Consider the following 47,004-nt stretch of genomic DNA (forward strand, 5'->3'; position numbering starts at 1 on the left):
GCCGCCGGCGCTACGGGTTCGGGCGCGGGGGCCGGAGGAGCCACGACGGGCGCGGGAGCCGGAGCGGCCGCCACGGGAGCAGGCGCCGGCGCGGCCACGGCCGCGGCGGGATCCTGATGCTCCAGCGCCAACTGCCTCAAGACGGCGCAGATACGCTCAAACACGGCTTCATCGGGCTCTTCGGAGGCCCGATAGGCATCCAGTTGGCTTTTGAGCACGTCTTTCGTTTCCAAGAAAATATCAATCATGTCCGTACGCAGCGCCATTTCGCCACGGCGGATTGCGTCCAGAAGGTTTTCAAGCAGGTGGGTGGTACCCGCCAACTGCGTAAAACAGCCGAATGTCGCCGCGCCGCCCTTGATGGAGTGGGCCGCGCGGAAGATGGCATTGAGCTGTTCGATGTCGGGAGAACCCACGTCGAGTTCAAGCAGCAGCTGCTCCATCTGCGCGAGCAGCTCGTCCGCCTCATCGAAAAAGGTCTCGTAAAACTGACTGAGGTCCAAACCAGAACTCATGACCCGTACGCCTTCATAAATGAACCTGCTTTACGCGCCGGCCTGCTCATCGAGCAGCTCGGTCGCCAATTCCACCAGCACATCGGGGTCGACCGGCTTGGACAGCCAGCCACAAACGCCCAGATCCCGAGCGGCCATTTTGCTATCCACATCGTCTTCGGTGGTCAGCACCAGCACCGGCACATCCAGGTACTGGTCCAGTTCACGCAGGCCCTGGATCAGCTCCAGCCCGCCCTTGACGGGCATGTTCCAGTCGCTGACCACCAGGTCCACCGGGTGGCTCTTGGCCACATCCAGCGCTTCCTGACCGTTGCCGGCCGTCAGCACTTTCCATCCCGCGCCCGTCAGCGTCGCCTGGACGATCATTCGCATCGTCGCCGAATCGTCCGCCACCAGAATCGTTGCCGCCATTGCTATCGAACCCCCTGAACCGGCGGCGCATTCGCCGCTTCGCCTTGATTGGTTGCCGTCGCGGCCTGGACGGCGGCTTGCGCCGCCTCCACGGCCGTCCCCACCTCGCGGGCATCCTTGGCGCTGATGTCCGCCGCGGCGGCGTTCTCGCTTTCGATGCGCTTCTGGGTGTTCATATTGAGCACCACGAGGCTGATACGTCTATTAACGGCTGCATACGGATCATCTTTAACCAGACTCATGCTGGAAGACAGACCCTGGATGCGCATGACCTTGCTTTCGTTCATGCCGCCGGCCACCAATTCCTGGCGCGAGGCATTGGCGCGGTCCGCCGACAATTCCCAGTTGCTATAGGCACGTTCGCCCCGCGCATACTGCGAGGCGTCGGTGTGGCCCGAGATGCTGACCTTGTTGGGCAGCTCATTCAGCACCGGCCCCAGCTCGCGCAGAATGTCGCGCATGTACGGCTGCACTTCGGCGCGGCCGGTCGCGAACATGGGGCGGTTCTGGTTGTCGATGATCTGAATGCGCAGGCCTTCCGTCGTCAGGTCGATCAGCAGTTGCGGCCTGAAGCTTTTCAGGACGGGGCTGGTCTCGATGACGTTCTCAAGGCGCTTTTTCAGGTTTTCCAGGCGGTGCTGCTCGCGCCGTTCGGCGTCGCCCATGGGCTGGGATTCAACCCGGTTGCCCTGGCCTTTGCGAACATCGCCCTCGCTGCGCAAGGGGGCGCGCCCGCCGCCCGGCACCGCGCTGGTCTCGGCCGAGCTGCTGGGCCCGCCCGTGATCGCCACGCGCAAGGGCATGCGGAAATATTCCGCGATGCCCTTGAGTTCTTCGCGTGGCACGATGCTGATCAGCCACAGCACCAGAAAGAACGCCATCATCGCGGTGATGAAGTCGGCGTAGGCGATTTTCCAGCTTCCGCCGTGGTGTCCGCCGCCCTTGACCTTCTTGCGGCGGATCACCACACGGTGGTTGTTTACCGTGCTCATGGCCCGCTCCGTCAGGCCTTGCCGGTCGACTTGGTTTGCCGGACATGCTCTTCCAGCTCACCAAAAGTCGGACGCACTGACGAGAACAGCACCTTGCGGCCAAATTCCACCGCCAGTTGGGGCGGGTAGCCGTTCATGCTGGCCAGCAAGGTGGTCTTGATGCACTCCAGCACTTTCATGGCTTCATCGTTGCGGCGCTCAACCCGCGAGGCCAGCGGCCCCACGAAGCCATACGCCAGCAAAATCCCCAGGAACGTACCGACCATGGCCTTGGAGATCAGGTCACCCAGAATGGCGGGCGGCTGGTCCACGGCGGCCAGCGCCTTGATCACGCCCAGCACCGCGGCCACGATACCGAAAGCCGGCAGACCGTCGGCCATCTGCTGCAGCGCATGCGCGGGCACTTCCCGTTCATGGCGATAGGTCTCGATTTCCTCGTCCATGAGCGTTTCGATTTCAAACGAGCTCATGTTGCCGCTGATCATGATGCGCAGGTAGTCCGTAATGAACTCCATGAGCTTCGCGTCTTTGGCGATGCGGGGATATTCGCTGAAGATCGGGCTGGACGCCGGGTCTTCAATATGCGATTCGATGGCCATCAGGCCTTCACGACGCGCCTTGTTCAGCAACACATACAAGAGAGCCATCAGCTCCATGTACACGTCTTTGCTGTAGCGCGAACTTTTCAGCGCGTCGGGCAGCGCCTTCTTCACCAGCATCAGCGACTTTTTGCTGTTGCCGGCCAGAAAAGCCCCAAAGGCCGCACCAAAGATCAGCGTCAGCTCGAAGGGCTGGTAAAGCGCGCCCAAGTGGCCGCCCAGCGCTATGAAGCTGCCGACGACCGACACGATCACCACGAGAAAACCGATAACAATCAACACATCAGGCCCCTGCCAACGAAGTCTAAAACTAGCGTCAATGATCCCCTGTTCCCCCCGACCCAAAAAGGCGGGTTACGGGGAGTTTTCCAGGGCTTTTGATGTATTTGGACGCAAACTGCGCCGGTCCGGTCAGGGACGGGCGTCGCCGAAGAGAGGCGCGGGACGGGTGCCGGCGCGCGCTTTGGCCGCTGCGCGCGTCTTGCCGGCGCGAGGAGGCGGACGGCAGATGGCGCACACAAAATCCGATTGCGGATCGTGGGCGTGGGCAATGAAATGGCCGCCGCACTGGCGGCAAGCGGACAGTTGCAACATGCCGCTATCAAAGAAACGCACGAGCATCCAGGCGCGGGTGAAGCTCAGCACCGGCTCGGTGCTTTCGGCCGTATCCAGGCCGGCGTTTTCCAGGTACAGGCGATAGGCGTCGATGGTGGCGCGTATGCCCTTGCTGCTGGTGCGCGCGTTCAGGAACGAATACACGTTATAGAACAGCGACGAATGGATGTTCGGCAGCCAGGTCATGAACCAGTCAACCGAGAACGGCAGCATGCCTTTGGGTGGCGAGCAACCGCGAATTTCACGATACAAGCGTGCGAGGCGGTCGTGGCTGAGGCTGGTTTCCGCCTCAAGGACCTGTAACCGGGCTCCCAAAGTAATCATGGAGCTGGCAAGCAGGATGTCGTCCGCTTCCTGAGATACGCTTTTGGAGGCCATTACACGGGTCCGAGTGGGTGGTGAAGCGGCGGTCAGGCCAGTTCTTCTACAGGTTGCTTGGCCAACAGGATCGTAGCGTGGGCTTGTTGCAGCGCACCACCCAGCACGTCATGGGTCAGCGCGGACAGCAGGCTGTAATCATCAAAGCGGAAGCGGCACAGCAGCGAGCTGGAGCTGGCCAGCTTCACCAATTGCGCCGGCGACAAGCGCATCAGGATGTCGGCAACTTCGTTGCTGAATCCCAAACGGAACATTGATGCTGCGTAGTCATCACGCAACATACGTTGCGCAAGTAACAGATATGACAGATTCACTTCGCGAATGTCTGCCAGCAATGAATTTTCGACTTGTTGCACGCCCTACTCCCTATCCCAAATCCCACCCACGGGGGCTCTATGACCAAAAGCACCGGCGCCTTAAGAGCGCCTGAATGCTGCTGCATCCTGTTTTAATGCGAAATGTATCATTTGTTCGCAATTTAAGTAAAATTTACCACAGGTGATGTCATTTTCTATGACTTATATGACAAATCTTTGTTGATATTGCGCAACCTGTGAGTTTAGATACACATTGACATAGAAACTCGTGACGAATTTACGTCAATTTGGCAAATAAGCATTCAAAACATTGCGTACTTCCGCGAATGAAATGTTGTGTAGTGCCGACAATGACACCTTGCCGATCACTCAATCCTGGTCGCTTTAGCGCAGCCGCGCGTTTGTCGACAATGTCGCAAATTGACAACGTCCGACGATGCGTCACGATGGACACAGCCTGACATTCCCGCAATGCCCCACGCAGATGACAGCTTGGTCGAATATGCCCCGCTAGTGCGGAAGCTGGCCCTGCAATTGCTCGCCCGGCTACCCGCCAGTGTTGAGCTCGACGACCTGATACAGGCCGGCATGATCGGCCTGCTTGACGCCGTAAGGCGCTATCAGGAAACCGCAGACGCCCAATTCGAGACCTACGCCACGACCCGTATCCGTGGCGCGATGCTGGACGAGCTACGCGGCCAGGACTGGCTGCCGCGCAGCGTCCGCACCAAGGCGCGCAAGATCGAACAAGCCATCCAGCAGCTTGAACAACGCCTGATGCGCGCGCCCTCGGAAGCCGAGATCGCCGCCCAGCTTGAAATGCCGATCGGCGAATACCAATCCCTGCTGCACGACGCGCAAGGCGTGCAGATCGTGCATTACGAAGACTTCACCACCGAACCCGACTCCGCCTCCGGCCAATCCGACTGGACCGCCACGCTTAACCACGGCTCGGCCGGTGGGAACCCGCTGGATGCGTTACTGGCTGGTGATTTCCGCCAGGCGCTGGTGCAGGCGATTGATGCCTTGCCTGATCGGGAGAAGTTGTTGCTGTCGCTGTGTTACGAGCAGGGGCTGAACTTGAAAGAAATCGGCGCCATCATGAATGTGACCGAGGCACGGGTGTGCCAGTTACGGTCGCAGGCGACGGCGCGGATCCGGGCGAAGTTGAAAGAGATGGCCTGGCAGGAACTGCCGCTGGAAGGGCAGATCGCGCAGATTATTTGATGGGGCGATTTCGCGACAGGAAATTCCCCCGCAAATCCATCGCTGTTCCGCCCATATAGCCGAACGCCACGCTGATAGCCTTTCGCACAGCATCCCAATCCGCAAGCAATCGCGTTCAAACCACGCGCCGCCCCTTCCCTGGAATTCCGCAATGACCGCAGCCGATCATTTGACTCAGGCCATCTCCGACGCCTACGACGAAACCCCCTATATCTCGAACGCGTTCGCGTACACGTCGCCGGGCAACCTGCGTGCAGTGGCAAGCCTTTATGGCTTGGCCGCGCCCGCGCTTGATACCGCACGGGTACTGGAACTAGGCTGCGCAGCGGGTGGGAACCTGCTTCCCTTCGCGCTGGCCCACCCCAACGCTCGCGTCGTCGGCATAGACTTGGCGCCGCAACAAATCGAAGCCGGCCAGCAGGTTGCCGAAAAAACCGGCGCCCGCAATCTGGACCTGCGCGCCATGAGCGTGACCGACGTCACCGCTGAATTCGGCGTGTTCGACTACATCATCTGCCACGGCGTGTTCAGCTGGGTGCCGCCCGAAGTCCGCGACGCCATCCTGCGCATCTGCCGCGAGAACCTGGCGCCCGAAGGTGTTGCCTACGTCAGTTACAACACCTACCCCGGATGGAAAGCCGCGGACGTAGTCCGCGATGCCATGATCCTGAACAGCTTTGGCGCGCAAACCGCACAAGAGAAGCTGGCCAGCGCCAAAGAGATGCTGGACCTGTTGGAAAACGGCTTGTGGCATAACAATCCGCTGCAGTCGGCCCTGCAAGGCGCGGCGCACAAACTGCGCGGACAGTCCGACCACTACCTGCTGCACGAATACCTGGAAGCAATCAATACGCCTTGCTACTTCCTTGAATTCGCAGCTGCCGCCCAGCAGGCCGGGCTGGCGTATATGACGGACGCCGAACCGCATCTGACCTTCGCTTCCACCTACGGCAGCAAGGTCGCGCTGGGACTGAACGGCTTGTCGGCCAAGGGCAACCGCGAAATGCGCGAGCAGTATCTGGATTTCGCCGTGGGCCGCTCTTTCCGCAAAAGCCTGCTGGTGCATGGCGAACGCGCGGAAAAAATGCTTGAGCAGCCCGAGGGTACGGCGTTCAAGGCCATGCACTTCGCCACGCGGCTTGACGCCGCAGCCCCCTCGCCTGGCGCCTCGGCGGAACATCGCCACTACCTGACCCCCAACGGCGCGACCCTCAGCAGCAAAGACCCGGCCATGCTCGGCATGATCGACGCGATGAACAAGGCATGGCCGCGCTCGCTGCCGTTTGACGCCCTGTTGGACATAGCGCAACCCCACCATTCCGGGGTGCAAGGCGACGACCTGGCCAACGCGGTCTATATGAACCTGATCACGCTGGTGCAATCCAGCGCAGTGCATTTCCGCACGGAACCATCGCCCTACCTGGTGCCCGACACCAAGCCCGCTTTGATCCCGGGTGCCCGCGAACTACTAGATGAAGTAACAAGCACGGCATGCCAAGTGGGTATGTACAACCTGTGGCACCAACCAGTGACGCCGCCTGCTGACGCATTGGGCCGATTCGTCGCCCTGCATATGGACGGCTCGCGCAGCGTGGCGGAGCTTCGCACCCTGACGCGCGACACCCTGACGTCCGGACGCACACCCCACCCCAACGGCCAGTCTTATAAGGGTGCGCGGAATCTGGAACCCGTGGCGCAGGAATTCCTGAATGCCTTGCTGGCCGAATTGCGTCGCACAGGCCTGCTGGTGAATTGACACTTACAACTTCCGCGGCCGGCGCCTTACGAGCAACCGCCGGGCAAGCGCCGCAGAACCGCCAGATAAAGCCAACATATTTACGATTGCCGAAAAAAAAGCCTAAAGATTGATTTGGGACTGCCGTAATCCTGACAACGGAGAAATTCGAAGACGCAAGAAAGCGAATTCTCCCGTTAACACGATGGGCGGCCCCGCTGCCCGGTTTGAAGAAGCCTTTCTCTCTTGGGAGCCTAAACATGGCTGCAGTCATTAACACCAACTACTTGTCGCTCGTTGCTCAGAACAACCTGAACAAGTCGCAATCGTCCCTGGGTACCGCCATCGAACGCCTGTCGTCGGGCCTGCGCATCAACAGCGCCAAGGACGACGCCGCCGGTATGGCCATTGCCAACCGCTTCACCGCGAACGTCAAGGGCCTGACCCAAGCCGCTCGTAACGCCAACGACGGTATCTCGCTGGCTCAGACGACGGAAGGCGCCGCCTCCGAAGTCAACACCCACCTGCAACGTGTTCGCGAACTGTCGGTGCAAGCCGCCAACGGCAGCTACTCGCAAGAACAGCTGAACTCGATGCAAGACGAAATCAACCAACGTCTGTCGGACATCGACCGTATCTCGGAACAAACCGACTTCAACGGCGTGAAGGTTCTGTCGGATTCGGCCAAGCCCCTGACGCTGCAAGTTGGCGCCAACGACGGCGAAACGATCACCCTGAACCTGTCGGAAATCAGCGTCAAGACGCTGGGTCTGGACGGCTTCAACGTCAACGGCTCGGGCGTGACCCAAAACCGTTCGGCCACCGTGTCCGACCTGCAAGCTGCCAGCGGCGTTGCCGCCGGTAACGACTGGACCGTCACCACCACGCACGCTGCTGCCACGGCTGACCAAACCTTCGCCAAGCTGGAAAACGGCAACACCGTCAGCGTTGGCGCTGGCGCCACCGGCGTGACCTACACGTACGACGCCGCCAACAAGAACTTCACGTTCACCGACAAGTCGGCTTCGAACGCTGGCGCCGTGACGACTCTGGCGACCTCGCTGCGCCCGGCTACCGGCACCACCACCGGCACCTACACGCACGCCAACGGTTCGTCGTCGACGTCGTTCCAAGTTGACGCTACGGGCAAGGTTACGGTCGGCGGCCAAGACGCCTTCCTGGATGCCGCCGGCAACCTGACCACCAACAGCGCCAGCGCAACTGCCGCTACGCTGGAAACCGTGATGACCGCCGCCTCGAACGGCACCGGCGCCGCCGGCAACTCGTCGGTGTCCATCGGTGGCAAGACGTACTCCAACACGGGTACGGCTGCTCAACTGTCCTTCACCAACACCATCGCTTCGGATGCGCTGTTGGCTGCGGTCAATTCCAACGCCACCGCCGGCGGCGTGGTCATCACGCTGGGTCAAGGCATCACCAGCGCCAGCGTCGCCTTCACCAGCGGCGATTCGACCAACACGTACGTTGACGACAAGGGCACGTTCACCACGACCAAGACGTACGACACGACCTACACCGTTGACCCCAACACGGGCAAGGCTACGGTCAAGAGCGGCACGGGCACGGGCGACTACGAAGCCAAGGTTGGTGCTGAAGCCAAGGTCAACAGCTCCGGCAAGCTGACCACGGAAGACACCAGCAAGGGCACGAAGACCACCGACCCGCTGAAGACGCTGGACGCTGCCTTCACCAAGCTGGACAAGCTGACCGGCGAACTGGGTGCTGTGCAGAACCGTCTGGAATCGACGATCTCGAACCTGAACAACGTGGTCAACAACCTGTCCAACGCTCGTTCGCGTATTCAAGACGCCGACTACGCCACTGAAGTGTCGAACATGTCCAAGGCTCAGATCCTGCAACAAGCTGGTACCTCGGTTCTGGCGCAAGCCAACCAAGTGCCGCAAACGGTTCTGTCGCTGCTGCGTTAATTCTCGGCAAAGACACGAACCCGCGGGGGAAACTTCGGTTTCCCCGGCTGGCGGCCAGTACCGGTCCTTCGCGCCGGGCCTGGCCATCTCAAGAAACCCGCTTTCAGCGGGTTTTTTTTCGTCTGTCGTGCAAGGCGGCCTCTTTCGGGAAAGTGGCGCGGAATTCCGACGCTGATTCACGGAATGAAGGACAGGGGCAGTTCGTAGAATCATCGAGACTCCACCCACAGGCCTAGCGCCTTCCCGTTACAAGCACTCATGTCGAATCCGGCCTATTTTCACCGCCAGGCGATCGCCGAACCGGGACTTCTTGCCCCCAGCCACTCTCCGGTGCACTTGCGGGCAACCGCCTATCTATATGGAGTGACCGCGCCAGCGCTGGAACGAGCGCGGGTGCTCAGCCTGGGCTGCGGCACCGGTGAAGGCCTGTTCCCCTTTGCCCTGGCCTACCCAGAGGCCCAGCTCATCGGCATTGACGCCTCGCAAGCCGCTATTGGGCAAGGCCAACAGATGGCGGCCTCGCTGGGTTTGACCAATGTCACGCTGCTGGCGCAGAGCTACGACAGCCTGGAGCCGGAACAGGGCCAGTTCGACTACATCATCGCGACGGGCCTCTACAGTTACCTGCCGCCCGAACATGCCCAAGCCTTGCTTGAGCGCTGTGGCCGGCTGCTGACGCCCAATGGCGTCCTGTACGTGGATTACCACGTCTACCCAGGCGGCAAGGCGCAGGAGATCGTTCGAGACGCCATCCTGTTGCACGGGCATGCCGCGCAGTCGCAAGAGCAACTTCGAAGCAGCGCAACCGCTGCACTGACGCTATTCACGGAAGGCGTCTCCGGCGCCAATCCGATGGCGAATCAGTTGGCCGTGGTTGCCGCGCAGGTCCAACGTGCCCTGGACGGGCAGGTTCAAGCCAGCGTTGACCCCTTCGCCTGCAACCCCTGCTACTTCATCGAGTTTGCCGGACGCGCCGCACAAGCGGGCCTGGGCTATGTGGGTGATGCCCAGGCGCTGGCGGAAATTCCGCTGCAAATGGGGCAGAACGTTTCATTGACGAATAGCCTGCTTACGATGGGGCAGCCCGCGACCGTCAAACAGCAATATCTGGACTTCGCGACGGGACGCGGATTCCGTCAAAGCCTATTCACCACGCAGGCAAACGCAGAACAAACCAAGCCGCGTCCCGATCTGGCCCGCATGAAAGACCTGCGCTGGGCCAGTGGCGCGCAACGTCTTGCCGCCAACGGCCAGGAGCAGGGAGCCACGTATGTGAACCACCTGGCCCGCGGCCTGGTGACCACCGAGCCGCACATGGTCAGGCTGTTGGATACGCTATGGCACGCCTGGCCCGGCTCCTTGCCCTACACGACGCTGGTCGCCGTGTTCATGCATGCGGAAGGACTGGACGACTCGGCAGCCCGCAAGCTGCTGGACAAATCACTGCTGACGTTGATGGAGCACGACCTCGTCCACTACTGCCTGGATGCCGGGCCGTACGATCGCGACGACGACGCGCCCACCCGTCCGCTGCCTTGCGTTGCGGTTTCGGCGCCCGCGCCGGGTCCGGTCCCGACGCCAACCTGCTTCAACCTGTGGCACGAGCCTGTAAAGCTTGTGTTGTCGGAAAACCAGCGCGAAATGGCCCGCCGCCTTGGCGAGGGACTGCCGTTGCTGCAGGTGAATACCGCCCCCGCTTCGATCGAAGAGGGAATCACCCAGGATACGTCGAGCCTGCTTGAATTCCTGGGCTTGCTCAAACGCTATGGGCTGTGTCAGGGTTCGGCGGCGTCATGGGCGTCCATGCTTGGTGAAGCCCTGTCCGCAAGCGGCGGCCAGGCGCAGTTCTTCGGACTGTATAGCGGCGCCTTGGCCCGCCAGTGCCTGAACCAACGGATACTGGCCGCCAATGCCATGCGAGGCGGGCTACCCTCCTCCGCCGAATCCATGGCGATGCGCATTCAGGACCTGCTGAACGAGCGCCAATTCGACAAGGCCGAGGCCTTGGCCCGGCAACTGGCCAGGACGGTGCCGGGCGCGTCCGCCGCGTGGGAGCCGCTGGCTGTCACGCTGTGCAATACCGGACGCTTCCAGGAGGCCCTCGCAGCCGCGTTGCAGATGCTGGACCTGGCGCCCGCCAGGGCTCAGTGCTACATCATCCTGGCATCTTGCCTTACCGCTTTGATGCGGACGTCTGAAGCGATTGGCACCGCGCGCCGCGCGGTGGAGCTTGCCCCCAAGGATGCGAATGCCCACGGCGTGCTGGGCGACGCGCTATGCGCCGAGCTGCGCTACAAAGAGGCGCAGGCAAGCTGCCTGACCGCCTTGGCCTTGGACCCCCTGCAGGAAAAGGCCAGGACCAACCTCAGCAAAATCCTCATGGACCGGGGCGACGCCGAAGGCGCGGTCGCCGCCGCAAGGGCCGCGGTATCCATTGCCCCCAAGGCGCTTATTCCCCACAACAACCTGCTGTTTGCCCTGAACTATTCGCCGAGCGCCAGCGCCGAAGAGGTCTTCGAGGCATACCGTCAATACAATCGCACGCACTGCGAAGCGCTGCGCGCGACGTGGCAGGCGCACACGAATAAGCGCGATACGCGCCGCCGCATCCGCGTGGCCTACGTCTCGCCGGATTTTCGCCAGCATTCGGGCAATTACTTTATCGAGCCCCTGCTGGCCAACCATGATCGCGAGGCCTTCGAACTCTGCGCCTATGCCGAATTCGTGGCGAAAGACGCGGTCACCGCGCGCTTTGAACGCTACTTCGATCAGTGGACCCCAACCGCCGGCATGAGCGACAGCGCGCTGGCGGAGCGCATCCGCGCCGACGGCATCGACATACTTATCGATGTTGCCGGCCACACCGGCGGCAACCGCCTGGGCGTGTTCGCCCGCAAGCCGGCGCCGGTTTCGCTGACCTGGCTTGGCTTCGGCTATACAACCGGCCTGAATGCCATCGACTACATCATGAGCGATGAAGTCATGGCGCCCACCGGCTCCGAAGCCTTGTTCTCGGAAAAGCCCTGGCGCCTGGCCGACACCAATTTCGTCTATCGCGCGGGTACAACGATGGGCGACTGCGGCGAGCTTCCCGCGCTGAAGAACGGCTACATCACGCTGGGCAGCCTGACGCGCGCGATCCGCATGAACGACAAGGTGGTACGCGTGTGGTCGGATATTCTTCGCCGCCTGCCCAATGCCCGCCTGGTGGTCAACAGCAACAGCTATCGCGACGGCCCCATGCGTGAAGAGCTGGCCGGCCGCTTCATGGCGCAAGGCATCGAGCGTGAACGGCTGCTGATCGGCTGGGAATCGCCCCCCTGGAATGTCCTGCGCAACATGGACATCGGCCTGGACTGCTTCCCGCACAACTCGGGCGTCACGCTGGTGGAAACGCTCTATATGGGTGTGCCCTACGTCACGCTGGCCAGCCGCCCCAGCGTTGGCCGCATCGGCAGTTCCGTCCTGAACGGCATCGGCCGCCCGGAATGGATCGCCCAGACCGAAGAGGAATACATCCAGAAGGTCGTGGCCCTGGCCAACGACTTGCCGACGCTGGCCCGTACCCGTGCCGGCCTGCGCGCTGAAATGCACGCGAGCCCCTTGATGGACGAACCCGCCTTCGCCCGCAAGTTCGAAACCGCCCTGCGCGGCATGTTCAACACCTGGTGCGAATCCCAAGCATGAAAGCCATCATTCTTGCCGGGGGCCTGGGCACCCGGATCTCTGAAGAAACCCACACGCGCCCCAAGCCGATGATCGAGATCGGCGGGCGGCCCATTCTGTGGCACATCATGAAGACCTATTCCGCCCACGGCGTGAACGACTTCGTGATCTGCTGCGGCTACAAGGGCTACATGATCAAGGAGTACTTCGCCAACTACTTCCTGCACATGTCGGATGTGACCTTCGACATGGCCGACAACCGCATGGAAGTGCACCAGCGCAAAGCCGAACCCTGGCGCGTGACGTTGGTGGACACCGGTGAAACCACCATGACCGGCGGCCGCCTGAAGCGTGTGGCCGACTACGTGAAGGAAGACGAGGCGTTCTGCTTCACCTATGGCGACGGTGTGGCCGACATCGACATCAGCGCCCTGATTGCGTTTCATCGCAAGCACGGCAAGGCGGCCACGGTCACCGCCGTGCAGCCGCCCGGACGCTATGGTGCGTTGCGCCGCGACGGCGACCGCGTAACCGGCTTTACCGAAAAGCCGCGCGGCGATGGCGGCCTGATCAACGGCGGCTTTTTCGTGCTGTCGCCTAGCGTGCTGTCCCTGATCGATGACGACGACACGACCTGGGAAGCCGGCCCGCTGGAGTCGCTGAGCCGCGACGGCCAGTTGCATGCCTTCGAACACCTGGGCTTTTGGCAGCCGATGGACACGCTGCGTGAAAAGAACCTGCTGGAATCGCTGTGGAGCACGGGCAAGGCGCCATGGAAAGTCTGGTGATCCCCAGCGCCGCGTTCTGGCGCGGCAAGCGTGTTTTGCTGACCGGGCATACCGGCTTCAAGGGAAGCTGGCTTGCCCTGTGGCTGCATCGCCTTGGCGCGCAGGTTACCGGTATCGCCCTGCCCCCCGCCAGCGAGCCCAGCCTGTATCAAGCCGCCCGCGTTGGCGACCTGATCAAAAGCTGCTATTGCGATATCCGCGACGCCGCCGCGCTGCGTGAACACGTCGTGGCCGCCCAGCCCGAGATCGTGCTGCACCTGGCCGCGCAGGCCTTGGTGCGGCCCAGCTACGCGCAGCCGGTGGACACGTTCGCCACCAACATCATGGGTACGGCGCATCTGCTCGATGCGCTGCGCGCCACGCCGTCCGCGCGCGTGGCGGTCATGGTCACGACCGACAAGGTCTACCGCAACAACGAATGGCCCTACCCGTACCGCGAAAGCGACACGCTGGGCGGGCACGATCCCTACAGCGCCAGCAAGGCGGCCAGCGAACTGGTCATCGCGTCGTACCGCGATGCGTTCCTGCAAGCGCAAGGCGTCGCGATTGCCACAGCGCGCGCCGGTAACGTCATTGGCGGCGGGGACTGGTCAGTGGACCGATTGCTGCCGGACGCTGTGCGCGCCTGGCAACGCGACGGCGAGCTACATGTGCGGCGGCCGGATTCCGTGCGGCCATGGCAGCATGTGCTGGAACCCCTGGCGGGATACCTGACGCTGGCCCAAGCCTTGTGGGCCGACTCGGCCTTGGCGGATGCCTACAATTTTGGCCCCGACGCTGCCGAGGCTGCGGCGGTTCGTACCGTGGTGGACCTGGCGCAAGACGCCTATGGCCGCGGGCGCACGCGCTATGCCGAGCACATCGACGGCCCGCACGAAGCCGGCCTGCTGACGCTGGACACCGCCAAGGCGCGCGCCGCCTTGCAGATCACACCGCGCTGGCCACTGGCACAGGCGGTAACGCGCAGCATGGACTGGTATCGCCGCTTTGACGCGGGCGAAGATGCCCGCGCGCTGTGCAACGCCGACATCGATTTGTACGAGGCCCAACCATGAGCCTGGACATCCTGGACACGCCGCTGGCCGGCCTGAAGATCGTGCAACGCCATCCCCGTGGCGACGCGCGCGGCTTTCTGGCCCGCCTGTTTGATGGCGCCGACCTGCGCGCCTGCGGCTGGGCCGGGGCCATGGAACAGGTCAACCACACCCACACCGCCCAGGCCGGCACCGTTCGCGGCATGCACTACCAGTTGCCGCCCCATGCCGAGATCAAGCTTGTCAGTTGCATCCGTGGCGCCGTCTGGGATGTTGCCGTGGATGTGCGCCAGGGGTCTCCCACCTTTCTTCAATGGCATGCCGAACGCCTGTCCGCCGACAACGGCCGCGCGCTGTTGATCCCTGAAGGCTTCGCTCACGGTTTTCAAACCCTGACCGACGACGTCGACATGCTCTATTGCCATTCCGCGCCGTATGCGCCCCAGTCCGAAGCCGGCCTGCATTTCCAGGACGCCCGGCTGGGCATCGCCTGGCCCCTTCCCCTTACCCAAGTGTCCGAGCGTGATCAGCAACACCCCCGCCTGGACACTGCATTTCCGGGAGTCGCACTGTGAAGTGCCGTCATTGCCAGGCTGAATTGCGCCTGCCCTTCCTGGACCTGGGCCACGCGCCCCCGTCCAACGCCTACCTGAGCGCCACCGCCCTGCGCGGCCCCGAGACCTGGTTTCCGCTGCGCATCCTGGTGTGTGAAACGTGCTGGCTGGTCCAGACCGAAGACCACGCCGGCCGCGAAGCGCTGTTCACCGACGACTATGCCTACTTCAGCTCGTTCTCGTCTTCCTGGCTGGCGCATTCCCGCCGCTATGTGGACGAGATGATCGGCCGCTTCGGCCTGAACGCCGGCAGCATGGTCACCGAAATCGCCGCCAACGATGGCTACCTGCTGCAGTACGTGCAGGCGGCCGGTATCCCCTGCTATGGCGTCGAACCCACCGCCAGCACCGCGCAAGCCGCCCGCGAGCGCGGCATCGACATCGTGCAACGATTCTTTGGCGTGGAACTTGGCGACGAATTGGCCGAACAGGGCCGCGCGGCGGACTTGATAGCCGCCAACAATGTGCTGGCGCACGTGCCGGACATCAATGATTTCGTCTCTGGCTTTGCGGCGCTGCTCAAGCCCCAGGGCGTTGCCACGTTCGAATTCCCGCACTTGCTGCGCATGGTGCAGGAAAGCCAGTTCGATACCGCTTACCACGAGCATTACTCGTACCTGTCGCTGACCGCCGTGTCGCGGATCTTTGCCGCCAACGGGCTGGCGGTGTTCGACGTAGAGCCTCTTTCCACCCACGGCGGCAGCCTGCGCGTCTTTGCGCAACGCCTGGATACCGGCAAGCATGACGTGACCGCCGAGGTGGCGCGCACGCTGGCCGAAGAGCAGCAAGCCGGCATGACCAGCCCCGCGTTCTATTCACGGTTCCAGGAACAGGCCGAGCGGGTCAAGAACGACCTGCTGGCCTTCCTGGTGGAACTGCGCCGCAGCGGCAAACGCATCGCCGCGTATGGCGCGGCCGCCAAAGGCAACACGCTGCTGAATTTCGCCGGCGTGCGCCCTGACCTGCTTGCCTACGTCGTGGACCTGAACCCCGCCAAACAGGACAAGTACCTGCCCGGCAGCCACATTCCCATCGTCGCGGAAGCCACGCTTCGGGAAGACAAGCCCGAGTACATCCTGATCCTGCCCTGGAACTTGAAGACCGAGGTGTCGGCGCAACTGGACTACGCGCGCCGTGAATGGCACGCCAAGCTGGTTACCGCCATCCCGTCCCTGTCCATCGAGAGCGCGGCGCAGTAATGAGCAAGCAGCCGGTCACGGTGTTGGGCGCCACGGGCTTCATCGGCCGGCACCTGGTCGCGCGCCTGCGCGCCGACGGTACGCCTTGCCAGGCGCCGCCTCGCCATGACCCTGGCTTGCTGACGCGCCCCTTGGGTCACGTCATCTACGCCATCGGCCTGACCTCGGATTTCCGCAGCCGGCCTTTGGACACCGTGGAGGCGCACGTATGCCTGCTGCGCAGCCTGCTTGCGGCCGGCAACTTCGACAGCTTGACCTACCTATCCAGCACGCGGGTCTACGCGGGCTCTGCCGATACGCGCGAAAGCGCAACGCTTGCCGTCAACCCGAATGACCCGAGCGACCTCTACAACCTGTCCAAGCTGATGGGTGAATCGCTGTGCCTGCATGGTGGCCGCAGCGGCGCCAAAGTGGCGCGCCTGTCCAATATCGTGGGCCTGCGCGATACGCCCGACAGCTTTATCGACCAATTGCTGGAAGAAGGCGCGCGCGGCAACGGCATTACGCTGCGCACCTCGCTTTCTTCGCGCAAAGACTATCTCTACATCGACGACGCGGTGTCGCAAATACTGGCTATTGCGCAATCAGAAGACGCCAGCGGCATCTTCAACGTGGCGCATGGCGCAAGCGTCGACAACCGCGAGGTTGCCCACTGGTTGCAACAGGCACTGGGTTACCGCTGCAACGTGGCGCCCGGTTCGCCTGAATGGGCCTTTGCCGATGTGGACGTAAGCCGCATCCAGGCGCTTTGCGGCGTTGCGCCGCGCGCCTTCTCCGACTATTTCCCGAATTTTCTGGCGCAGTACCGCCTGCACAAAGGAATCTGAATGTCCTACCTTGAAACCACGCCCGACGCGCACCCCGAATACCGCCAGGAAAAGCAGGCCCGCATTGCCGGCTTCGCCACCGACCAGGAATTCCGCGAGCTGTCCATTGCGTGGCGCCAAATGGCGCTGGAACGCAAGTACATGAACAACTTCTCGTGGGCCGGGCGTCCGCTGATCCAACTGCCCATGGACGCCATGGCCATGCAAGAGCTGATCTGGGCCGTAAAGCCGGACCTGATCATCGAAACCGGCATTGCGCACGGCGGCTCGTTGATGCTGTCGGCGTCCATGCTGCAATTGCTGGGCGCGGGCGAAGTGGTGGGCGTGGACATCGAGATCCGCGAGCACAACCGCAAGGCGATTGAAGCGCACCCGCTGGCGCAGCGCATCCACTTGATCGAAGGCTCCAGCATTGATCCCGCGACCATCGCGCAAGTGCGCGCGCATGCCGAGGGCAAGAAGAACATCATGGTCTGCCTGGATTCGAACCACACGCACGACCACGTACTGGCGGAACTGAATGCCTACGCCGATCTGGTCAGCGTCGGCAGCTACTGCGTGGTCTTCGACACCTTCGTGGAAGACATGCCCGCCGACTACGAATGGCCGGGCCGTCACTGGGGCAAGGGCAACAACCCCAAGACCGCCGTGTGGGAATGGATCAAGCAGCACCCCGAGTTCGAAATCGACCGCTCGGTGGAAGACCGCCTGCTGGTCACGTCCGCGCCGGACGGCTTCCTGCGCCGCAAGGCCTGACGAGCCAGGCGGCATTGTGATTCTGATCGATCCCACCGCGCGCGTGTCGCCGCTTGCCGACATCGAGGATTCCACGCGCGGCACGCGCATCGTGGTCGGCCCCAGGGCCGTGGTGGATTCCTTCGTCAAGATCAAGCCAGCGGGCGGATCGGGCGATGTGGAGATCGGGCCGGAATGCGTCATCAATTCCGGCTGCGTGCTCTACACCGGCAACGGCATCCGCATGGGCGCGCGGGTGGCTGTTGCGGCGAACTGCACGTTCGCTCCCGCCAACCACGAGTTCCGTCGCCGTGACTTGCCGATCCGTGAACAGGGGTTTCGCCCCAGCAAGGGCGGCATCGTGATTGAAGACGACGTCTGGATCGGCGCCAACTGCGTCTTGTTGGACGGGGCGATTCTGCGCGAGGGCTGCGTGATTGCGGCGGGCACGATTGTGCGCGGCGAAGTCGCGGCATTCTCGATACAGGGCGGTAACCCGATGACGGTGCTGGGCTGGCGCGAAGATAGCGGCGCTTGAAGAGGCGTGGCGGCGTAGTGCGGCCAATCTCCTCTTCGCTCCTGGCGACCCAGGAGGCCACATGCACCGTCCCCTCGGTCCACGCGGTCCCCTAGGTTCGCTCCGCTCTTGGGGCCACGCCGCGCTCCGACGGGCCCGGCCGCCCTCATCCAACCCGCCGCCACGCCCAATCCTCACCAAACCGCACTTTTTCCACGCTATTCCCCTTTTGAGGTCCTTGCCGCTTCCTTCATAATTGCCGTCGCACCACTTTGTATCTATATTTTTCAGCCCCATGACCGCCACGCCACCCGATCCTTTCGCTACGCAGCATGACAGCACGACGGATCCTGATGCCACGGCACCGGTCGATGATGCGCAGACTCGGCGTCTGCGTGAAGAGAACCGCGCGTTGCGCGAATTGCTGGCCGCCCAGGTGCAGGCCATTGCACCGCCGCCGCCCCCACAGCCCGAGCCGAGCTGTATACGCCGCATCGGCTGGGCGCTTATTTCCGCGCCAGGCGCCGCGCTGGTTGGCTGGCGCGCCTTGTTGGGCCGTGACGATGACGCGCCGATTACCGGACGCCGGGTCGGTTCCGCGACCTTGACCGTGCTGTACACCTTGGCCATCTATGCCGCGCTGGTGCTGCTTGTGGTGTCGTGGAACGCGCCGAACAACGGCATTACTGGCCCTGACGCGACGCCTGCTAGTTCGGGCCGCGTGCCGCTGACACGTTTGCCGCTACAGCCCGCCGATGGCTCCCCCAGCGATTGGGAAACGGCGGGGTCAACGCCTGTGCCGGCCCCAAACTTGCAGCGCGCGCCGTCTTCAGACCGGATGCCTGCCGAGGTAACGCCTGTGCCGCATGAGGAACCGTCGTCGAGCGAAGCGCTAAACGGAGCGGCAAACGGGGCGACAAATGGGGCGGCTAACGAAGCGACAAATAGCGCATCAGATAGCGCACCGAATAGCGCACCGAGCAGCGCATCAAACGAAGCGTCAATCGCGGCGTCAGCGGCGGCATCCAACACCACGCCAAGCGGCGCATCACCCGCGACATCATCCGCGCCGAAGTCCACGCTGCGCATCACCGAGATTCCGGCTGTTAACCCCTTGGCCTGGGTTGACACCTTGCAGGGCGAATTGGCGCGTTGCGCTGAGCTGGGCTTTTTTGAACGGCCGGATTGCGCCTGGGAAGCACGCAGGCAGTTTTGCGAGCCGAACCAGGGCTGGGGCGTCGTCAAAGAATGCCCTGCTCAGCCCTGACTTTGATCAGCCTGGGTTTGTTATCCCTACCTTGATCAAGGATGCAATCACGCCCCCCCACGCTGTCACATCCCAGCCACGCAAAACACCGACAATTCTTTGCACCAAAACCGCAAACCTGCGTAATAATGCGACATGTTTCTTTTGGCCAGGCCGCGTCGGCTTAGCCGTCTTGCCTGCCACACGCTTTCCTCTACAAGGACACAACCATGGATTCCATCAGCAACACCGTCAACACCGCGCTGGCTTTGAAGGACGCGAATGTGGTCCAGGAAGTGCAGGCCACCGTGCTCAAGAAGGCGCTGAACGCGCAAGCCGATACGGTCGCAACGTTGATGCAATCCGTGGCGCCGATGGCGATTGATAGCACGCTGGGTTCGCGCATCAATACCCAGGCCTGACGCGCACGCGTTCAGTCCCACGGCGCCGCCCACCTACGCGGCCAGCCGATAAAAAAAGCGCCGGACCCTGAACAGGGTCGGCGCGTTTTGTTTGCCGTTGCGTAACGTGAGGCGGCCAAGCCGCCCCATCGGCAATTACTTCTTCTTCATCGGCGGCAAATCGGTGCAGACGCCTTCGGCGACTTCGGCTGCCATGCCCACCGATTCACCCAGCGTCGGGTGCGGGTGGATGGTCTTGGCGATGTCGACCACGTCGGCGCCCATTTCCACGGCCAGGGCCAGTTCGCTGATCAGGTCGCCAGCGTGGGTGCCCACGATGCTGCCGCCCAGGATGCGATGCGTCTCCGCGTCGAAAATCAGCTTGGTGAAGCCTTCGTCGCGACCGTTGGCGATGGCGCGGCCGGAGGCTGCCCACGGGAATACGCCCTTCTCGATCTTGATGCCTTGCTTCTTGGCTTCGTCTTCGGTCAGGCCCACCCATGCCACTTCCGGATCGGTGTAGGCCACCGACGGAATGACGCGCGCGTCAAAGAACGACTTCTGGCCGGCGGCGGCTTCCGCTGCCACGTGGCCTTCGTGCACGGCCTTGTGCGCCAGCATCGGCTGGCCGACGATGTCGCCAATGGCGTAGATGTGCGGCACGTTGGTGCGCATTTGGCGATCGACCTCGATGAAACCGCGGTCGGTCACGGCAATGCCCGCCTTGTCGGCGCCGATCTTCTTGCCGTTGGGGCTGCGGCCCACGGCTTGCAGAACCAGGTCGTAGCGTTGCGGTTCCTTGGGCGCGCCCTCGCCTTCGAAGGTGACGTAGATGCCGTCTTTCTTGGCTTCGGCGCCCACGGTCTTCGTCTTCAACATGATGTTGTCGAAGCGGTAGGCGTTTTTCTTCTGCCAGACCTTGACCAGGTCGCGGTCGGCGCCTTGCATCAGGCCGTCCAGCATTTCCACGACGTCCAGGCGTGCGCCCAGCGTGGAGTACACCGTGCCCATTTCCAGGCCGATGATGCCGCCGCCCACGATCAACATCTTCTTGGGCACTTCACGCAGCAGCAGCGCGCCGGTGGAGTCGACGACGCGGTCGTCCTTGGGCATGAAGGGCAGCTTCACCGACTGGCTGCCGGCGGCGATGATGGCTTGCTTGAAGCGCAGCGTCTGCGTCTTGCCGTCGGCGGACGTCACGGTCAGGTGGTAGGGGTCGGCGAATTCGCCGACGCCCGTCACCACGGTGACCTTGCGAGCCTTGGCCATGCCGGCCAGGCCGCCGGTCAGCTTGGCGACCACGCTGTCCTTGTAGCCGCGCAGCTTGTCCAGATCGATCTTGGGCTCGCCAAAGCTGATGCCGTGGGCCGCCAGCTCGCGGGCTTCGTCGATGACGGCGGCGTTGTGCAAGAGCGCCTTGGACGGAATGCAGCCCACGTTCAGGCAGACGCCGCCCAGCGTGGCGTAGCGTTCGACCAGGACCACGGACAGGCCGAGGTCGGCAGCGCGGAAGGCGGCGGAATAGCCGCCGGGGCCCGCGCCCAGCACCAGCATGTCGTATTCACCGTCGGCCGAACCCTTGAAGCTGGACGCGGCGGGTGCGGCAGCCTTGGCGGCCGGAGCCGCAGCGGCTTCGGCCTTCTTGGGGGCTTCAGCAGCTTTGGGGGCATCTTTCGCCGGGGCTTCCTTGGCGGCCGGCGCGGCGGCGGCATCAGATGCCTCCACTTCCAGCACGACCGCGCCTTCGGCAACCTTGTCGCCGACCTTGACCGCGATGGACTTCACCACGCCGCCTTGCGACGCGGGGATTTCCATCGAGGCCTTGTCGGATTCGACGGTGATCAGGCTTTGTTCGGCCTTGATCGTGTCGCCCACGGCGACCAGCACTTCAATGACTTCCACTTCCTTGAAGTCACCGATGTCCGGCACTTTGATTTGAACGGTATTGCTCATAGGGCTCCCCGTTTACAGCGCGATGCGGCGGAAGTCGGCCAGCAAGGCGCCCAGATAGGCGTTGAAGCGGGCAGCGGAGGCGCCATCGATGACGCGGTGGTCATACGACAGCGACAGCGGCACCATCAGGCGCGGCACGAACTGCTTGCCGTCCCAGACGGGCTTGTGCGCGGAACGCGACACGCCCAGGATGGCCACTTCGGGCGCGTTGATGATCGGCGTGAAGGACGTGCCGCCGATACCGCCCAGGGACGAGATCGAGAAGCAGCCGCCCTGCATGTCTGCGGGCGAGATCTTGCCGTCGCGCGCCTTCTTGGACAGGTCCGTCATTTCTTGCGCGAGCTGCAGAATGCCCTTCTTGTCGGCATCGCGGATCACCGGCACCACCAGCCCGTTGGGCGTGTCGGCGGCAAAACCGATGTGGTAGTACTGCTTCAACACCAGGTTGTCGCCGTCCAGCGAGGCGTTGAACTCGGGGAATTTCTTCAAGGCGGCGACCACGGCCTTGATCAGGAAAGCCAGCATCGTGACCTTGATGCCCGACTTCTCGTTTTCCTTGTTCAGCGTGACACGCAGCGCTTCCAGGTCGGTGATGTCCGCTTCGTCGTTGTTGGTGACGTGCGGGATCATGACCCAGTTGCGGTGCAGGTTCGCGCCGGAAATCTTCTTGATGCGCGACAGCGGCTTGGCTTCGATCGGGCCGAACTTGGTGAAGTCGACCTTGGGCCACGGCAACAGGCCCAACGCGGCGCCATCGGCCGAACCACCGGCAGCGGCGGTTGCGGGGCCGGCGGCCAGCGCTTGCTTGACGAAACCGCGCACGTCGTCGGCGGTGATGCGTTCCTTGGGACCCGAACCCTTGACCTTGCTGAGGTTCACGCCCAGTTCGCGGGCGAACTTGCGCACCGACGGGGAAGCGTGCGGCAGTTGGCCGGGCTTCAGGTTGGGGTCTTCCAGCACGGCGGCGGGTGCCGGGCGCGAAGCGGGTGCGGCGGCCGGTGCGTCAGCCTTGGACTCTGCTTTCGCTTCGGTCTTGGCTTCGGCCTGGGCTTCCGGCTTGGCTTCAGCCTTGGCAGCAGGCGCAGCGCCGGCGTCGCCTTCAACGACGACCACGACCGAACCCTTGGCGACCTTGTCGCCAACCTTGACCTTCACTTCCTTGACCACGCCGCCTTGCGACGCCGGGATCTCCATCGAGGCCTTGTCGGACTCCACGGTGATCAGGCTTTGCTCGGCCTTGATGGTGTCGCCCACTGCGACCATCACTTCGATGACTTCCACTTCCTTGAAGTCGCCAATGTCCGGCACTTCGATTTCCACCGGACCGCTGGCAGCGGGCGCGGCGGCTTCCGCCTTGGCGGCGGGGGCAGCGGCAGCAGCCTGCTTCGGCGCTTCCTTGGCGGCGGCCTTGGGGGCCTCTTCCTTGGCGGCCGGGGCGGCGTCCGAGGCTTCGGCTTCCACTTCCAGCACGACCGCGCCTTCGGCGACCTTGTCGCCGACCTTCACGGTGATGGACTTCACCACGCCGCCTTGCGACGCGGGGATTTCCATCGAGGCCTTGTCGGATTCCACGGTGATCAGGCTTTGTTCGGCCTTGATCGTGTCGCCCACCGCCACCAACACCTCAATGACTTCCACTTCCTTGAAGTCGCCGATGTCGGGAACCTTGATTTGCACGATGTTGCTCATGTCTCTTTACCCTCAGGCGTATTGCGGGTTGGCTTTGTTCGGATTGATGCCGTACTTCTTGATGGCTTCCGCCACCTTGGCCATCGGAACCTTGCCTTCGTCGGCCAGCGCACGCAGCGCGGCAACCACGACAAAGTGGCGATCCACTTCGAAGTGCTCACGCAGCTTGGCGCGGAAGTCCGAGCGGCCGAAACCGTCGGTGCCCAGCACCTTGTATTCGCGGCCCTTGGGCACGAACGGGCGGATCTGGTCGGCAAACAGCTTCATGTAGTCGGTCGACGCGATGATCGGGCCTTCGGTCTTGGCCAACTGTTCCGTGACGTAAGCCACCTGCGGCTTTTTCTCGTCAGGGTGCAGCATGTTGTGGCGCTCGGCGTCCAGGCCGTTGCGGCGCAGTTCGGTGAAGCTGGTGACGCTCCAGATGTCCGATGCCACGCCCCAATCGGCGTCCAGCAGGTCTTGCGCCGCCATGACTTCGCGCAGGATCGTGCCCGAGCCCATCAGTTGCACGCGGTTCTTGCCCTTGCCGTGCGACTTCAGCTTGTACATGCCCTTGATGATGCCTTCCTCGTCGCCCTGGGTCAGACCGGGCTGCGGGTAGTTTTCGTTCATCACCGTCAGGTAGTAATAGACGTTTTCCTGGTCTTCCACCATGCGCTTCAAGCCATGCTGGATGATCACGGCCAGCTCATGGCCGAACGTCGGGTCGTAGGACACGCAGTTCGGAATGGTGGACGCCAGGATGTGGCTGTGGCCGTCTTCGTGCTGCAAGCCTTCGCCGTTCAGGGTCGTGCGGCCGGCGGTGCCGCCCAACAGGAAGCCACGCGCCTGCATGTCGCCCGCTGCCCAGGCCAGGTCGCCAATGCGCTGGAACCCGAACATCGAGTAGTAGATGAAGAACGGGATCATGATGCGGTTGTTCGAGGAGTACGACGTGGCCGCCGCAATCCACGAGCTCATCGCGCCCGCTTCGTTGATGCCTTCCTGCAGCAGTTGGCCGTCGGCCGATTCCTTGTAGTACATGACCTGGTCTTTATCGACCGGGATGTACTTCTGGCCTTCCGGCGCATAGATACCGATTTGGCGGAACAGGCCTTCCATGCCGAAGGTACGCGATTCGTCAGCCAAAATCGGCACCACGCGCGGGCCGAGTTCCTTGTCGCGCAGCACCTGGTTCAGGATGCGAACGAAGGCTTGGGTGGTGGAGATTTCACGGCCTTCGGCGGTGGGTTCCAGCACGGCCTTGAAGGCTTCCAGCGCGGGGGCCTTGAGTTGCTCGTCGGCCTTGGCGCGGCGGCGCGGCAGATAGCCGCCCAGCGCGGCGCGGCGCTCGTGCAGGTACTTCATTTCGGGCGAATCTTCGGCCGGCTTGAAGTACGGCAGGTCTTCCAATTGGTCGTCCGGAATCGGGATGCCGAAGCGGTCGCGGAATTCGCGGATGGATTCCAGTTCCAGCTTCTTTTGCTGGTGGGTCGGGTTCTTGGCCTGGCCCACGTGGCCCATGCCGTAACCCTTGATGGTCTTGGCCAGGATGACGGTGGGTTGACCGGTGTGGCTGGTGGCGGCGTCGAACGCGGCGTACACCTTGTGGGGGTCGTGACCGCCACGGTTCAGGCGCCAGATGTCTTCGTCGCTCATGCGCGAGACAGCTTCCAGCAGCTTGGGGTGCTTGCCGAAGAAGTGTTCACGGACGAACTTGCCGTCGTTGGCCTTGTACGCCTGGTACTCGCCGTCAACGGTGTCTTCCATGATCTGGCGCAGGATGCCTTCCTTGTCGTGCGCGAGCAGCGGATCCCAGTAGCCGCCCCAGATCAGCTTGATGACGTTCCAGCCCGAACCGCGGAAGTCGCCTTCCAGTTCCTGGATGATCTTGCCGTTGCCGCGCACCGGACCGTCCAGGCGTTGCAGGTTGCAGTTCACCACGAAGATCAGGTTGTCGAGCTTTTCGCGCGCGGCCAGGGCGATGGCGCCCAGCGATTCCGGTTCGTCCATTTCGCCGTCGCCGCAGAATACCCAGACCTTGCGGTTGCTGGTGTCGGCAATGCCGCGGGCGTGCAGGTACTTCAGGAAGCGGGCTTGATAGATGGCCATCAGCGGGCCCAGGCCCATCGACACCGTCGGGAATTGCCAGAAATCCGGCATCAGCTTCGGGTGCGGGTAGGACGACAGGCCCTTGCCGTCCACTTCCTGGCGGAAGTGGTTCAGCTGTTCTTCGGTCAGGCGGCCTTCAAGGTAGGCGCGGCCGTACATGCCGGGCGACGTGTGGCCCTGGAAGTAGACCAGGTCACCGCCGTGGTTTTCGTCTTCGGCGTGCCAGAAGTGGTTCTGGCCGCAGCCGATCATGGTGGCCAGCGAGGCAAACGATGCGATGTGGCCGCCCAGGTCGCCGCCGTCCGGCGGGTTGTGCTTGTTGGCCTTGACGACCATGGCCATGGCGTTCCAGCGCACATACGAGCGGATACGCGTTTCCAGTTCCAGGTTGCCCGGATGCGCGGGCTCCAGGCCCGGCGGAATCGTGTTGACGTAAGCGGTATTCGGCGAGAACGGGATGTGGGCGCCGGAACGACGGGCTTCGTCGATCAGGCGTTCCAGCAGGTAGTGCGCGCGCTGCGGCCCTTCGCGATCAAGGACTGCCGCCAGGGCTTCGAGCCACTCCTGGGTTTCTAGGGTGTCTTCGTCGTTGGCAGCCTGCGGGGCGCCAGCCTGGGCGAAAGAGGACATCGTGTGTCTCCTGTTGGGGTTCGTTCGTGACCACACCCGCTTATTCGTTCAACTCGCGGACTCTGCATGGTAGCCGGGATCATCCGGGCTGCCATGTCAGGCATGGGTCGGGGGGTGTTTTTCTAGAGACCTGCTTTGGGTCGGTTCCCTATCAGCCGGCATTCTAAGAAAGAAGATTAACCGGTCGCAAGGAAAATTTCATGTTGCGGTACGGCATTTCGCAATGTGAAATGTTGACCACAAGCTGAATGGCCGATGACGGCACTTTTTAAGCTGTACGCCAAAAGCAGGGGTTGATTCCCGGTAATTCCCGGCCAACACGCACTAAAATGCGCGGTCTATCCGGCCCGAATTCCATGTCCAGCGCGCCCAAGTCAAATATCCCTACGCCGTTCCACGATCACGCCCGCACCCGCCGCCGCGGCGTGTATTGGGTCACGCCCGCCATGGTGCTGATCCTATACCTCTGTGTGATGGGGGTGTTCTTCTGGCTGCAACGCATTCATGACGATAGCGTCATGTTTGTGACGATCGACCAGGAAATGCGCCAGCAACGCCTGATATGGGTGGTGCTGGCTTTGTCCTGCGTTATCGTCATCAGCCTGTTGATGCTGTGGCGCTATACCCGCTTTCGCTCCACCGCCGAAGCCGCGCTGATCGCCGAAACGGGTTTTCGCCGCGCCATGGAAAATTCCATGTCCACCGGCATGCGCGTACTGGATATGGAAGGCCGCATCGCCTACGTGAACCCGGCGTTCTGCCGCATGATCGGCTGGAACGAAGCCGACCTGATCGGCCGCAGCCCGCCCTTCCCTTATTGGGTACCCGGCCGCCACGAACAGCACCAGCACACGCTGGACGTGCTGATGTCAGGCAAGACCCCCAGCAGCGGCCTGGAAGTGGAAGCGCAACGGCGCGATGGCTCGCGCTTTACCGCGCGCATGTATGTGTCGCCGCTGCTGGACCCCAACGGCAACCAGATCGGCTGGATGACGTCGATGACCGACATCACCGAACCGAAGCGCATCCGCGAAGCCCTGACGGCCGCCCACGAACGTTTCATGACCGTGCTGGAAGGCCTGGACGACGCCATCTCGGTCACGGCCGACACGCACGACGGCCTGGAATTGCTGTTTGCCAACCGCACCTACCGCCGCGTCTTCGGCGCGCAGACGGGCGGCCACGACGAACTGCTGGCCGGGCGCCGGGGCCGCTTCACCGACGAATCGGTGGAAGTGTTCGCGCCTTCCGTACAACGCTGGTTTGAAGTGCACCACCGCATGCTGGCCTGGACTGACGGCCGCCGCGTGCGCATGCAGGTGGCGCGCGACATCACCGAACGCCGTGGCCATGAAGAAGCGTCGCGCGTGCAGCAGGAAAAGATCCAACTTACCAGCCGCCTGACGACCATGGGCGAAATGGCTTCGTCCCTGGCGCACGAACTGAACCAGCCGCTGACCGCCATCGCCAACTACAGCATGGGCGCGGTGGCGCTGGTCAAGGCCGGCCACACCAGCCCCAACATGCTGCTGCCCGCGCTGGAAAAGGCCGCGTCACAGGCCGAACGCGCCGGCAAGATCATCAGCCGCATCCGCGAATTCGTGAAGCGCAGCGAGCCTCGCCGCCAGCGCGTGGCCATTGGCCGCATTGTCGACAACGCCATCGGCTTTGCCGAGATCGACGCGCGCAAGCGCCGCATCCGCATCGACAGCTTCGTGCCGTCCAACGCGCCTGACGTCCTGGCCGACCCCATCCTGATCGAACAGGTGCTGTTGAACCTGCTGAAGAACGGGCTGGAAGCCATGGAAAACAGCGAGGTCGACGAGCTCAAGGTGGCGGTGATCCTGCACGAGCAGCACATCGAAGTGGCCGTGGTGGACCGCGGCCATGGCCTGGCCGAGCCCGAACGCCTGTTCGAACCCTTCTTCAGCACCAAGTCCCAGGGCCTGGGCATGGGGCTGAATATCTGCCGTACCATTATTGAATCGCACCACGGCCGTCTGTGGGCGGACCCCAACCCCGCCGGCGGCACCATTTTCCGCTTTACCCTGCCCTGCGCTGCATCCCAGCCGCAGGCCCAGAATGATCAGTCAGAGGAGTTGCACGCATGAACACGCCCCACCTGTCGAGCACGGTATTCATAGTTGACGACGACGAAGCGGTCCGCGATTCGTTGCGCTGGCTGTTGGAAGCCAACGGCTATCGCGTTCGCGCCTATGCCAGCGGTGAGTCCTTCCTGGAAGACTACGACGCCAGCCAGGTCGGTGTGTTGATCGCCGACGTGCGCATGCCCGGCATGAGCGGCCTGGAACTCCAGGAACAACTGATCGCCCGCAACGCCCCCCTGCCCATCGTGTTCATCACGGGCCACGGCGACGTGCCCATGGCGGTGTCCACGATGAAGAAAGGCGCTGTCGACTTTCTGGAAAAGCCCTTCAACGAATCCGACCTGCGCGAGATCGTCGCCCGCATGCTGGAGCAGGCCACGCAGCGGGTCAGCAAGCACCAGGCTCAGAAGGACCACGAAGCCATGCTGGCGCGCCTGACCGCGCGCGAGCAGCAGGTGCTGGAGCGCATTGTCGCCGGCCGCTTGAACAAGCAGATTGCCGACGACCTGGGCATCAGCATCAAGACCGTCGAGGCGCATCGCGCCAACATTATGGAAAAACTGGAAGTGACTACCGTTGCTGATTTGATGAAAGTGGCCTTGGCCAAACCCGAGGCACATGCATGACCGCTAGGATTATTGACGGCGCGGCCCTGTCGCTGCGCATTCGCGAAGAAGTGGCCCAACGGGTTGCGGCCTTGGCGGCCAAGGGCACGCGCCCGGGTCTGGCCGTGGTGCTGGTGGGCGCGGACCCCGCGTCCCAGGTTTATGTGCGCAACAAGGTTGCCGCCTGCGAGAAAGCCGGCCTGCATTCCGTCAAGGAACAGTACCCGGCCGAGATGACCGAGGCCGAACTGCTGGCCCGCATCGCCGTGTTGAACCAGGACCCGACCATACACGGCATCCTGGTGCAGTTGCCGCTGCCCAAGCACATGGACTCCCACAAGGTCATCGAAGCCATCGCGGCCGAGAAAGACGTGGACGGGTTCCACATCAGCAACGCCGGCCTGCTCATGACCGGCCAGCCGCTGTTCCGCCCCTGCACGCCATACGGCGTGATGAAGATGCTGGAATCGGAAGGCGTGACGCTGCGCGGCGCTGAAGCCGTGATCGTCGGCGCCAGCAACATCGTCGGCAAGCCGATGGCCATGTTGCTGCTGCAAGCAGGCGCCACCATCACCATCTGCAATTCCAAGACGCGCGACCTGGCGGCCCAAACCCGCCGCGCGGATGTCCTGGTGGTCGCCACCGGCAAGCCCGGCATGATCGACGGTTCGATGATCAAACCCGGCGCCGTGGTGATCGACGTGGGCATCAACCGTGGCGAAGACGGCAAGCTGTGCGGCGACGTGGACTTCGCGTCCGCCAAGGAAGTGGCCGGCGCCATCACCCCCGTCCCCGGCGGCGTAGGCCCCATGACCATCGCCATGCTGCTGGTCAACACGGTAGAAGCCGCCGAACGCGCGGCGGGTTGATCCGGTAGGTGCGCTGGTGCGGCCGGGTGCGCTGATGCGGCCGGTGCCGATATGGCCGGGTGCGCTGATATGACCGGTAGGATGGGTGCAGCGCGAACGGCAGTGGACAAGAACGCCACCGCTGTTCGCGCGAAACCCATCAAGCAGCCCCGGGACCGCGGCGGGGCTTGGTAAAAAACACCCGCATGCAATTCACGAAAGCCAGGGTGCCTGCACCTGCCACATTGCCAAGGTGCCAACTTCGAAAGCCGGTGTGGCTGGGCTTGCCACGGTGCCGACGCTGCTTGATGGGTTTCGCGCGTTCATTGCCGGTTTTTTTTGTATAGCCGTTCGCGCTGCACCCATCCTACGATGCACGTAGGCTGACGCGCGCTGAACCGCGCGCGACGCACACTGGCCCACGCATTCGTGCCCTTGCTTTTGAGCGGATCGCCCCTATCTGCTCCCTATGTCTCTCGCCTTTTCCGGTAACACCATGACCCAGAATCCCCTGCTTGCCCCTGTCTCCGACCTGGTCGATTATGCGGCCGTCAAGCCGGGGCATATCGTCCCCGCCGTGGAAGAACTGCTGGGCATCGCCCGCCAGGCGGTCGACCATGCCGCTGATTCCGCGCTGGCGCCCACTTGGGAAGCCGTGGTGGAACCGCTGGATACCGCCTCCGAGCGCCTGTGGCGCGCCTGGTCGGTGGCTGGCCACCTGAACGCCGTGGTCAACACGCCGGAACTGCGCGAAGCCTACAACGCCGCGCTGCCGCTCATTACCGAATTTTCCACCTGGGTCGGGCTGCACGAAGGTCTGTACCGACAGTACCAGCGCCTGGCCGCTGCCCCTGATTTTGCGTCGTGGTCGCCCGTGCGCCGCCGCATCGTCGAGATGGCGCTGCGCGACTTCCGCTTGAGCGGCGTGGAACTGCAAGGCGCCGATCGCGAACGCTATGCGCAGATCTCTGACCGCGAAGCCCAGGCATCGCAGAAGTTCTCCGAAAACGTGCTGGACGCCATCGACGCGTGGTCCATGCTGGTGGACGATGAGTCCCGCCTGACGGGCATCCCCGCCGACGTCCTGTCAGCCGCCCGCGCCGCCGCCGAAGAAGACGGCAAGCCGGGTTGGAAGCTGACCCTGAAAATGCCGTGCTACCTGCCCGTCATGCAATACGCGCAAGACCGCGACCTGCGCGAAGCGCTGTACCGTGGCTATGGCACCGTGGCCTCCGAACAAGGCGAAGCCAAGTTCGACAATTCTCCGCTGATCGAAGAACTGCTGTCGCTGCGCGCCGAGGAATCCGGCTTGCTGGGCCTGGGCACCTACGCATCGCTGCGCCTGCAGACCCGCATGGCGCGCGACGCCCGCGAAGTCACCGAATTCCTGCGCGACCTGGCCGCGCGCGCCAAACCGTTCGCGCAGCGTGACCTGGCCGAACTCAAGGCGTACGCCACCGGCGAACTGGGCTTGGACGAGCTGCAACCCTGGGACGTGGCCTTCGCCTCGGAACGCCTGCGCGAATCGCGCTATGCCTATTCCGAAGATGAAGTGAAGCAGTACTTCACCGAGCCCCGCGTGCTGGCCGGCCTGTTCGACGTCATTGAAAAACTGTTCGACGTGCGCCTGACCGAAACGCCCGTTTCCACCTGGCACAGCGACGCGCGCGGCGTGCGCGTGGAACGCCCCGACGGCGGCTTGATCGGCTATCTGTACCTGGACCTGTATGCCCGTTCGGGCAAGCAAAGCGGCGCCTGGGTCGACAGCGAGCGCGCCCGCCGTGTGGTGGCCGGCCACGTGCAAACGCCGGTGGTCTACCTGACCTGCAACTTCTCGCGCCCCAATGGCGAGCGCGCCGCCGTGCTGACGCACGACGACGTCATCACCCTGTTCCACGAAACCGGCCATGCGCTGCACGCGCTGTTGTCGGAAGTGGACGAGCCCGGCGCGGCGGCATTTGCCAGCGTGGAGTGGGACGCCATCGAATTGCCCTCGCAGTTCATGGAGAACTTCTGCTGGGAATGGGCAGTGGTGCAGAAGCTGTCGGCGCATGTGGACACGGGCGAACCGCTGCCGCGCGCGCTGTACGACCGGCTGGTCGCGGCGCGCAATTACCAAAGCGGCATGCAGGCCGTGCGCCAGATTGAATTCGCCCTGTTCGACATGCTGATGCACGACCGCGCCAAGGGCGCGTCCATTTCGGAAGTGCTGGCGCTGCTGCAGGAAGTGCGCCAGGAAGTGGCGGTGCTGTTCCCGCCGTCGTGGCACCGCCTGCCGCACGCGTTCTCGCATCTGTTCGCGGGCGGCTACGGCGCGGGTTACTACAGCTACAAGTGGGCCGAAGTGCTGTCGGCGGATGCCTACGAGGCCTTCGAAGAAGCCGCGGCCAAGCAGCCAGGCAACGCGCTGGGCACGCTGGACCCGGAAACCGGCGCCCGCTTCCGCCGCGAAGTCCTGGCCGTTGGCGGTTCCCGCCCCGCCGCCGATTCCTTCGCCGCCTTCCGTGGCCGCCCCCCCCGCATCGACGCCCTGCTGCGCCACAGCGGCATGAGCGGCACGTAAAACGCCGACGTGGATGGGTGAAGCGCGGCAAGATCGAAGCAAGAAGCACAGCATCTGCCGCGCGTAACCCATCAGCAGCCGGCACCATCACGCCAGCGCCACCAGATGGGTTACGCGCGATTCAGGCCATTGATTTTCTGCCCCGCATCGCGCGCTTCACCCATCCTACGAAAAACGAACGCCGCAAAACGAACGCCGCAAAACGAACGCCGAAAGACGAACGCCGAACAACCAACGTAGGATGGGTGAAGCGCGGCAAGATCGCAGCAAGAAACACAGCATCTGCCGCGCGTAACCCATCAGCAGCCGGCACCATCACGCCAGCGCCACCAGATGGGTTACGCGCGATTCAGGCCATTGATTTTCTGCCCCGCATCGCGCGCTTCACCCATCCTACGAAAAACGAACGCCGCAAAACGAACGCCGAAAGACGAACGCCGAACAACTGACGACGAACGCCGAACGCCGAACGCCGAACAACCAACGTAGGATGGGTGAAGCGCGGCAAAATCGACGCAAGAAATACGGCACCTGCCGCGCGTAACCCATCAAGCAGCCCGCACCGCCGACACCACCAACCACCTTCCGTGCACCGACTGCCGGGACCCCGCCTGCTTCCAGAACCCGCGAATGTCCTCGTTCTCGGCCCGCTTCACACGCCGTCGGTAATACAAGCGTGACGGCACGGCCAGCACGTGTTCCAGCATCCGCTTTGGTTTCGGCTCATCAACCTCGTGCAGCGTGATATCCACGAAACCGTAATGCGACAACAACAAATGCAGTTGCGGGAAGCTCCACGGGAAATACGTGATGTAGTCCTCACCCCGCTTGCGGCCCACCATGGGCCGGAAACCGGAATGGAAGCCTCGCATCAGAAACTGCAGCCGTGACCGCATGTTCCAGGTATTCGGCGTGGTGATGATCGCCGTGCCCCCGGGGCGCAGTGCATCGTGCAGACTTTGCAGCAGCACGCCCGGATTCGTCATCAGATGAATCGCTTCGCAGCAAACCACCGCGTCATAGGCCTTGGCCACGCTCAAGGGCGTATCCAGATCGTGTTCGGACACCGACCGATATCCCGCGCTTGCCAGCGGAAATTCCCATAGGCCCACGCCGTCAACGGCTACTTGTCCGCCGCCTTCGGCTACCGGCCCGCCATCACTAGCCACTTGCCTGCCGACTTCGGCCTTTTGCCCGCCGTTTCCAGCGGACAGCGCTTCACCCAACCAGCCCACGCCGCAAGGCGCGTCCAGCACCTGTTTGGCACGCCGGGCGCGCAGGATGTCGATGACCACCGGGTAATACGGGTAACGAACGGCCGTGCTTGCTGCCATATCCACGTTCACACTCTCCTGACATCAATACTGACGACGCACCGAATGTACCGCCGCATCGCGGTCTGTTGAAAGGGGCAAAGCGCACGCCATAAGTTTGCGCCAGGACAAACATCCCCCTTGCATCAGGCCCTCAACGCCACACCCTCCGCCGCCCCACCCTGGCCATGAAGGTAGAATCAACCCGCTTGCCGCGGGCTTGCCCTTCGTTCAACCTTTTGGCACCTCCTGGACTCATGCGACACCTCATTACCGGCCGCGCCTGGCGCGGCCTGCTGTTGGCTCTGTGTGTGTTTCTTGCCGCCTGCGGCGATCGGAACGTGGACTGGACGCTCTACAACGTCAAGGGCCACCTGCCCGACCTGAAATTCTCGCTGCCCGGCGCGGGCGGCAAAACCATCAACAGCGACGATCTCAAGGGTAAGACGGTCATGCTGTTCTTCGGCTACGCCAGTTGCCCCGACATCTGCCCCACCACCATGGCGCAACTGACCGCCGTGCTGCAGAACCTGGGCGACAAGGCCGAGAACGTGCGCATCGTGTTCGTCAGCGTCGACCCGCACCGCGACACGCCCGATATCCTGCAGGCCTATGTCAACGCCTTCAACAACAGCGCCATCGGGGTAACCGGTAACGAAAAGCAGGTCGCCGACCTGGCGCGCCGCTACCGCGTGGCCTACCAGATTGAAAAGCCGCGCCCCGGCGACGACGCCGACATGTACGAAGTGACCCACAGCCGTGGCGTGTACATTTTCGACAAGGACGGCCACGCGCGCCTGCTGGCGTCCGACACCGACAGCGTCGAAGCCCTGACCAAGGACGTCCGCCAATTGATCGACATTACGTCCTGATCCAGCCACGGCAAGCGCCGTGCAGCGCAGCATGTTGCATGGCAACCCCACATACCAGTTGTTACAGCCGCCTAATAAAGAGCGTGGGTATCATCATTGCGCATCGCCCCCTTTTTTCCAAAGCAAGGAGTACGCGCATGAGCATTATCATCATGATCATCGTCGGGTTCATCGTGGGCTTGATCGCCCGCGCCATCATGCCCGGAGACCAGAACATGGGGATCATCATGACCACCATCCTGGGTATCGTCGGCGCCGTGGTGGCCGGTTTCCTGGGACAGACGATGGGTTGGTATGCGGAAGGCGAACCCGCGGGCTGGATCGCGTCGGTGATCGGCGCCATCATCGTGCTGTTCGTGGTTGGCATGATCGCCCGCAAGCGCACTTGACGCCCTGCTAAGGCAACATCAATAAAAACGGGCCGATCTTTCGATCGGCCCGTTTTTTTTGCGCCACATTTCTTTTGCGCACCGCAAAAATTCAGCGCACCCCGCTTACGATCCCGTGGCAGGCACGGCCGGCGCCGTCTGCGCCGCCACCGTGCGCTCGGTCCAACCGCCGCCCAGCACCTTGTACAAGGTAACCAGATTCGACAGCCGAGCCAGGCGCGTATCCACCAAAGCCTGCTGCGCCGTATACAGCGAACGCTGCGAATCCAGCACGCTCAGGTAGTCATCGATACCCTGGCGGAAACGCTGGTCCGACACGTCGTAGGCGCGCTGGTTGGCGTTCACCAGCAAACGCTGCGCTTCAATCTGGTCGTCCAGCGTGCCGCGCCCGGCCAAGGCGTCCGCCACTTCGCGGAACCCCGTCTGGATGGACTTCTCGTACTGCGCCACCTGGATGTTCTTTTGCACCTTGGCCAAGTCCAACCCGGCCTGCAACGAACCGCCCGCGAAGATCGGCACGGTGATCTGGGGCACGAAGCTCCAGGCGCCCGAACCACCTTCGAACAAACCACCCAGGCTGGCGCTGGCGGTGCCCGCCTGGCCGGTCAGGCTAATGGTGGGAAAGAACGCCGCGCGCGCCGCGCCGATGTTGGCGTTGGCGCCTTTGAGCTGATGCTCGGCCGCGCGGATGTCCGGGCGGCGCGCCAGCAGGTCCGACGGCAGGCCGGCGGGCAAGGTGGTCGGCAGCATGCTGTCGTCCAGCTTCACCGCCTGATCCAGCGCCGCGACGATCTCGGGCGACATGGGTTGGCCCACCAGCAGCGTCAGCGCGTTGCGGTCTTGCGCCGCCTGGCGCGTGTATTGCGACAGGTTGCGTTGGGCCGTGCGCAGCGACACTTCCGCCTGGCTCAAGTCCAGCGCGGTGGACAAGCCCTGGTCATAGCTTTGCTGCGTGAGCTTGAACGAATCTTCCTGGCTCTTGAGCGTGTCGCGCGTCAGGCTCAGCAGTTCCTGGTCGGCGCGCAGCGTCAGGTAGGCGTTGGCCACTTCGGCTATCAGCGTCAACTGCGTGGCCGTACGCGTTTCGTCCAGCGCCAGATACGACTCCAGCGCCTGGTCGCTCAGGCTGCGGATGCGGCCGAACAGGTCCAGTTCCCAGGCCGACATCGCGGCGCCCACCTGGTAGCTGCGGCTGGTCGTGGCGCGGCCGCTGGGGGACAAGTCCGCCGGGGTGCGCTGGGCGGATTCCTGGCCGGCCACGCCCACGCTGGGCAGCAGGTCGGCGCGCTGGATGCGGTACTGCGCACGCGCCGCCTCTACATTCAAGGCCGCCACGCGCAGGTCGCGGTTGTTCGCCAATGACAGTTCAATCAACTGTTGCAGCAGCGGGTCGCTGAAGAAATCGCGCCAGCCGATATCGGCCGTGGACATGCCCAGCGCCGCATTGGAACCGTCCGCCTTGTAGGCCGGGCCGGTGGGATAGGCAGCGCTGACCGGCGCGTCCGGCCGTTCATAGGTAGGGGCCAGCGAGCAGCCCGCCAGGGCCGCCGCCAGGGAAACAGACAACAAGGTTCTCATCTGAAGTTTCATCACGGTTGTCCCTCGGCGGACACGTCCTTCGAGCCGTTGGCGCTGGTGTCGTGCTTGTCCAGGTTTTCGCTCATGCGCTTGACCTTGAACACGCGCAGCATGATCACGAAGAAGGCCGGAACAAAGAAGATGGCCAGGAACGTGCCGGTCAGCATGCCGCCGATCACGCCCGTGCCGATGGCGTTCTGGCTGCCGGAGCCGGCACCCGACGAGATCGCCAGCGGCGTCACGCCCAGGATGAACGCCAGCGACGTCATCAGGATGGGACGCAGGCGTTGGCGGGCCGCGTGGATGGCCGATTCCGTCAGGCTTGCGCCGGATTCAAAGTGCTCTTTGGCGAACTCCACGATCAGGATGGCGTTTTTGGCCGCCAGCCCCACTGTGGTCAACAGCCCCACCTGGAAGTACACGTCGTTGGACAGCCCGCGCGCCAGCGTCGCCAACAGCACGCCGATAATGCCCAGCGGCACCACCAGCATCACTGCCGTCGGGATGGACCAGCTTTCGTACAAGGCGGCCAGGCACAGGAACACCACGATCAACGAAATCGCGTACAGCGCCGGCGCTTGTGCACCCGACAGGCGTTCTTCAAACGACAGCCCCGTCCATTCAAAGCCCACGCCCACCGGCAGCTTGGCCGCCAGCTTTTCCATTTCTTCCATGGCCGCGCCCGAGCTGTAGCCTGGCGCCGCCTGGCCCTGGATGTTGTAGGACGGCACGCCGTTATAGCGGTTCAGCTTTTGCGGACCGAAGCTCCACGTGGCCTTCGAGAATGCCGAGAACGGCACCATGTCGCCCGCGTTGTTGCGCACATACCATTTGTTCAGGTCTTCCGGCAGCATGCGCGACGACGCCTCACCCTGCGCGAACACCTTCTTCACGCGGCCACGGTCGATGAAGTCGTTGACGTACGACGAGCCCCACGCGGTGGCCAGCGTGCTGTTGATGTCCGACACGGCCACGCCCAGCGCACGCGCTTTCTCGCGGTCGATGTCCAACTGGTACTGCGGCGCGTCTTCAATGCCGTTCGGGCGCACGCCCACCAGCACCGGGCTCTTGGCCGCTTCGCCCAGCAACTGGTTGCGCGCGGCCAGCAGCTTTTCATGGCCCACGCCGGCGCGGTCCATCAGCTGGAAGTCAAAGCCGGTGACGTTGCCCAGTTCCATCACGGACGGCGGCGGCACCACGAACATTTGCGCGCGGCGTTCGGTCTTGGCGAAGTGCGCGTTGGCGCGCGCCGCCACGGCGCCCGCCTTCAGGCTGGCGTCGCCACGTTCTTCCCAGTCACGCAGCTTGATGAACAGGATCGACGCGTTCTGGCCACGACCGCCAAAGTTGAAACCGTTGACCGCGAACACCGAGGTCACGGCGTCCTTTTCTTCGGTCAGCAGGTACTTGGTGGCGTCATCGATGACGGCCTTGGTGGCTTCGGCGGTGGCGCCGGCGGGCGTCTGGATCTGGGCGAACAAAATGCCCTGGTCCTCGGCCGGCAGGAACGCCGTGGGAATGCGCGTGAACAGCCAGCCCATGGCAATGACCAGGGCCAGGTACACGATCATCAGGCGCTTGGTGCGGTTCAGCCCGCGCGCAACGGTATTGGCATAACCGTTGCTGCTGCGTTCGAACGTGCGGTTGAACCAGCCGAAAAAGCCCCGCTTCGAGCCGTGATGGCCCTTCGGAATAGGCTTGAGCAAGGTGGCGCACAAGGCCGGCGTGAAGACGATGGCGACCAGCACCGACAGCACCATCGACGACACGATCGTGATCGAGAACTGACGATAGATCACGCCCGTGGAACCGCCGAAGAACGCCATCGGGATGAACACGGCGGCCAGCACCATGGCAATGCCGATCAGCGCGCCGGTGATCTGGCTCATGGACTTGCGGGTGGCCTGCTTGGGCGTCAGGCCTTCTTCGGCCATCACGCGCTCCACGTTTTCCACCACCACGATCGCGTCGTCCACCAACAGGCCAATGGCCAGCACCATGCCGAACATCGTCAAGGTGTTGATGGAATAACCGAACGCGGCCAGCACGCCGAACGTGCCCAGCAGCACCACCGGCACGGCCAGCGTGGGAATGATGGTGGCGCGGAAGTTCTGCAAGAACAGGTACATCACCAGGAAAACCAGGATGATGGCTTCCACCAGCGTCTTGAACACTTCATGAATCGACAGGCTGACGAACGGCGTCGTGTCGTACGGATAGACGACGTCCATGCCCGGCGGGAAGTACGGCTTCAGGTTGTTGATGGTGTCGCGCACCGCCTGCGCGGTATCCAGCGCGTTGGCGCCCGGCGCCAGCTTGATCGCCAGGCCCGAGGCGGGCTTGCCGTTATAGAAGCTGTCGATGGCGTAGGTCTGACCACCCAGTTCAATGCGCGAGACATCACCCAGGCGCACCTGCGAACCATCGGTGTTGACCTTGAGCAGGATCTTGCCGAAGTCTTCCGGCTTCTCCAGGCGCGACGGCCCGATGATGGTGGCGTTCAACTGCTGCCCGCGCACGGACGGCAGGCCGCCCAACTGGCCGGACGACACCTGCACGTTCTGTTCCTTGATCGCCGTCACCACGTCAACCGTGGTCAGCCCGTAGTTCACGAGCTTGGCGGGATCCAGCCAGATGCGCATTGCGTACTGCGAGCCGAACAACTGGAAGTCGCCCACGCCTTGCGTGCGGCTGATGGGATCCTGCACGTACGAGGCCACGTAGTCGGCCAGGTCGTCCTTGGTCATCGTGCCGTCGGTGGACACGAAGCCCGCCACGATCAGGAAGTTCTTCGTGGCCTTGGTGACGCGTATGCCCTGCTGCTGCACTTCCTGCGGCAACAGCGGCTGCGCCAGCGCAAGCTTGTTCTGCACCTGCACCTGCGCCGTGTCCGGGTTGGTGCCCTGCTTGAAGGTCAGCGTGATGGACATGCTGCCGTCGGAATTGCTTTCCGACGAAATGTACTGCAAGCCGTCCAGGCCGTTCATCTGCTGTTCGATGACCTGCACCACGGTGTCCTGCACCGTCTGCGCGGACGCGCCCGGGTAGGTCACCGCGATGCCGATGGCGGGCGGCGCGATGTTGGGATACTGCGAGACCGGCAATTGCAGGATGGACAGCGCGCCGGCCATCATCAGCACAATCGCGATCACCCAGGCGAAAACCGGCCTATCGATAAAAAACTTTGCCATGCAAGGCTCCCTGATTACTGCTTGGCCGGGGCGGCATTGGCCGCCTGCGGCTGCTGCGCGTTGGCGCTTGCCTCGGTGGCGACAACTTCGACGCCCGGACGCACCATTTGCAGACCTTCCACGATCACCTTGTCGCCGGCGGCCAGGCCGTCGGTAACCAGCCACTTGTCGCCAATGGCGCGGTCGGTCTTCAGTTCACGCAGTTCCACCTGGTTCTTGGCGTTGACGACCAGCGCCGTCGGCAAGCCGCGCTGATTGCGCGTCACGCCGCGTTGCGGCACCAGCAAGCCGTCGGCGGCCACGCCATCAGCCAGACGCGCGCGCACAAACATGCCGGGCAAGAGGCGGCGGTCGGGGTTCGGGAACACCGCGCGCAGCGTGATGGAACCGGTGCCCTGGTCTACCGTGACTTCCGAGAACTGAAGCTTGCCGGTCTGCTTGTACTGCGAGCCGTCCTCCAGGGTCAGCGTGACCAGCGCGGCCTGTTCGCCGTCGGCCCGCTTCAACTGGCCGCTGGCCAGCGCGTCCTGCAAGCGCAGCAACTGCACGCTGGACTGCGTCACGTCGACGTAGATCGGGTCAATCTGCTGCACCGACGCCAACGCCGCGGTCTGGTTGGCCGTGACCAGCGCGCCTTCGGTCACCGAAGACCGGCCGATGATGCCGTCAATCGGCGACAGCACCTTGGTGTAGACGAGGTTGATGCGCGCGGTATCCAGCGCGGCCTTGGCCGACAGCACGTCGGCGGCGGCCTGGTCACGCGACGCCACGGCGTTGTCGTAGGTCTGTTGGCTGACGGCGCGCGTGGCCACCAGCGGCTTGTAGCGTTCGGCCAGCAAGGCAGCCGTCTTCTGCTGCGCCTGGGCGCGGGCCAACGCCGCCTTCTGGCTATCGACGCTGGCCTGGTACAGCGCGGGGTCGATCTGATAGAGCTGCTGGCCAGCCTTGACCTCGCCGCCTTCGGTGAACAGGCGCTTTTGCACGATGCCGTTCACCTGGGGCCGCACTTCGGCCACGCGGAACGCGGACGTGCGGCCCGGCAATTCGGTGGTCAGGGAAACGGGTTGCGTGGTCAGTGTCACCACGGTGACTTGCGGTTTGCCCGCCTGCGGTGCGTCTTGTTTCTTGCCGCAAGCGGCCAAGGTGAGAGCCGATGCCGTCAGCGTGAGCACTGCCGCGCTGCGCCACATAGCGCTTTTCTTATTCATAGATATTCCCGATTTCCGACAAAAAAGGAGCCCGCCTCCCGCCTGCGATGAGGGGGGAGGCCTTGTGCATCAAAGGGTGGATTGGCATTGAAAACGCAAGCTGGGCTTTAGTGCATTGCTGCATTGCAGAACCCGCATTCTGAGTTATCCCGCCCCAGAAACAAAGGGGCGTAGAAAGAAAACATCATTCCATTTATGGGACAATTTCGCGCTCCTAGTCTGTGCAAGAATCTCGCCATGAAACGCTTACAAGGCATGGAACTCTTCGTCGAAGTGGCCAAGACACGTAGTTTTAGCCGCGCTGCAGCAACGCTGGGCGTGCCTAAATCCACCTTGTCTCGCCAGGTGGCCGAATTGGAAAAATCCGTGGGTTTGCGATTGTTGAGCCGCACCACCCGCAAGGTGGAACTGACCGACGCCGGGCGGCTGTACTTCGAACGCTGCCAACGCATCGTGGCCGAAGCGCAGATTGCCCATGAAGAACTGCAAAAGCTGGTCGACACGCCAGCCGGGCCGTTGCGGGTGAACATGCCCGCGGATTTCGGCACGGACTTCCTGGCTGAATCGTTCATGGAGTTCTCCCGCCGCTATCCCGACGTTACGTTTTTCCTGGACCTGGCAAACCCGGACCACGCCTCGCGCGTGTTCCAGACCTGCGACATCTCGATCGAAATCGGCGAACTGCCCGATTCGACGCAAATCGCCCGGCTGCTGGGCATGCTGCCCGCGCACCTGTATGCCTCGCGCGACTACCTGGAAAAGCACGGAGAACCCAAGCATCCCAGTGACTTGACCCGTCACGAGTGCATCGAATTTCGCGCGGAAGGCGCGGGCCGCGTCACGCGATGGCCGCTTAACTGCGGCGACCAGCACATTGAGTTCACGCCGGGCAACCGGTTTTCGGTAAACGGTGTCGCCATGGCGCGGCGCTTGGCCATGCTGGGCGCGGGCATCGCGGTGCTGGTGGGCGGCCAGACGGCCGAACAGCAATCAGGGCAGTTGCGGCGCGTGTTGCCGGACTGGCAATTGGGCCCCTTCCCTGTCTATGCGGTCACCGAAACTCGGTTGCTGCCGGCCAAGACCCGGATCTTCATCGAATTCCTGATGGAGCGTCTGGGCAGCAACGGGCAGGCGAAGGATACCCCCGCTTTCATGAAATAACGGGGAGTCGGAAACAGACTGAAAAATCTGCTGGCCGCCGACATCTGTTGTCGGCTGAGCCGAACAGGGAAGCTGAATGTTCCCTGAATGACGAATTAAAAAAGAAGGGTCAAAACCCTTCGTCGTCGCGCAGATAGCGCCACTGACCCAGCGGCAGGTCACCCAATTGCACGCGGCCGATGCGCACACGCTTCAAGCCCACCACTTTCAGGCCGACCAGTTCGCACATGCGGCGAATCTGACGCTTCTTGCCTTCCCGCAGCACAAAGCGCAGTTGGTCGTGGTTCTGCCAACGCACGTGGGCGGGCTTCAAGGCCTTGCCGTCCAGCGACAGGCCGTGATTCAACAGTTCCAGCCCACGGTCGGGCAAATCGCCCTGCACCCGCACCAGGTATTCCTTGTCGACACTGGAGTCTTCACCGATCAGGTGCTTGGCGATGCGGCCGTCTTGCGTCAGCACCAGCAGGCCTTGCGAATCAATATCCAGTCGGCCGGCCACGGCCAGCCCTTCCAGATGCGCGCGTTCGAAGCGTTGCGGATGCCGGCAGCCCGCGAAGCGCGAGCGCGAGTCGATCAGGGCAACCGCTGGCGTATAGCCCTTTTCCGCCTGGCCCGACACATAACCCACGGGCTTGTTGATCAGGATGGTCACGCGCGAGGTCTGGCGCGCCTGCGCGGCGCGCTCCAGCGTGATGACCTGATCGGGATACGCCTTGGCGCCCAGTTCGGACACCACGACGCCGTCCACGCGAACCCAGCCGCGTTCGATATAGCTGTCGGCCTCGCGGCGCGAGCAGAGTCCGCGCTCGGACATGAGCTTGGAGATACGTACTTTTTCCATGGGCGGTATTGTATGCGTTGGCGAGCCGCGCTCCGGGCTTGGCATAATACGCAGCCATGACGAAACCCGCAGCCCATCACCCCCCGCTTGCCCCCGGCTGGCTGGCCGTCGCGCCGCCCGTCCTGCCCCCCGCCATGCGCCACTGGCTGTTCCGCCCGGGCGCGCTTACCGCCGGCTTGCGCCAGGTGGGCCAGGTGCGCCTGCGCGTGCTGGCCGAATACGCCGACGGCGCGCCGCCGGACGAAGCCCGGGCCATGGGCATCGCGCCCGGCTCACCCGTATGGATACGTGAAGTGCTGATGTCGGTCAACGGCGTGGACAGCGTGCCCGCCCGCAGCCTGACGCCACTACGCGCCTCGCACGGCGCCTGGCAAGGCATGCGCCGGCTCTTGACCCGGCCGCTCGCCGACATGCTGTATCACGACAGCACCGTCATCCGTTCGCCGTTTGCCTGCCGCCGTCTGGCGTCGCCCGTGCCGTTCTACGCCACGGCGCGTGGGGCCTTGCCGGCTGAACGCCGGGAACAGGACGCCGCCCGGGTCTGGGCGCGCCGATCCGTCTTCTGGCGTCAGGGCCAGCCGCTATTGGTGGCCGAGTGCTTCCTGCCCGGCTTCTGGGATGAGATCGCCGACCAGCCCGTGCCGCCGCTGGTGCCGCATCAGCGCACGGCGCGTTGATCGGTTATGCGTTGAGCGTTGAGCGCGATTCTTACGGCATTTCGCCGGAATCATCATGGACGCCACGCGGCGGCTGCGCTCACAATCAAAATCAGCCGCCTGCATCGGTAGCAGCAGGCGATGGCCCCGGTTGAGACGCCATGCAATGCCACCTGCCCTATTGGATGACGTTGCGCGGATCTTCCAGCCAATGCGCCGTGCCAAAGAGGCCCGCCGATGGAAAACGAACCGCCGGAAAAATCTGTTCGCCGGCAACACGTTGCGCTGCCTGACTGGCTATGCCAGTACCACAAGCCGTGGATAGAGGATGACGTCACTGCCGGGCTGACGACCGCCGCCGTGGTCATCCCGAAAGCGCTGGCCTACGCCGCCGTAGCAGGACTGCCGGTTCAGGTGGGGCTATACACCGCCTTCGTGCCGATGCTTGTTTACGCCTTCCTCGGCACATCCCGGCCGCTGAGCGTCAGCACAACGACTACGCTCGCCATCCTTACCGCCACCGCCTTGGATCGCGCCGTGCCGGGCGGCGACACCACGCAATTGCTGATTGCCACGGCAACGCTGGCGCTGCTGGTTGGCATCGTGCTGATCGCGGCGTCCCTGTTGCGGCTTGGCTACCTGGCCAGCTTTATTTCCGAGCCGGTATTGGTCGGCTTCAAGGCGGGCATCGCCATTGTGATCGTGGTCGACCAAATACCGAAGCTGCTTGGCCTTCACTTCCCGAAGGGTCCGTTTCTTTCGAACGTGCTGGCAATTTTTCATGGACTTACCCAGGTCTCGATAGCCACTACCGCCGTCGGCGCGATCACCTTGGGCCTGCTCCTGATCCTGCAACGATTCATGCCGCGCGCGCCGGCGCCGCTGGTGACCGTCGCCATCGCCATCGCGGCAACCAGCCTGTTCGGGCTGGGCGATCTTGGCGTACAAACGGTGGGCCATGTGCCCACGGGCTTGCCGTCGTTGACCCTGCCCGATCCGTCATTGATAGAGCAGCTTTGGCCCATGGCGCTGGGGATCGCCTTGATGAGTTTCACCGAAACGATCGCGGCCGGACGAGCCTTTGCGAATGCGGGTGAAGCCCTGCCGAACGCCAATCGCGAATTGTTGGCCACGGGATTTTCGAATGTGGGCGGCGCGCTTTTCGGCGCCATGCCGGCGGGCGGCGGGACGTCCCAAACCGCGGTGAACCAGCGCGCCGGCGCACGCTCCCAGGTAGCCGAATGCGTCACCGCCGCGGTCACGCTGGGCGTCATGCTGCTGCTGGCGCCGTTGATTGGCGCAATGCCGCACGCCACCCTGGCGGCGGTGGTCATCATTTACTCGGTTGGCCTGTTCGATCCGGCTGAATTCCGTGCGATTGCCAGAGTGCGGCGCACAGAGCTTGTCTGGGCCTTGGTGGCGCTTGCCGGTGTCGTGCTGCTGGGCACGCTGCAAGGAATACTCGTGGCCATCATCGTGTCGCTTGCCGCCCTGGCCCACCAGGTTTCCAACCCGCCCTTGCATCGGCTATTGCGCAAGCGGAACACGAACCTGTTCCGCCCAGCGTCCCCGGACCATCCCGACGATGAGGCGCTTGAAGGCATCTTGCTGCTTCGGCCCGAGGGACGCATCTTCTTTGTGAATGCAGACAACATCGGCCGGAAGATCACCCAATTGATCAACGCAACCCACCCGAAGGTGGTCGTACTCGATATGGGAAGTGTTTTCGATATCGAATACACCGCGCTGAAATTGATGAGCGATGCGGAACGTCGGCTAAGGCGAGACGGCATCGTGCTTTGGCTGGCGAATCTAACGCCGGGCGTGCTGGCCACGGTAAGACGATCACCCCTGGGCGAAGCCTTGGGCGCGGACGGCTTGTTCCAGACAGTTGAAGAGGCCGTCCGCAAATACCAGGACGCCAGGCTGCATGCGTCCTGATAGGAATATGTTGACTATGGTCAAGTCCCACCGTCTCGGCGGATCTACGCTGACTCTGCAAATCCTCTTGATTTGACTAGCAGTCCAAGGTGCCAACCACGTGGAGATTGACCATGAAGATCCGCAATCTGGCCGCACTGGCTTTCGTCGCCGTGCTGGCTCCCACCATGACGACCGCTGTCGCGCAGACCGCGCCGCCCGCTCCCGCCCAGTCGGCCGAACAGTCCGCCGGCAACACGCAGCAGTTTGACAAGAAAGCCGCGGAGGTCAGGGACAACATGGAGAAAATGCAGCAAACCATGAATCAGATACAGAAGACAACCGACCCGAACGAACGCCGGAAGCTGCTTCAGGAGCATCAAGCATTGATGCAGACCACGATGGGAATGATGGGCCAGTTTTGGGGAAGCGGCGCGATGGGCTGTTGCGGGGCCATGGGCGCCGGCGGCCCACATCATGGAGGACGCGGGCAGATGGGTTGGAATGCGATGCGCGGAAACTACTCGAACCTGAGCCCCGAGCAGATCCGGGAACGCCAATACATGAGGGATCAATACATGGGCATGCAGCAAATGATGATGGAGCAAATGATGCAACAGCAGCTCAACCGGAGCGTACCGCCACGTTGACCCAAGGCGGCCTCGGCATGGCGTGAGCCGGGCGTCGGTTATAGACGCGCTTGCCCGCATCTATCTCCGCGCCTACCCCTCGTAGCGCCGCCCTTGCTCCAGCAATTCCGGCGTGCCGATCACCGTATTCAAGCCGTCGAAATCCAGCATCCGCCCCTGCCACGGCGCGGTTGTGCCATGTTGGCGCAGGCTGCCGTAATAGCCTTGCAAGGTGTGCGCAACGGCGCGCGCGGTGCCGCCGGGAAAGATGACGATGCGAAAGCCCAGCGCGGTCAAGGCGTCGGCGCTTTGCACGGGGGTCTTGCCGCCTTCCACCATATTGGCCAGCAGTGGCACCCGGGCGGCAAAGCGCGCGCAGGCCGCCTGCATCTGTTCGGGCGTGCGCAGCGCTTCGATGAATAGCGCGTCCGCGCCGGCTTCCAGATAGGCTTCGGCGCGGTCCAACGCGGCTTCCAGCCCATCGACAGCCACCGCATCGGTACGCGCCAGGATCAGCGTGGACGCATCCACCCGCGCATCCACTGCCGCGCGCAGCTTGCCGCACATTTCGGCGGGGGGTATCACCGTCTTGCCGTCCAAATGGCCACAACGCTTGGGAAAGGTCTGGTCTTCCAACTGGATCATCGCGGCGCCCGCGCGTTCAAAGCCGCGCACCGTGCGCTGCGTGTTCAGCGCATTGCCAAAGCCCGTGTCGGCATCCACGATGACCGGCGTGGCCACGCGCTCGGTGATCCGCGCCAGCGTGTCCTCGACTTCCGAATAGGTGGTCAGGCCGATGTCCGAGCGCCCCAGCCGCGTGTAGGCGATGGACGCACCCGACAGGTACAGCGCGTCAAAACCTGCTTGCTCGGCGATGAGCGCCGACAGGGCATCGTAGATGCCGGGCGCCAGCACGGCACCTGCGGCCAATTGGGTTTTCAGTGTTTGCTTCATGATGATTCCTGACCAAGTTCGTGACCCAGCAGCGAGGCGG

At 63.3% G+C, this 47,004-nt stretch carries 39 protein-coding genes; 24 read left to right on the plus strand and 15 right to left on the minus strand.

Going from position 1 to position 47,004, the window contains the following annotated elements; genetic code table 11:
• From ACE04A_RS12105 to flhD, 6 genes are all read right to left on the minus strand, one after another.
• Positions 1-515, minus strand: a 515-nt coding sequence (locus tag ACE04A_RS12105; protein WP_485820151.1) for an Hpt domain-containing protein, incomplete at its 3' end; no start/stop codon positions are given.
• A 30-nt stretch (positions 516-545) separates the two neighbouring features.
• Positions 546-926, minus strand: coding sequence for a response regulator (locus tag ACE04A_RS12110; RefSeq protein ID WP_100855425.1), 381 nt, complete (start codon positions 924-926; stop codon positions 546-548).
• Positions 927-928: 2 nt separating this feature from the next.
• On the minus strand, positions 929-1,918 hold the full coding sequence (gene motB / locus ACE04A_RS12115; protein ID WP_485820152.1) for a flagellar motor protein MotB: 990 nt from the start codon (positions 1,916-1,918) through the stop codon (positions 929-931).
• A gap of 11 nt (positions 1,919-1,929) precedes the next feature.
• Positions 1,930-2,799 (minus strand): flagellar motor stator protein MotA, encoded by an 870-nt coding sequence (motA, locus tag ACE04A_RS12120; RefSeq protein ID WP_046806435.1) that lies wholly within the window; start codon positions 2,797-2,799, stop codon positions 1,930-1,932.
• 129 nt (positions 2,800-2,928) lie between these two features.
• Positions 2,929-3,510 carry a flagellar transcriptional regulator FlhC gene (gene flhC, locus ACE04A_RS12125; RefSeq protein WP_111886197.1) on the minus strand — a complete coding sequence of 194 codons (582 nt, stop codon included), beginning with the start codon at positions 3,508-3,510 and terminating at the stop codon, positions 2,929-2,931.
• Positions 3,511-3,542: 32 nt separating this feature from the next.
• The gene (gene flhD, locus ACE04A_RS12130; protein ID WP_006219025.1) at positions 3,543-3,866 is read right to left on the minus strand and encodes a flagellar transcriptional regulator FlhD; all 324 of its coding nucleotides are present in this window, start codon (positions 3,864-3,866) and stop codon (positions 3,543-3,545) included.
• Positions 3,867-4,298: 432 nt separating this feature from the next.
• Between flhD and ACE04A_RS12135 the strand changes: the two genes are divergently transcribed.
• The 13 genes from ACE04A_RS12135 to ACE04A_RS12195 all read left to right on the plus strand — a co-directional run bounded on the left by ACE04A_RS12135 (position 4,299) and on the right by ACE04A_RS12195 (position 19,786).
• Complete coding sequence (locus ACE04A_RS12135; protein ID WP_050448970.1) at positions 4,299-5,054, plus strand: RNA polymerase sigma factor FliA; 756 nt, start codon at positions 4,299-4,301, stop codon at positions 5,052-5,054.
• A gap of 151 nt (positions 5,055-5,205) precedes the next feature.
• Positions 5,206-6,810: a methyltransferase regulatory domain-containing protein gene (locus ACE04A_RS12140; protein ID WP_448715657.1), complete on the plus strand. Its 1,605-nt coding sequence runs from the start codon at positions 5,206-5,208 to the stop codon at positions 6,808-6,810.
• A 239-nt stretch (positions 6,811-7,049) separates the two neighbouring features.
• Positions 7,050-8,738, plus strand: a complete 1,689-nt coding sequence (locus ACE04A_RS12145; RefSeq protein WP_485820153.1) for a flagellin N-terminal helical domain-containing protein — start codon at positions 7,050-7,052, stop codon at positions 8,736-8,738.
• Positions 8,739-8,996: 258 nt separating this feature from the next.
• Positions 8,997-12,425, plus strand: a complete 3,429-nt coding sequence (locus ACE04A_RS12150) for an O-linked N-acetylglucosamine transferase family protein (RefSeq protein ID WP_485820154.1) — start codon at positions 8,997-8,999, stop codon at positions 12,423-12,425.
• Positions 12,422-13,192, plus strand: coding sequence for a glucose-1-phosphate cytidylyltransferase (gene rfbF, locus ACE04A_RS12155; RefSeq protein WP_485820155.1), 771 nt, complete (start codon positions 12,422-12,424; stop codon positions 13,190-13,192). The genes ACE04A_RS12150 and rfbF overlap by 4 nt, the downstream gene beginning before the upstream one ends.
• Complete coding sequence (gene rfbG, locus ACE04A_RS12160; protein WP_485820156.1) at positions 13,177-14,247, plus strand: CDP-glucose 4,6-dehydratase; 1,071 nt, start codon at positions 13,177-13,179, stop codon at positions 14,245-14,247. The genes rfbF and rfbG overlap by 16 nt, the downstream gene beginning before the upstream one ends.
• A complete protein-coding gene (locus ACE04A_RS12165; protein ID WP_448715652.1) occupies positions 14,244-14,801 on the plus strand; it encodes a dTDP-4-dehydrorhamnose 3,5-epimerase family protein in 558 nt (185 codons plus the stop codon). Before rfbG ends, ACE04A_RS12165 begins: the two co-directional genes overlap by 4 nt.
• Positions 14,798-16,039: a methyltransferase domain-containing protein gene (locus ACE04A_RS12170; protein WP_448715651.1), complete on the plus strand. Its 1,242-nt coding sequence runs from the start codon at positions 14,798-14,800 to the stop codon at positions 16,037-16,039. The genes ACE04A_RS12165 and ACE04A_RS12170 overlap by 4 nt, the downstream gene beginning before the upstream one ends.
• Positions 16,039-16,866, plus strand: coding sequence for an NAD-dependent epimerase/dehydratase family protein (locus ACE04A_RS12175; protein WP_438858538.1), 828 nt, complete (start codon positions 16,039-16,041; stop codon positions 16,864-16,866). The genes ACE04A_RS12170 and ACE04A_RS12175 overlap by 1 nt, the downstream gene beginning before the upstream one ends.
• On the plus strand, positions 16,867-17,622 hold the full coding sequence (locus tag ACE04A_RS12180) for a cephalosporin hydroxylase family protein (RefSeq protein ID WP_259248575.1): 756 nt from the start codon (positions 16,867-16,869) through the stop codon (positions 17,620-17,622).
• 16 nt (positions 17,623-17,638) lie between these two features.
• Positions 17,639-18,139 carry an acyltransferase gene (locus ACE04A_RS12185; protein ID WP_259248578.1) on the plus strand — a complete coding sequence of 167 codons (501 nt, stop codon included), beginning with the start codon at positions 17,639-17,641 and terminating at the stop codon, positions 18,137-18,139.
• 274 nt (positions 18,140-18,413) lie between these two features.
• Positions 18,414-19,385 (plus strand): hypothetical protein, encoded by a 972-nt coding sequence (locus ACE04A_RS12190; protein ID WP_448715649.1) that lies wholly within the window; start codon positions 18,414-18,416, stop codon positions 19,383-19,385.
• Between the two features lie 209 nt (positions 19,386-19,594).
• Positions 19,595-19,786, plus strand: a complete 192-nt coding sequence (locus ACE04A_RS12195; protein ID WP_100855408.1) for a putative motility protein — start codon at positions 19,595-19,597, stop codon at positions 19,784-19,786.
• A 135-nt stretch (positions 19,787-19,921) separates the two neighbouring features.
• On the opposite strand, the gene lpdA is transcribed toward ACE04A_RS12195, so the two are convergent.
• From lpdA to aceE, 3 genes are read right to left on the minus strand one after another with little or no spacing between them, the layout of a single operon-like run.
• Positions 19,922-21,718: a dihydrolipoyl dehydrogenase gene (lpdA, locus tag ACE04A_RS12200; protein ID WP_448715648.1), complete on the minus strand. Its 1,797-nt coding sequence runs from the start codon at positions 21,716-21,718 to the stop codon at positions 19,922-19,924.
• 12 nt (positions 21,719-21,730) lie between these two features.
• Positions 21,731-23,407, minus strand: a complete 1,677-nt coding sequence (gene aceF, locus ACE04A_RS12205) for a dihydrolipoyllysine-residue acetyltransferase (RefSeq protein WP_485820157.1) — start codon at positions 23,405-23,407, stop codon at positions 21,731-21,733.
• Positions 23,408-23,419: 12 nt separating this feature from the next.
• A complete protein-coding gene (aceE, locus tag ACE04A_RS12210) occupies positions 23,420-26,128 on the minus strand; it encodes a pyruvate dehydrogenase (acetyl-transferring), homodimeric type (protein WP_448715646.1) in 2,709 nt (902 codons plus the stop codon).
• Positions 26,129-26,484: 356 nt separating this feature from the next.
• On the opposite strand from aceE, the gene ACE04A_RS12215 reads away from it, so the two are divergent.
• The 5 genes from ACE04A_RS12215 (at position 26,485) to ACE04A_RS12235 (ending at position 32,701) form a co-directional block, all read left to right on the plus strand.
• A complete protein-coding gene (locus ACE04A_RS12215; RefSeq protein ID WP_050448986.1) occupies positions 26,485-28,239 on the plus strand; it encodes a PAS domain-containing sensor histidine kinase in 1,755 nt (584 codons plus the stop codon).
• Entirely contained in the window at positions 28,236-28,862 is a 627-nt protein-coding gene (locus ACE04A_RS12220) for a response regulator transcription factor (protein WP_043545730.1), read from the plus strand. Before ACE04A_RS12215 ends, ACE04A_RS12220 begins: the two co-directional genes overlap by 4 nt.
• Entirely contained in the window at positions 28,859-29,710 is an 852-nt protein-coding gene (gene folD, locus ACE04A_RS12225; RefSeq protein ID WP_050448987.1) for a bifunctional methylenetetrahydrofolate dehydrogenase/methenyltetrahydrofolate cyclohydrolase FolD, read from the plus strand. Before ACE04A_RS12220 ends, folD begins: the two co-directional genes overlap by 4 nt.
• Before the next feature lie 475 nt (positions 29,711-30,185).
• Positions 30,186-32,252 carry a M3 family metallopeptidase gene (locus tag ACE04A_RS12230; protein ID WP_448715645.1) on the plus strand — a complete coding sequence of 689 codons (2,067 nt, stop codon included), beginning with the start codon at positions 30,186-30,188 and terminating at the stop codon, positions 32,250-32,252.
• 17 nt (positions 32,253-32,269) lie between these two features.
• Complete coding sequence (locus ACE04A_RS12235) at positions 32,270-32,701, plus strand: hypothetical protein (protein ID WP_448715644.1); 432 nt, start codon at positions 32,270-32,272, stop codon at positions 32,699-32,701.
• A 99-nt stretch (positions 32,702-32,800) separates the two neighbouring features.
• Here the strand turns inward: ACE04A_RS12235 and ACE04A_RS12240 are convergent, their stop codons facing one another.
• Positions 32,801-33,586 carry a class I SAM-dependent methyltransferase gene (locus ACE04A_RS12240; RefSeq protein ID WP_448715643.1) on the minus strand — a complete coding sequence of 262 codons (786 nt, stop codon included), beginning with the start codon at positions 33,584-33,586 and terminating at the stop codon, positions 32,801-32,803.
• 236 nt (positions 33,587-33,822) lie between these two features.
• On the opposite strand from ACE04A_RS12240, the gene ACE04A_RS12245 reads away from it, so the two are divergent.
• Positions 33,823-34,437 carry an SCO family protein gene (locus tag ACE04A_RS12245; protein WP_100855403.1) on the plus strand — a complete coding sequence of 205 codons (615 nt, stop codon included), beginning with the start codon at positions 33,823-33,825 and terminating at the stop codon, positions 34,435-34,437.
• Positions 34,438-34,574: 137 nt separating this feature from the next.
• Positions 34,575-34,826, plus strand: a complete 252-nt coding sequence (locus ACE04A_RS12250; protein WP_259248605.1) for a GlsB/YeaQ/YmgE family stress response membrane protein — start codon at positions 34,575-34,577, stop codon at positions 34,824-34,826.
• Between the two features lie 105 nt (positions 34,827-34,931).
• Here ACE04A_RS12250 and adeC read toward each other — a convergent pair whose 3' ends face one another.
• From adeC to ACE04A_RS12265, 3 genes are read right to left on the minus strand one after another with little or no spacing between them, the layout of a single operon-like run.
• The gene (gene adeC / locus ACE04A_RS12255; RefSeq protein WP_259248608.1) at positions 34,932-36,416 is read right to left on the minus strand and encodes an AdeC/AdeK/OprM family multidrug efflux complex outer membrane factor; all 1,485 of its coding nucleotides are present in this window, start codon (positions 36,414-36,416) and stop codon (positions 34,932-34,934) included.
• Complete coding sequence (locus ACE04A_RS12260; protein ID WP_259248610.1) at positions 36,416-39,595, minus strand: efflux RND transporter permease subunit; 3,180 nt, start codon at positions 39,593-39,595, stop codon at positions 36,416-36,418. The genes adeC and ACE04A_RS12260 overlap by 1 nt, the downstream gene beginning before the upstream one ends.
• 14 nt (positions 39,596-39,609) lie before the next feature.
• Positions 39,610-40,785 carry an efflux RND transporter periplasmic adaptor subunit gene (locus tag ACE04A_RS12265; RefSeq protein ID WP_447992276.1) on the minus strand — a complete coding sequence of 392 codons (1,176 nt, stop codon included), beginning with the start codon at positions 40,783-40,785 and terminating at the stop codon, positions 39,610-39,612.
• Positions 40,786-41,058: 273 nt separating this feature from the next.
• On the opposite strand from ACE04A_RS12265, the gene ACE04A_RS12270 reads away from it, so the two are divergent.
• Positions 41,059-41,964, plus strand: a complete 906-nt coding sequence (locus ACE04A_RS12270) for a LysR family transcriptional regulator (protein WP_100855398.1) — start codon at positions 41,059-41,061, stop codon at positions 41,962-41,964.
• 109 nt (positions 41,965-42,073) lie between these two features.
• On the opposite strand, the gene ACE04A_RS12275 is transcribed toward ACE04A_RS12270, so the two are convergent.
• A complete protein-coding gene (locus ACE04A_RS12275; protein ID WP_259248615.1) occupies positions 42,074-42,805 on the minus strand; it encodes a pseudouridine synthase in 732 nt (243 codons plus the stop codon).
• Between the two features lie 56 nt (positions 42,806-42,861).
• On the opposite strand from ACE04A_RS12275, the gene ACE04A_RS12280 reads away from it, so the two are divergent.
• The 3 genes from ACE04A_RS12280 to ACE04A_RS12290 all read left to right on the plus strand — a co-directional run bounded on the left by ACE04A_RS12280 (position 42,862) and on the right by ACE04A_RS12290 (position 46,031).
• Positions 42,862-43,482, plus strand: a complete 621-nt coding sequence (locus ACE04A_RS12280; protein ID WP_448715641.1) for a chorismate--pyruvate lyase family protein — start codon at positions 42,862-42,864, stop codon at positions 43,480-43,482.
• A gap of 216 nt (positions 43,483-43,698) precedes the next feature.
• A complete protein-coding gene (locus tag ACE04A_RS12285) occupies positions 43,699-45,402 on the plus strand; it encodes a SulP family inorganic anion transporter (protein WP_485820158.1) in 1,704 nt (567 codons plus the stop codon).
• 113 nt (positions 45,403-45,515) lie between these two features.
• Positions 45,516-46,031 carry a hypothetical protein gene (locus tag ACE04A_RS12290; RefSeq protein WP_279997117.1) on the plus strand — a complete coding sequence of 172 codons (516 nt, stop codon included), beginning with the start codon at positions 45,516-45,518 and terminating at the stop codon, positions 46,029-46,031.
• A 72-nt stretch (positions 46,032-46,103) separates the two neighbouring features.
• Here the strand turns inward: ACE04A_RS12290 and ACE04A_RS12295 are convergent, their stop codons facing one another.
• Entirely contained in the window at positions 46,104-46,964 is an 861-nt protein-coding gene (locus ACE04A_RS12295) for an isocitrate lyase/PEP mutase family protein (protein ID WP_448715639.1), read from the minus strand.
• Positions 46,965-47,004: the final 40 nt, after the last annotated feature.

The organism is Achromobacter colocynthidis, assembly GCF_057334535.1.

What these genes read in the sequence shown, in the direction of transcription:
- ACE04A_RS12110 (WP_100855425.1), bottom strand. Translation starts at nt 926, where the DNA reads ATGGCGGCAACGATTCTGGTGGCGGACGATTCGGCGACGATGCGAATG.
- motB (WP_485820152.1), bottom strand. Translation starts at nt 1,918, where the DNA reads ATGAGCACGGTAAACAACCACCGTGTGGTGATCCGCCGCAAGAAGGTC.
- flhC (WP_111886197.1), bottom strand. Translation starts at nt 3,510, where the DNA reads ATGGCCTCCAAAAGCGTATCTCAGGAAGCGGACGACATCCTGCTTGCC.
- ACE04A_RS12135 (WP_050448970.1), top strand. Translation starts at nt 4,299, where the DNA reads ATGCCCCACGCAGATGACAGCTTGGTCGAATATGCCCCGCTAGTGCGG.
- ACE04A_RS12140 (WP_448715657.1), top strand. Translation starts at nt 5,206, where the DNA reads ATGACCGCAGCCGATCATTTGACTCAGGCCATCTCCGACGCCTACGAC.
- ACE04A_RS12145 (WP_485820153.1), top strand. Translation starts at nt 7,050, where the DNA reads ATGGCTGCAGTCATTAACACCAACTACTTGTCGCTCGTTGCTCAGAAC.
- ACE04A_RS12150 (WP_485820154.1), top strand. Translation starts at nt 8,997, where the DNA reads ATGTCGAATCCGGCCTATTTTCACCGCCAGGCGATCGCCGAACCGGGA.
- rfbF (WP_485820155.1), top strand. Translation starts at nt 12,422, where the DNA reads ATGAAAGCCATCATTCTTGCCGGGGGCCTGGGCACCCGGATCTCTGAA.
- rfbG (WP_485820156.1), top strand. Translation starts at nt 13,177, where the DNA reads ATGGAAAGTCTGGTGATCCCCAGCGCCGCGTTCTGGCGCGGCAAGCGT.
- ACE04A_RS12165 (WP_448715652.1), top strand. Translation starts at nt 14,244, where the DNA reads ATGAGCCTGGACATCCTGGACACGCCGCTGGCCGGCCTGAAGATCGTG.
- ACE04A_RS12175 (WP_438858538.1), top strand. Translation starts at nt 16,039, where the DNA reads ATGAGCAAGCAGCCGGTCACGGTGTTGGGCGCCACGGGCTTCATCGGC.
- ACE04A_RS12180 (WP_259248575.1), top strand. Translation starts at nt 16,867, where the DNA reads ATGTCCTACCTTGAAACCACGCCCGACGCGCACCCCGAATACCGCCAG.
- ACE04A_RS12190 (WP_448715649.1), top strand. Translation starts at nt 18,414, where the DNA reads ATGACCGCCACGCCACCCGATCCTTTCGCTACGCAGCATGACAGCACG.
- ACE04A_RS12195 (WP_100855408.1), top strand. Translation starts at nt 19,595, where the DNA reads ATGGATTCCATCAGCAACACCGTCAACACCGCGCTGGCTTTGAAGGAC.
- lpdA (WP_448715648.1), bottom strand. Translation starts at nt 21,718, where the DNA reads ATGAGCAATACCGTTCAAATCAAAGTGCCGGACATCGGTGACTTCAAG.
- aceF (WP_485820157.1), bottom strand. Translation starts at nt 23,407, where the DNA reads ATGAGCAACATCGTGCAAATCAAGGTTCCCGACATCGGCGACTTCAAG.
- aceE (WP_448715646.1), bottom strand. Translation starts at nt 26,128, where the DNA reads ATGTCCTCTTTCGCCCAGGCTGGCGCCCCGCAGGCTGCCAACGACGAA.
- ACE04A_RS12215 (WP_050448986.1), top strand. Translation starts at nt 26,485, where the DNA reads ATGTCCAGCGCGCCCAAGTCAAATATCCCTACGCCGTTCCACGATCAC.
- ACE04A_RS12220 (WP_043545730.1), top strand. Translation starts at nt 28,236, where the DNA reads ATGAACACGCCCCACCTGTCGAGCACGGTATTCATAGTTGACGACGAC.
- folD (WP_050448987.1), top strand. Translation starts at nt 28,859, where the DNA reads ATGACCGCTAGGATTATTGACGGCGCGGCCCTGTCGCTGCGCATTCGC.
- ACE04A_RS12230 (WP_448715645.1), top strand. Translation starts at nt 30,186, where the DNA reads ATGACCCAGAATCCCCTGCTTGCCCCTGTCTCCGACCTGGTCGATTAT.
- ACE04A_RS12240 (WP_448715643.1), bottom strand. Translation starts at nt 33,586, where the DNA reads ATGGCAGCAAGCACGGCCGTTCGTTACCCGTATTACCCGGTGGTCATC.
- ACE04A_RS12245 (WP_100855403.1), top strand. Translation starts at nt 33,823, where the DNA reads ATGCGACACCTCATTACCGGCCGCGCCTGGCGCGGCCTGCTGTTGGCT.
- ACE04A_RS12250 (WP_259248605.1), top strand. Translation starts at nt 34,575, where the DNA reads ATGAGCATTATCATCATGATCATCGTCGGGTTCATCGTGGGCTTGATC.
- adeC (WP_259248608.1), bottom strand. Translation starts at nt 36,416, where the DNA reads ATGAAACTTCAGATGAGAACCTTGTTGTCTGTTTCCCTGGCGGCGGCC.
- ACE04A_RS12260 (WP_259248610.1), bottom strand. Translation starts at nt 39,595, where the DNA reads ATGGCAAAGTTTTTTATCGATAGGCCGGTTTTCGCCTGGGTGATCGCG.
- ACE04A_RS12265 (WP_447992276.1), bottom strand. Translation starts at nt 40,785, where the DNA reads ATGTGGCGCAGCGCGGCAGTGCTCACGCTGACGGCATCGGCTCTCACC.
- ACE04A_RS12270 (WP_100855398.1), top strand. Translation starts at nt 41,059, where the DNA reads ATGGAACTCTTCGTCGAAGTGGCCAAGACACGTAGTTTTAGCCGCGCT.
- ACE04A_RS12275 (WP_259248615.1), bottom strand. Translation starts at nt 42,805, where the DNA reads ATGGAAAAAGTACGTATCTCCAAGCTCATGTCCGAGCGCGGACTCTGC.
- ACE04A_RS12280 (WP_448715641.1), top strand. Translation starts at nt 42,862, where the DNA reads ATGACGAAACCCGCAGCCCATCACCCCCCGCTTGCCCCCGGCTGGCTG.
- ACE04A_RS12285 (WP_485820158.1), top strand. Translation starts at nt 43,699, where the DNA reads ATGGAAAACGAACCGCCGGAAAAATCTGTTCGCCGGCAACACGTTGCG.
- ACE04A_RS12290 (WP_279997117.1), top strand. Translation starts at nt 45,516, where the DNA reads ATGAAGATCCGCAATCTGGCCGCACTGGCTTTCGTCGCCGTGCTGGCT.
- ACE04A_RS12295 (WP_448715639.1), bottom strand. Translation starts at nt 46,964, where the DNA reads ATGAAGCAAACACTGAAAACCCAATTGGCCGCAGGTGCCGTGCTGGCG.